Source organism: Streptomyces sp. NPDC000594 (assembly GCF_040299965.1).
Lineage (GTDB): Bacteria > Actinomycetota > Actinomycetes > Streptomycetales > Streptomycetaceae > Streptomyces.
Window position 1 is genome coordinate 1 of record NZ_JBEPCY010000041.1, and the last position, 57,671, is coordinate 57,671.

Below are 57,671 nucleotides of genomic sequence, written 5' to 3' on the forward strand. Positions count from 1 at the left end.
GATAAGTCAGACACACTCGCAGCCACCTGAACCACCCCCGGGACCCACTACCAAACACAGTACGCCCACCACAAAGACAACGGCATTGGACCTAGGCCCTCTCCCACGGATCCTGCCGGGCTCGCGTGCCTCCGCCGGCTACTGCCGGGGGTACCCCCACGCCGGGTTGTCGCCGGTCACCGACGCCCCTGGGCCCGGCGGCCCGGGTGGGGGCCGTCCTCCCCACCCGGCGCGCCGGAGCCGTCCCTCTCGCGGCCTCCTCGCGTCAGACGCCCACGACGGGCCGCCCACCGGCCAGTTCGAGGCGGCTCCCGGTGAACCGCTCCCGCATGAGCCGGTCGTGGGTGACAACCACCAGCGCGCCCTCGTACGACGTGAGGGCCTGCTCCATTTCCTCGACCAGGGCCGGGGAGAGGTGGTTCGTCGGCTCGTCCAGGAGCAGCAGATCGACCGGCCGCGTGACCAGCCGGGCCAGCTCGATCCTGCGCCGCTGGCCGTACGACAGCTCGCCGATCCGCAGCCGCAGGTCGGCGGGCCGGAACAGGCCGAGGGAGAGCAGCAGGTCGCGCTGCTCCTCCCGGTCGCCGGGCCGGTCGTGGGCGAAGGCGCCCAGCACGCTCAGGTCCGGCGGCCACGGCACCTGCTGCTGTCGCAGTATCCCCACCTTCCCGGACACCCGCACCGTGCCGCGCTGCGGCCGGACCTCGCCCGCGAGGATCCCGAGCAGAGTGGACTTGCCCGCACCGTTCGGCCCGGTGACGAGCAGCCGCTCTCCTGGAGCGAGCGACAACCACGGCAGGTCGAGCCGGTTGTCCAGATGGACGTCGATCAGCTCGGCGGTGGGCTCGACCGTGCTGTCGGCGGCATCGCCGCCGGTCGTTCCGGTGGGCACCGATGCGGCGAACACCATCGGATCGGGAGGCAGTCGGACCGGTGCCGCGGTCAACCGGGCGACCCGCTCCTTCGCGTTCCGGATCCGGACCATCGCCCCGTGGCTGCGGTCCCGGGCACGGAACGCGCCGTGCCCGAACTTCGCCATCGGCACCTTGCGCGGGATCGCTCCAAGTCGCGCCCCATGCAGCTCGGCCAGATGACGGCTGCGCGTGAGCTCGTCGCGCCAGTGCTGGTACTCCTGGAGACGGCGGCTGCGCTCGGCGGCCTTCGCCGTGCGGTAGCCGGCGTAGCCGTCGCCGTACCGAGTGATCCTTCCTTCTGCGACCTCCAGGATCGTGCTGGTCAGGTTGGCCAGGAAGGCGCGGTCGTGGGTGACCGCGACCACCGTGCCGCGGTGCTCGCGCAGGTGCGCTTCGAGCCAGCCGACGGCCTGGTCGTCCAGGTCGTTGGTCGGTTCGTCGAGCAGCAGCAGCTCCGGCCGGGCCGCGAGTGTCGCGGCGAGCGCGAGCCGGGACCGCTCACCGCCGGAGAGCGAGCCGAGCGAGCGGTCGCGCGCCAGTCCGGGCAGGCCGAGCCCGTACAGGGCGATGTCGACGCGCCCCTCGGCCCGGTAGCCGTCGCGTGCCTCGTACAGGGCGAGATGCCGCTCGTAGGCCGTGAGAGCGGATTCGAGAGCGGGACCCTCGCCGGCCGTCTCCAGCTGTTCTTCGTCGCAGCGCAGCTGGGCTTCCAGGGCGCGCAGTTCGGCCAGCGCCAGGTCGATCGCGTCCTGGACGGTGGCGTCGGCGGGCAGGTCGAGCGCCTGCGCGAGATAGCCGACGCCACTGGGCGCGCTGACGGTGACCTCGCCGCTGTCGGGCCGTTCATGGCCGGTCAGCAGCTTCAGCAGCGTGGACTTGCCCGAGCCGTTGTCCCCGATCACGCCGACCTTCTCGCCGGGCCGGATGGAGAGGTGGACACGGTCGAGGACGAGCTTCTCGTCGTAGCGCTTGGTGAGGTCGTGCACGGCCAGCTGGACAGTATGGGTACGCAAGACAGGGCCCCCTTCGGTGATGACGGACAGGTGGCGGTGCGCACACGGCGGAGCGAGGCTCTACGCGGTGGCGCGTGCTGTCATCACAGAGTTCCCATGAGTAAGAAGGTAGGGAACGATGACGCCAATGTCAAGACGATGCGTATCGTCTCGTAGAAGGGGAACAGACACGGGACCGCCCGACGGCTCCTTGCGACGCTGTCCCGCTTCCCCGGTGATCCGTTACGCGGCGTGATCCGACCCCAGGCGGTTTCCTCCCCCGAGTGCCGTGGGCCGCCCGCAGCCTGCCGTGGGCGGCCCTCCCGAGGTGTCCGGCCCGGCGCGGCAACGGCCCTATGCCGGCCGGTGGTCGACCCAGTCCTGTGCGGCCTTCTCCATGGCCCGGAGCCAGACCTGCCCGGGAAACCCCTCCGCGCGGCGGCGGAACATCCGGAGGATCCCCATGGACGAGGCCGTCACCCCGGAACAGCCGGGCCTCCGCCTCATCGGCCGCGAAGGTGTCCCACCGCGTTTCGTGCCACTCCGCGACCGGCGCGGGCAACGGGACCTCCCCGATCCGGCCCAGCAGCTCCAGCACGGCCGGAAGATCCGGGGAGTCCGGCTCAAAGCGGGCCGGCTCGCCCTCCACCCGTTCGAAGCCGAGGGCCATCCACCGGTCGTCCTCCACGTGCCGCGCGCGGTGGGGCGCATCTCCTTCACGGGGCCGGTGAAGGGCTCCACCAGGTCCAGGAAGTGGGGGTCGGGGAGACGGTCGCCCATACGTCTTTTCCTCGCGGGTCGTTCACCTTGCGCGGGTGCCCGCGCTCCACGTCACGGAGCGCGGGGCGTGGTCCTCAAGCTCTACAGCTCGGCGGCCCGCGCGAGGGCGACGAGACCGGAGAAGGCGTCGGCCGACACCATCAGCACGGGGCCGGTCGGTTGTTTACTGTCCCGGACCGGGACGACACCGGTGGCGGAGGCGTGCGCGGGCGCCCACTCGATGCAGGAGCCGCCACCGCCGCTGTAGCTGGACTTGATCCACTTGCAGGGTTCGGTCATGACAACGTTCCCTTTCTGCGGACTCGGCTTGTGCGGGTGCCCCGCGCTCCACAGGACGGAACGCGGGGCGTAGTCGTCGGCCTTACAGGTCGGCGGACCGGGCGAGGCCGACGAGGCCGGCGAAGGCGGCGGCGGAGACCATCAGGACGGGACCGGTGGGGCGCTTGCTGTCACGCACCGGGACGACACCTGAAGCCGCGAGATCGGCTGCGACCTCCACGCAGTTGCCGCCGTTGGAGCTGTACGAGGACGTGAACCAGCGGAGGACTGGGGATTTGGTCGTCACGGGGTGCCCTTTCGTGCCTGAGTAATCATGCCCACGGAAGCTGCCTGGGACAGGGATTCGGCTTGCAACTGATGGTAGGCCGCCAACGCAGTCTGGGAGAAGGCGGGTTCACGCTCCAAGTGCCCCTGCGCCTGGGACTCGGCGTACGCGATCATCGACCTGTCAGGAAGGGTCAGCAGGTTGATCGGGAGATTGAACGGCCGCCGCTCGCCTATGTCGTACGGGGCGACTTGCAGCATGGTATTCGGCAGCGCGGCGAAGTCAGCCAGGTACTGGAGCTGTTCCCTCATGACTGCATCGCCCCCGACCGGACGGCGGATGCAACTCTCATCCATCACCACCAGCATGGTGGGAGGCCGGGGCCGAACGAGCGTCGCTTGCCGCTCTGCCAGAACCGAAACCCGCTCGGTTGCCTGTTCCAGGGTGATCGTGGCCCTGTGAACATCTCCCTGCGCCAGCGCATGTGCGTACGCGGGCGTCTGGAGCAGTCCAGGGATGATCCCGATCTCGAACAAACGGATCTCTACCGCGCGGGCCTCCAGTCCCAGGTACTCCGGGAAGCCCTCCAGCAGCGCGCCATGCTTGATCTCACGCCATGCGCGTTCGAACGTGTCGGACGTTCCATCGAGTCCAAATGCGGCATCCGCACTGATCGAGAACCGGCGGGTCGGAGGCTTGCTCGTGGTTTCCACCCCGGATACATGCCTGCCCGTGTAGCCCATCCGCTCGGCCAGTTCGTCCTGGGTCCAGCCCCGCGCCTCTCGTGCCCTGCGTAAACGCGCCCCGAACGCCGCCCCAGGGCCGCTCTCGGGGTTCAGCTCCTTCCGGTTTACCAACGTTCCCTCCGGCTTTCATACGTTGAAGAGCGCCTCATCGTAGGGCCATCCTGAAGCCACTTGGTAGTCACTCCGCTACGGAGGGGAGCGCCATGGGTTGGCATTCCGTTCCGGAACCGGACGTACCGCAAGAGGACAGCCCTCTGCTGCAAGCGCTTCGCCTGCGGATACGGGAGGAGCACGAACTGCGGCTGCGGTTCGGTCCGTTCCATCAGATCGTCAGAAGGGCACATTCGTGCGAGAGCGACGGGGCAGGTCGATAGCCCGCACGGTGGCGATGCTCGCGGCGTGGTCGTTCTCGGTCGGTCTGCACACGATGAGCCTGGCCGACCGGCTCTAAAGCCCCGTCCTCCGTGGCACCGGCAGGTTCAGCGGTGTTCCTCTCACCGGTGCCACGGAGGGCGGCTTCAAGCGGGTCCGCCCTCACCCCTGCCCTGGGCGGGTCCCCCGGGCCCCGGCCGCCACCCCCGCACACGCGGCCGGGGCCCACCCGTAGAACCCCTACCCCCACCCCTTCAGGGAGACAGCCATGTCCCTCAACGCGACACCCGCCCCCGACGGACCCTACGGTCTCCGGATGATCCGGCTGCGGGATTGCGACAGCCCTCAGCCCGCGCTGATCGTGTCCAGGGTCGCCCTCACCGTGTTTGTCGCGGAGGCCCGGGCCGGGCGGCTGGACCACCTCCTGGCGACGGAGGCGGAGATGGCCGAGGCACGGAAGGTCGCCCGCTGGTCCCACGAGCACGAGACGCCCGAGCCGGACCTTCTCTGACCCCTCCCCGTCGCGGACCGCCCGCACCCCCGGGGCCCGTTCCTCGTGACACGAGGTCGGGGGGTGCAGGGTCGCCCCCGCAGGGGACCGGCGGACGGCCCCCGAGCTGGACACGTCACCTCAGTCTGCCGGCCCCGAGGAGGTGAGCCCGGAGGCCCCCGCCCCCGCACTTGCGAGTCACCTCGCGTCCAATCCCCTGGGTACGGGCCGCCCGCACAAACTCAGCCGGTCCGGCGATTGAGGACGGACCTCGGCCCCGAGTCGGCTCGGGCACACGTCGGGGGCCAGCCCCCGAAGCCCCCGCTCCTCAAACGCCGGAGAGGCTGGATTTCCTGAGGCCACCGTCGGGGGCCAGCCCCCGAAGCCCCCGCTCCTCAAACGCCGGAGGGGCTTGATTTGAGGCCCCCGCGCCTCAAACTCCCCCAGACTCCGTCCGGGGGGACCCCCACGAGGCTAGGTTTGGGGGGACCCCCACGAGGCTGAATTCGTGAGGCCCCCGCGCCTCAAAGGGCGGCGAGGCTGAACTTGAGGCCCCGGTCGCGCTCAAGCGACCCTCGCCTCCTCCAGGCGCGCCAGGATCGCATCCACCGTCTCCGACGGCGTCTGCTCCGACGTGTCCAGCCAGAGACCCAGCCGCGCGGTGTCCTCCCGCAACCCCTGGTCCAGGTCCGCCACCGTAAGGGCCGGCGAGTAACCGGTCTTGGGGCGGGCCGACTCGCGCGCGGCCACCGTCGACGGGGAGGGCGCCAGGACCACCACGTACAGCGGACGGGTCCGGACGAGGTCGACGTACGAGGCGAGTTCGGGGCCGATGACGACGTCCTGGACCACCGCCGTCCACCCCGCCGCCGCGTACCCGTCCGCGCTCGACGCGGAGAGCCGGTAGCGGAGTCTGAGCTGGGCCAGCGCCTCCGCCCCGTCCGGGGAGCCCATGTCGACGCGGCCGGTGACGGTCATCCGGCGGAAGGCGTCACCCCGGACATGCGCCGCCTTCGGCAGTCGCTCGGCGAGGGCCTGGGCGACGGTGGACTTCCCCGCCGCCATCACCCCGGTGATCAGCAGGACGGCGGAGTCGAGTTCAGGAACGTACGTGGTCATGGGGGGACGGTAACGGGGCACGCCACCACGGCGCGCCCCGTTTTCCCGTACCGGCAAAGGACAGGTCCGAGGGTCAGACCATCGGCGGCGAGACCGCCGCCTGCGGCCGGATCGGGAGCCGGTTGACCGGGCGGCCCGTCGCCGCCCGTACCGCCGCCGCGACCGCCGCCGGGGAGGTGACCACGGGCACCGCGCTCGCCGCCTTCGCGCCGAAGGGGGCGACGACGTCGCGCTCCTCGACCAGCTTCACGATCCGGATGTCGGGGGTGTCCAGCGCCGTCGGCAGGGCGTACCCGGTGAGATCCGGATGCCGTACGATCCCCCGCGCGGTCCGCAGATTCTCGGTGAGCGCGGTGCCGACCCCGAGGGTGACCCCCGCCTCGATCCGCGCCGCGAGCTGCGCCGGGTTGAGGATCCGGCCGACGTCCTGGGCGACCGCCATCTCGACCACGCGGATCGCGCCCAGCTCGATGTCGACATCGACCACCGCGCGGACCGCGCAGAACGCCATGCCCACGAAGGCGTCGCCCTGACCGTTCTCGTCGAGCGGCTCGGTGGGGTGGGGGCGGCACTGCGCGGTGGCCCACAGCTCCTTGCCGTCCATCGCCTCCATGACCGTGGTGGAGAGCACCCCGTCATAGGACGTGATCTTGCCGTCGGTGATCTGGAGCAGCTCGGTCGACATGCCGAACTTGTGCGCCAGCGGCTGGAGCAGCTGGGTGCGGACCATCTTGGCGGCGCGCTCGACCGCGCCGGCGGAGACCCAGGTGTGGCGGCCGTGGGCGGCCGGGCCCGCCGGGGGCTGGTCGGTGTCGACGGCGGCGACATGCACCTCCTCGATCCCCAGCGTCTCCTGGACGACCTGCCGGGCGAGGGTGGCGAAGCCCTGGCCGGTCTCGACGGCGGCGCAGATCACCGTGGCCATGCCGTCGTGGACCTTGACGGTGGCGGTGGAGACCTCGTCGGCGCCTTCCGCGCCGAGCATATGGACCATCCCGAGGGCGTAGCCGACGCCCCGGCGGACCGCGCCCGGTTCCCCCGCGCCCTCGGGGCCGCCGGGGAGCAGCCAGTCGTCCTCGGGCGAGTCCTTGGGGAGTGCGGGCAGCGGATGGTCCCGTACCGCCTCCAGCAGTTCGGCGACGGGGGCGGGGCAGGTGACGGTCTGGCCGGTGGGGAGGATGTCCCCGGTGGCCAGCACATTGCGGAGCCGCAGCTCGGCCGGGTCGAGGCCCAGCTTCGCGGCGATCTTGTCCATCTGGGCCTCGTACGCGGCGCAGACCTGCATCGCGCCCTCGCCGCGCATATGGCCGGAGGGCGGGTTGTTGGTCCGGACCGCCCAGCCCTCGATGAAGGCGTGCGGGACGACGTACGGGCCGCAGGCGAAGGCGACGGCGGCGGCGAGCGACTCGGACGAGGAGTCGGCGTACGCGCCCCCGTCGAGGAGCAGCTGTGCCTCCACCTTGACCAGCCGTCCGTCGCCGTCCGCGTGGTGGCGGTAGCGCAGCAGCGCGGGGTGGCGGTGGGCATGGCCGAGGAAGGATTCCTCGCGGGTGGCGGTGAGCTTCACCGGGCAGCCGGTGCGCAGCGCCAGCAGTCCCAGCGGCAGCTGGAAGCCGGGCTCCTCGCGGTCGCCGGTGGCGCCGGGGACGCCGGTCACCACGATCTTCACCCGTTCGGGTTCGAGTCCGAAGCAGGCGGCGGCCAGATCGCGGTCGGTGTGCGGGTCGGTGGAGGCGACATAGAGATCGACGCCGCCGTCGGGGCGGGGCACCGCGAGTCCGGCCTCGGCGCCGATGGGCGCGGGGTCCTGGCGGCCGATCCGGTACAGCCCCTCGACCACGATGTCCCCGGCGGCCTCGGGGTCGCCGTAACGGAGGGGGATATGGCGGATCAGATTGCCGTCCGGGTGGAGCGGTTCGGCGGCGAAGGACTGCTCGGGGTCGGTGACCGGGACCAGTACCTCGTACTCGACGACGATCGCGGCGGCGGCGAGCCGGGCGGTGTCCGGGTGGTCGGCGGCGACGGCGGCGACGGCCTCGCCGTGGTGGCGGACGAGGTCGGAGGCGAAGACGGGCCGGTCCGCGATCCGCCGGCCGTAGGAGGTGTCCCCGGGGATGTCGGCATGGGTGATCACCGCGTGCACCCCCGGCATCTCCAGCGCGCCGGAGGTGTCGACGGAGGTGATCCGGGCGTGCGGGTGCGGGGAGCGCAGTATGGCGGCCCAGAGCAGGCCTTCGGCCCAGAGGTCGGAGGCGTACGGGAAGGTGCCCTCGGTCTTGGCCCGCGCGTCGGCCGGGGGCAGCGAGGCCCCGAGGCCGTGGAGGGGCTCCTCCGGACCGGGGAAGGGGTGGGCCGTCCGGGTCGTCGCGGTGGTGGCCGCGTCGTTGGTCACGCCATGCCTCCGTCGTGCGGGTGGGGCTGCACACTACCGGCACCGGGGGGCGCCTGGTGCGGAATGCGGGCCTCCGGAAGGGGGTTTCGCGCGGAGCCGTCGCCGTCGGGGCCGTCCCCGGCCAGTGCGGCGGCGCTCGCCTCGCGCTCGGCGACGACCTCGCGCACGGCGTCGAGCACACCCCGGTAGCCGGAGCAGCGGCAGAGATTGCCGCAGAGGGCCTGCCGGGTCTCCAGCTCGGTGGGGCTGTGGTTGCCCTCCAGAAGGTCATGGACGGTCATGGCCATACCGGGGACGCAGAAGCCGCACTGGACGGCTCCACAGGCGGCCAGGGCCCGCTGGACATCGGAGGGCTCGCCGTCGGCGGCGAGTCCCTCGACGGTACGGACCTCACATCCCGCGGTGGTGGCCGCGGGGACCAGGCAGGAGGCGACCAGCCGGCCGTCGACCTGGACGTTGCAGGCGCCGCACTCGCCCTGGGAGCAGCCGTCCTTGGCACCGGCGAGGCCGAGGCGCTCGCGCAGCACATAGAGGAGGGACTCGCCGATCCAGGCGTCGGTCACGGCGCAGTCGGCGCCGTTGACCCGCAGCCGGTAGGAGATCAGCGGCTGTTCCTGGACCGGGGGGAGTACGGGCTCGGGGGCGGCGGTCTCCGTGTACTCGGTGCTTTCCGGGTACGCGGGGGACTGGGCGTGCTCCTGGTCCTCGGGGGACTCCTGGGGCTCGCCGTGCTCGGCCTGCCCGGCCTGCTCGGCGTGCCCGGCCTCGGCGGCAGCCGGAGCGACCTCGGCCTCCGGACCCTCCGGAACCGTCTCGTCCGGAAGCGCGGGGCCGGCGCCGTCGGGGGCGTACTCCTCCTCGGTGTACCCCTCCTCGACGTACCGCTCCTCAGCCGGTGCCTCCTCGGGGGCTTCGGCCGGGGCAGGTGCCTGATCGTGGGGTACGGGGGTGCCGGGCGCGGCGATCGAGACGGCCTCACCGATCTCGCCGACCTCGCCGACCTCTCCAGGCTCACCGATCTCGCCGGGCTCATCCGGCTCATGGGTCGCCACGGCCTCAGAGGCTTCGTCGGCCTCGGCCACCTCGGGAGCCACAGCGGGCTCGGCGGGCTCAACGGCCTCCGGAGCTTCCGGGCCCCCCGCGGCCTCGGACGAACCGGGCGCCCCGGGTGATCCGCCGGGTACACCGATCACCCCGACCGCACCGGGCAGAGCCTGCCCGCCGTACGTCGTGTGCTCGGCGGGACCCGCCGTACCGCCGTCGGCCTCCAGTGCCTCGGGCGCGGCTCCCCCGGTCTCCTCCGGGGCGGTGTGCTCGACCGGCGGCTCGGGGTGGACGGCCGGGGCCGGAAGCGGCGACACCTCGGGCGCGGGTGCCTCGGCCGGAGGGGCCGCCGTGGCGCCGGGTGCGTCGGGCGCCCCGGACTCCTCCGGCGCGGGCTCGACCGCCCAGGGCGCCGTCGCCCCGCCGGGCAGCGTCGCGGGTGCCCCGCTCCACTGGGAGGAGAGCATCGCCGTGGTGAACTCGCCGGTCTCGTCCGGCAGGTCGCCCCGGGCGACGGGGATGGTCCACTGACCGGTCCGGTCCTGGCCCTGCTGGACCGCCTCCGGGAAGACCCACTGCTCGGTGGCGTGCGGATCGTGGGGGTCGTGCCCCTCCCCGGCGGGCGGGGCGGCCGGAGCCGCGTACTCGATCCCGCGCCCGTCCGTACCGTGCGGGTCCGTGCCGTGCTGGTCCGTGCCGTGCCCCAGCGGACCGTGCGCGTCCGCGCCCTGGGCATCGTGGGCGCCATGGACATGGACATCGTGCGCGTCATGGGCGTCATGCGTTCCCGCGCCCCGCGGACCCGCCCCGTACGCCTCCGGCTCGTACTCCTCGGGCCGGTACCCCTCCGCCCCGTACACCTCGGTGCCGTACGGCGGGGTCCCGTGCGGACCCGCGCGGTGGTGGTCGGCGGGCTCCGGCCAGCCATGGCCCGGGTGGCCCTGGGCCGCCGCGTCGCCGGTGTCGTGCGGCACCCGCCAGGCGGCGGGCACCTGCGGCTCGGCCGCGGGAGTGAGCGGCAGGATCATCGGCGGGACGTAGTCGTGCCCCGGCGCCTCCAACGGCGCGGCGCCCACCGGCTCCTCCGGCGGCAGCTGCACGAAGGCCGTGGCGTCGTAGTCGTACTCACCCTGGGGCGTCGGCTGCCAGACCCCGTGCGCGGGCCCGTTCCGGTGCCCGTCCTGCCGATGCCCGTCCTGGGCGGTCCGCCCCTGCGGGTTGTTCTCCTCGCTCATGACAGCGCCCTCCCCAGTGCTCGCCGGGCCAGCGCGGCGACGGTCCGCCGCAGATGCAGAACGGCCGGGGGGTGAACGGGCTGTTCCACCCCGGGCGGGGCCGGTGGCGGGTCCGGGATGCACGCGGCGGCGACATACTCGCCGAAGGCCGCCAGCGCCTCCCCCGCGAGCCCGCGCTCGCCGTCCCAGTCGATGTACGAGGCGATCCACTGCTCGGCCTCCAGGGGCCGCAGCGGCATCGGCGCGATGGCGCCCACCGCGCAGCGCACCCCGCGCCGCGCCGGGTCGAGCACCACCGCGACGGAGGCGGTGGCCCGCCCCGGGCCGGTGCGCCCGGTGGCCTTGAGGAAGACCTGCGGCGCGTGGAGCAGCGGCACCCGGACATAGCCGATCAGTTCACCCGGGGCGAGCACATCCCGCCCGGCCAGCAGATGCGCCACCGGGACCTCCCGGCGGACCCCGCCGGGACCCGCGATGACGAGGTCGGCCTCCAGCGCGGCCAGCACCGGCAGGGTGTCGCCGGTCGGCGCGGAGGAGGCGATATTGCCGCCCAGGGTGCCCGCGTTGCGGATCTGCGGTGGGCCGGCGGCGCGGGCCGAGGCGGCGAGCGCGGGGATGAGGGCGGCGAAGTCGGGCCGTCCCATCCGGGCGTGGGTGAGACCGGCGCCGAGGAGGGCGTGGCCGTCCTGGTAACGCCACCCCCGGATCTCACTGATACGGCCGAGTCCGACCAGCCCGGCGGGGCGCAACTGGCCCCGGTTGACGGCCGCCATCAGGTCCGTTCCGCCGGCGATGGGCACGGCGGCGGGCATGGCGGTCAGGGCCGCCACGGCCTCGTCCAGCGAGGTCGGCAGCGTCACCGACCGCGTCGTCTGCGGTGCGTGCGTGGTCACCCAGCTGCCCCTTCCCGGTGTCCGGCCATCCCGCCTGTGTTGCCGTACCGTACGTGCTCACAGGCCGGACGTGGCAACTCTGGCACATCTTCCGGACGCACCGGCGCGAGGGTCCGGCAAGGACGCATCCGCGTCGGATGCGTCCTTACGGAGACAGCGCCCCTCTTTACTCCCTCTTCTGAGTGATGCCTGACTTCTGGGGTGTTGACGGTGTTGTGCTGCTTGTTCCTCATGACCGGTCCACCGTCCCAGAGTCCGGGGCGGTGGACACGGCCTTGGCCTCCGACTCACACGTTCGGGGGCGTGCCCTCCTTCGGGAATCCGGCGACCCCGGGGCGCTTCTGCCACGGCAGCGGCCCGTCCGGGCGCCGGTGGTCGACGCCGAGGGCGTCCAGCCGGCGCCGGTGTGTCCCCATCCGCCGTTCGAAGTCCCCGTAGTCGCGCTCCTCGGAGGGCGGCAGCGCCGACCAGGCGACCTCGGCGAAGGCGACCAGCCGGGGGAAGACCTGGTAGTCGACGCGGGAACGGTCCTGCATCACCTCGGTCCAGATATTGGCCTGGGTGCCGAGGACATGGGCGGCGGCCTCCGGCGACAGCGCCGGGGGAACCGGCTCGAAGCGGTAGACATCCTCCAGGGTGCGGATGAAGCCGATCGGCATGGGCTCGTCGGGGCCCTGCCGGTGGTCCAGATAGACCTGCTGCTCGGGGCACATCACCACATCGTGGCCCGCCTCGGCGGCGGCGATACCGCCCCCGTAGCCGCGCCAGGAGGAGACGGCGGCACCCGGGGCGAGCCCGCCCTCCAGGATCTCGTCCCAGCCGATGATCCGGCGGCCCCGCTCCGCGAGCCAGGTGTCGAAGTGACGGATGATCCAGGACTGGAGCTCGTCCTCGTCCTTCAGACCGAGTTCGGCGATGCGCGCCTGGGCGGTGGCCGACGCCTTCCACTCGTCCTTGGGGCACTCGTCGCCACCGATATGGATGAACGGCGATATGTCGGCCGGAAACAGCTCCAGGACCTCTTCCAGGACGCCCTCGTAGAAACGGAGGGTGTTCTCGGTCGGGGCCAGCACATGGGGGCTGACGCCCCAGTTGTCCCAGGGGGTGAGCGACGCGGTGTCGACGACATCCGTGTTGCCGAGTTCCGGGTAGGCGGCGATGGCGGCCTGGGAGTGGCCGGGGACATCGATCTCCGGGACGACGGTGATATGCCGCTCGGCGGCGTAGGCGACGATTTCCCGGATGTCGTCCTGGGTGTAGTAACCGCCGTGCGGCTTCTCGTCCCAGAGGTCGGAGAAACGGTGGCCCCATTTGCTGCGGGCCCGCCAGGAGCCGACCTCGGTCAGCTTCGGGTAGCGCTTGATCTCGATGCGCCAGCCCTGGTCGTCGGTGAGATGGAAGTGGAAGACATTCAGTTTGTGCGCGGCCAGCAGATCGAGGAAGCGCAGGACATCGGACTTGTGCGTGAAGTGGCGGCACACATCGAGCATCACGCCGCGCCAGGGGAAGCGGGGCGCGTCCTCGATGGTGGTGGCGGCGACGGTACGGGCGGCGCCGGCGCCGATCGGGGCCCGCCGGAACGCCTCGGGACCCAGCAGCTGGCGCAGGGTCTGCACGCCCCAGAAGACGCCCGCCGGGCCACCGCCGCGGATCTCGACGGCACGGTCCGCGACCACCAGGCGGTAGGCCTCGGCGGCGAGGGAGGTGTCCACCAGGAGGGTGACGGAGTTGTCCCCACCGGGGAGCGCCCCGGGCGCCAGCGGCACCCCGAGGGCGGCCCCGACGGTCGCCCGCAGCCAGCGCTCGGAGGTCTCCGTCCCCTCCCCCGCGTACAGGGTGGTACGGGCGTCGGCGGTGAAACCGGCGGCCTCGCGGGCGGTGGTGGAGACCGGGGCCGGAATGAGATCCGGAGGGTTTCCGTCAGCGGTCATGGCAGACATCCTTGTCCTTGTTCCGTTCGCCGGGTTCCTGATGGTTCCCGACTCCCTTGTCCGGAATTCTCCGGTGTTTTCCTTGGGTCCGTGCGCCCGGGGTGGGCAAGGGGCACGGACCCGGGTCCAGTCCTTGACCGCGCCGCGGTCAGTCCTTGACCGCGCCGCCCAGTCCGGAGACGAGCCTGCGCTGGACGAGGACGAAGAAGATGAGCACCGGGATCGTCATGACGGTCGAACCCGCCATGATGCCGCCCCAGTCGTTCTCATCGGGTTTGAAGAAGACCAGCAGCGCCATCGGAAGGGTCTGCTGGGAGGTGTCGCTGATGATGAAGGACCGGGCGAAGAGAAAGTCGTTCCAGGTCGAGATGAAGGAGAAGACACTGGTCGCCACGAGACCCGGGAAGACCAGCGGAAAGAGGATCTGCCAGAGGAATCGGGTACGGCTCGCGCCATCGATGTAGGCGGCCTCCTCCAGCGCCTCGGGCACCGCTTTCACAAATCCCCGCAGCATCCAGATGGCGAAGGGGAGGGAGAAGGCGATATGCGGGATGATCAGTGACCAGAGGGTGTTGAGCTGGCCGGTGTCCCGCATGAGGAAGAAGAGCGGAATGGCGAGCGCCTCGATCGGCACCATCTGCGCCACCAGGAACATGATGAGCAGGGTGGTACGGAATTTAAAGCGGAAGCGGGTGACCGCGGTGGCGGCGAGAAAGGCGATCAGCGCCGATGCCAGCACGACCACCGAGGCGACGAACAGACTGTTGAGGAAATAGCGCCCGAAATCCTGCTGTTCGAAGACGCGGCGGAACGAGTCCAGGGAAGGATTCAGTGTCCATGGACGTGCCTCGGTCGACTGGATCTCGCCCGCCGGCTTGAAGGCGGACAGCACCATCCAGTAGAGCGGAAAGGCCACCAGGGCCGCGATGACAAGGGCGGACGCCTCGGCGGCGAGCCGCCAGGGGCGGCTGGGCCGGAGCAGGCCGGGACGGCTCACAGTTCTTCTCCCTGGCGTCGCAGCAGACGGAGATAGACAAGGGTGACGGCGAGCAGAATCAACAGCATGACCACACCGATGGCGGCACCCAGGCTGTACTGCGACGACGCGAACGCCTTCTGATAGGCGTACACATTGAGAACGAGATTCTGCCCGGCGATGCCTCCGCCGTTGGTCATGACATAGATCTGGGTGAAGACCTTGAAGTCCCAGATGATCGACTGGATCGTGACGACGACCAGAATGGGCCGGAGCATCGGCGCGGTGATCGAGCGCCAGATGCGCCACTGGGACGCGCCGTCGAGCGAGGCGGCCTCCAGTACCTCGGTGGGAATGGCCCGGATGCCCGCGTACACCGTCACCATGACGAACGGGAACGAGCACCAGACGACCTCGAAGAGGACCAGGGCGAAGGCGCTGTACCGGTCATAGGTCCAGGAGTGGTCGCCGAGCCCGAGCACCCGGTTGACCGGGCCGTAGTCCGGGTCGAAGAGGAAGACCCAGACGGTGGAGCCGGTGATGGCGGGGGTGGCCCAGGCGCCGAGCGCGGCCAGCATCAGGGCCAGCCGGGGCACCGCCCGGATCCGGGTGAGCAGCACCGCGAGCGCGCACCCGACGGCGAGGGTCGCGATCACACAGGCGGCGGCGAAGAGCACCGTCGCCAGGAGCACCTGCCAGAACTGCTCGTCGGCGAAGAGGGTGCGGTAGTTGTCGAAGCCCTGGAAGGTCGTCGGCTCCCCGCCGCTGACCTGGGCCTGGGTGTATTCGAGGAAGGAGATCAGACCGAGCTGGTAGATCGGGTAGACCAGCAGTCCGGCGAGGACGACCAGGGCGGGCAGCAGATAGAGCCAGGGGGTCCAGCGCCCGCCGCGCCGCGCGGAGCGGCGGGCGGCGGGCCGGGCGGCCGGGGCCGGCGCGGACCCGGAGGTCTTCGCGGCGGGCCCGGCGTCGGTGGTGTGCTGTGCCATACCGGTCAGCCCGCGTCGCGGAAGGCGGTGTCCATCTTGGCGGCCGCGTCCTCGGTGGCCCCGGCCACGTCCTTCTTGCCGCTGATGATCTCCTGGAACATGGTGGGCAGCACCAGCGAGGCGTCGATCTGGCCCCAGGCGGGCGAGGCGGGGACGAACTTGGCCCCGGCGCCGAGGGTCTCCACGAAGGGCTCGACGAACGGCTTCTCGGCGGCGACCTGCTCACGGACGTCGCTGTAGGTGGGGAGGAAGCCCATGGCGTCGAAGAACGCGCGCTGGGACTCCTTACCCGCGAGCCGCTTCATCAGATCGACCGCGAGGGTGCGGTGGGAGCTGCTCTTGAGGACACCGAGGTTGTTCCCGCCCGCGAAGGCGGGGGCTATCTCGCCCTGCTTGACGCCGGGCAGCGGGATCACCGCGTACTTGCCCTTGGCCTCGCCCGCCTCGACCGCCTGGTGGCTGAAGTCGCCGCCGACGGCCATGCCGGCCTTGCCGGAGGCGAAGGCGGTGACGACGGCGTTGCCGGTCATGGCGGCGCACTTGGCGGCCGGGCAGTTGTCGTCACCGAAGAGGGAGGTGTACGCGGAGATGCCCTTACGGGCGGCGGGGCTGTCGATGGCCGCCTCGTAGGAGCCCCCCTTCTCCTCGGCCAGCTCGCCGCCGTTGGCCCAGATGAACGGCATGGCGCCATAGGTGTAGGCACCGCCGACGGCGATCCCGTACAGCTCCGGCTTGGCCTTGCGGATCTTCTTGGCGGTGGAGATCAGCTCGCTCTGGGTGCGCGGCGGCTTCAGCCCCAGTTCCTTGAAGACATCGGTGCGGTAGTAGAGCGCCCGGACGCCGACGAAGAGGGGGGCACCGTAGATCTTGCCGCCGACGGTGACCGACTGGGTGGCGGTCGGGTCGCTGCTGCCCGCCTCGTCCCAGCCCTTGAACTCCTCGCTGATGTCGGCGAGTCCACCGTCCTTGACATAGCCGGCGGTGTCGGTGTTGCCGTACTCGATGAGGTCGGGGGCGCTCTTGGGGTCGTTGAAGGCCGCCTTGATGCGCTGGGCCCGGGTGTCGACCGGGATGTACTCGACCTTGACCTCGGTGTCCTTGTGCTGCTTGGTGAAGGCGTCGACGGCGGCGTCCACGACCTTCTTCTTGGGGTCGTTGTTCACCTCCTGGAACAACCAGACCCGCAGCGTTCCGGACTTCTCGTCCTTGTCCGCGCTGTTGTCCGAGGTCTGAGGGGCGCACGCGGTGGCGGTGAGGCCCGCCAGCACGAGCGCGGTGAGAGGTGCGGCCATACGGGAGCTGAGCTTCATGGGAGGTCCCCTACGCGTAGCCGTTGCATTCCCTGCAACGAACGTTTCGCACTGCACAACAGGCAGGAGGCTAGAACGGTGTCACAGCCTCGACAAGGGATCTCAACCACTCTGTGACCGGGGGACGCATCCTGTGCAACGCGGGGCAGCCGATGGAAACCGCATGTGAGCGGCCGGGCACACAGACGATGCACAGACTCCGGACCGGCGGAACGGCCCCGGACATGCGGAACGGCCCCGGGACACGCGGGCCCGGACATGCGGAACGGCCCCGGGGCTCGCGTGGTCGCGTGCCCCGGGGCCGTCACCGGGCTCGGCCGGGTCCTGAGGGAAAGGGGATGCCAGGGGGTGCTACGGAAAGAGGTTCAGCGGAGGGATGTACCGCGGAAAGGGGGGTACGGGACTACTTGTCCTTGCCCTTGTCCTTGCCGCCCCCGGGGCCCATGGAGTCGTAGATCTCCTTGCACAGGGGACAGACCGGGTACTTCTTGGGGTCGCGCCCCGGGACCCAGACCTTGCCGCAGAGGGCCACCACGGGAGTGCCGTCGAGGGCGCTCGCCATGATCTTGTCCTTCTGGACGTAGTGGGCGAAGCGCTCGTGGTCGCCGTCGCCGTGCGACACCTGCGGCGTCGGCTCTACGAGGGTCCCCGTCCCTGTCCCGCGATCGGGCTCAAGAGTGCTCATGACCTCCAAGGGTACCCGGGAGCGATCCTCCCGTACCGCACCGGTCGGCGGTTTCACCGGGCTCAGTTGAGGGAGGGGTCGTCGGGGTAGGTCGCGAACATCGCCAGCTCGCTGCGCTGGCGCCGGAGCACCGCCCGCCACAGGTTCTCCGGGCGGGGCGAGGAGACGTCCCCGGGCTCGGACTCGACCACGTACCAGGCGCCGTCGTCCAGTTCGGACTCCAGCTGGCCGGGGCCCCACCCCGCGTACCCGGCGAAGATCCGCAGCGAGCCGAGGGCGGCGCCGAGCAGCTCGGGCGGGGTCTCCAGATCGACCAGGCCGATCGCCCCGTACACCCGACGCCAGCCGATCGGGCCCTCGTCGCCGGGGATGACGGCGACGCCGAGCGCGGAGTCGAGCGACACCGGCCCGCCCTGGAAGACGACACCGGGCTCCCCGGCGAGCGCGGCCCAGGACTCCAGGATGTCGGCGACCCCCACCGGGGTCGGGCGGTTGAGGACCACACCGAGGGAGCCCTCGTCGTCGTGGTCGAGCAGCAGCACGACCGCCCGGTCGAAATTCGGGTCCGCGAGGGCGGGTGTGGCGACGAGCAGCCGCCCTGTGAGCGAGGACACCTCGGTCATGCGCAACATGATCCCGCATCTTCGGCCCGCGCGGGGGCGGGCGCATCCCCCGGGCGGGTGCCGCCTCCGGGTACGGCCGTCACGCGGCCGCGACCTGCGAAGGCCCGGACCGCCAGGAAGTGGAGCGAAAGCCCCCGGATACATACGGAAGGTCACCCTCCGCAACTCATCCGTCGACCGAGCGTGCTGTAGCCGTTTCATGACATCGCACAGGCTCCTCGCCCTGTCGGCACACGGCGTGCCGCCCTTTACCCTTTTCACTGATCCCCTGCCCGATATCCCCCCGGCTCCACTGGGGGGACCCCCTCCGGAACGCGAGATTCATGACCGGCACAGACGATGTACTGCTTGTCCACGGCGGAACCCCGCTGGAGGGTGAGATCCGCGTCCGCGGCGCCAAGAACCTGGTGCCGAAGGCCATGGTTGCCGCCCTGCTCGGCAGTGGGCCCAGCAGACTGCGCAATGTGCCCGACATCCGCGATGTGCGGGTGGTGCGGGGGCTGCTCCAGCTGCACGGGGTGACGGTCCGCCCGGGTGAGGAACCCGGCGAGCTGGTGCTGGACCCGACGCATGTCGAGAGCGCCAACATCGCCGACATCGACGCCCACGCCGGCTCCTCGCGCATCCCGATCCTCTTCTGCGGCCCGCTGCTGCACCGGCTCGGCCATGCCTTCATCCCCGGCCTGGGCGGCTGCGACATCGGCGGCCGTCCCATCGACTTCCACTTCGACGTCCTGCGGCAGTTCGGCGCGCGGATCGAGAAGCGGGACGACGGCCAGTACCTGGAGGCCCCGCAGCGGCTGCGCGGCTGCAAGATCCGGCTGCCCTACCCCTCGGTCGGCTCCACCGAGCAGGTGCTGCTGACCGCGGTGCTCGCCGAGGGTGTCACGGAGCTGTCCAACGCCGCCGTGGAGCCGGAGATCGAGGATCTGATCTGCGTGCTCCAGAAGATGGGCGCGATCATCTCGATGGACACCGACCGGACCATCCGGATCACCGGTGTGGACCGGCTCGACGGCTACACCCACCGGGCGCTGCCGGACCGTCTGGAGGCCGCCTCCTGGGCGTCCGCCGCGCTGGCCACCGAGGGCAACATCTATGTGCGCGGCGCCCAGCAGCGCTCGATGATGACCTTCCTCAACACCTACCGCAAGGTCGGCGGCGCCTTCGAGATAGATGACGAGGGCATCCGCTTCTGGCACCCGGGCGGCTCGCTCAACGCCATCGCGCTGGAGACGGACGTCCACCCCGGCTTCCAGACCGACTGGCAGCAGCCGCTGGTCGTGGCGCTGACGCAGGCGTCGGGGCTCTCCATCGTCCATGAGACGGTCTACGAGTCCCGGCTCGGCTTCACCTCCGCGCTCAACCAGATGGGCGCGCACATCCAGCTCTACCGCGAGTGCCTGGGCGGCTCGGACTGCCGCTTCGGCCAGCGCAACTTCCTCCACTCGGCGGTGGTCTCCGGGCCGACCCGGCTCCAGGGCGCCGATCTGGTCATCCCCGATCTGCGGGGCGGCTTCTCGTATCTGATCGCGGCGCTGGCGGCGCAGGGCACCTCCCGGGTGCACGGCATCGACCTGATCAACCGTGGTTACGAGAACTTCATGGAGAAGCTGGTCGAGCTGGGCGCGAAGGTCGAACTCCCCGGCCGGGGAGTGGCCTGACCCTCTGTCCTCCCGTACGCAGCCCGCCGCCCCGGTCCCTCCAGGACCGGGGCGGCGGCATGTCCGGAGCTGTTCCGGCCGCGTCTCCGGGGGCCCGCCCGCCCGTCCGGCCCGCCCCGGTGTCCGGCCCCGGCACCCCAGAGGGGCTGTACGGCCCTCAGCGGGCCCTCAGCGGCCCCTCAGTGGCCCGTACACACGCACGGCCCGCCACAGGCACCACCAAGGCGCCACAGGCATCACACGGCACAGAGCGCGCGGACCCAGGGCCGAACAGCCACCGGACACGCGGACACCAGGCGGACCCAGGGCGCGCGGACACGACGAAGGCGGCCGTCCCCTGCCGGGGCGGCCGCCTTCGCGATGTTCAGCGGTGTTCGGCGATGTGCCCGAAGGGATCTCTCCCCCACGGGCGCGGCCGAGGGCCTTACTTGCCCTTCGCCGCTTCCTTCAGCTTCGAACCGGCCGAAACCTTCACGCTGTAACCGGCGGGGATCTGGATCGGGTCGCCGGTCTGCGGGTTGCGCGCGGTGCGAGCGGCACGGTGGGTGCGCTCGAAGGTCAGGAAGCCGGGGATGGTGACCTTCTCGTCGCCCTTGGCGACAACCTCTCCGACGGTCTCGGCGAGGGCTGCCAGCACGGCGTCGGCGTCCTTGCGGGTCACCTCGGCGCGGTCGGCCAGCGCGGCCACCAGCTCACTGCGGTTCATGTTCTTACTCCCGTATTTCTACTTGCCTGTGAGGCGTGAGATCGAAGCCGATGCTGCCAGGGCCCTCTGACAGTCCCCGGACCAGGGTCTGCATCAGATCCTCCTGGCCCGGTGGGGATTCCCCCAGGACAGGTCCTCGGGGAAGCATCCTGCCCCCACCAACGGCGGGAAAGCCAATCCGGCACCCTCCTGGGTCACACGAAAAGCACCACTACCACATCGTGGTGACGCTCCGTTCACCAGGCGGGGTTCCAGGAAGCCGCAGGGCCATGGTCCGCCACCCTAGATCGGCGGCGGTGGCCCGGCGACCCACGACGCGCCGGAGCCCGGAGCAGGGCACGGCACCGCGGCCCCGCACGGGACGGGGGTCCGCGCCCCCGTGATCGTTCCGGGGCCAAGGGCTACGGTACGTGACGGCCGGGTGGGCTGCGACCGGAGGGCCCGCCCCGGCGACCGCGGCGGGCCGCCGGGCCGGGCCCCCTCGGGCGTCAGAGCTCGGTGGGCTCGGGGACCGCCGTGACCGCCTTCGCGGCGGTCCGCACGGCCCCGGCGACCGCTCCCGCGACCTTGTCGTTGAAGACCGACGGGATGATGTAGTTGGGGTTCAGCTCGTCCTCGGTGACGACATCCGCCAGCGCGCTCGCCGCCGCCAGCATCATCTCCGTGTTGACCGTGCGCGACTGGGCGTCCAGCAGGCCCCGGAAGACTCCCGGGAAGACCAGGACGTTGTTGATCTGGTTGGGGAAGTCGGAGCGGCCGGTGGCGACCACGGCGGCGGTCCGGCGGGCGACGCCCGGGTCCACCTCGGGGTCGGGGTTCGCGAGCGCGAAGACGATCGCCTCCTCGGCCATCGCGGCGACATCCTCGGCACCCAGCAGATTCGGCGCCGAGACCCCGATGAACACATCCGCCCCGACCACGGCCTCCTTGAGGGTGCCGGTGACACCCTCCGGGTTGGTGTTGTCGGCGATCCAGCGCAGCGGCGACTCGGCGTCGGCGTCGACCAGGTCGGCACGGCCGGCGTGCACCACACCGTGGATGTCGGCGACGACGGCGTGCTTGACCCCGGCGGCGATCAGCAGCTTCAGGATGGCGGTACCGGCGGCGCCGGCGCCCGACATCACGACCCGGACATCGCCGATCGCCTTGCCGACCACCCGCAGCGCGTTGGTGAGCGCCGCGAGCACCACGATCGCGGTGCCGTGCTGGTCGTCGTGGAAGACGGGGATGTCCAGGGCCTCCCGCAGCCGGGCCTCGATCTCGAAGCAGCGGGGCGCGGAGATGTCCTCCAGGTTGATCCCGGCGAAGCCCGGCGCGATGGCCTTGACGATGGCGACGATCTCGTCGGTGTCCTGGGTGTCCAGGCAGATCGGCCAGGCGTCGATGCCCGCGAAGCGCTTGAAGAGGGCCGCCTTGCCCTCCATGACCGGCAGCGAGGCCATCGGGCCGATATTGCCGAGACCGAGCACGGCGGAGCCGTCGGTGACCACGGCGACGGAGTTCCGCTTGATGGTGAGACGGCGGGCGTCCTCGGGGTTCTCCGCGATGGCCATACAGACCCGGGCGACACCCGGGGTGTAGATCATCGAGAGGTCGTCACGGTTCCGGATGGGGTGCTTCGACGCCATCTCGATCTTGCCGCCGAGGTGCATGAGGAAGGTCCGGTCGGAGACCTTGCCGAGGACGACGCCCTCGATGGAGCGCAGCTCCTCGACGATCTCCTCCGCATGGGCGGTCGAGGTCGCGGCGATGGTCACATCGATCCGCAGCTTCTCGTGGCCGGACGCGGTGACATCCAGACCGGTCACCGAGCCGCCGGAGGATTCCACGGCCGTGGTCAGCTGGGAGACCGCGGTTCCGCTCGCGGGCACCTCCAGCCGGACCGTCATCGAGTACGAGACGCTGGGCGCCGTTGCCATGACCGGTTTCCTCTGCTTTCCCTAGCTTCATTGCTATGCGTCCGCACGGGGGAACCCGGCGGACGCACTCACGATGGTCGCACCTACCTGCCAGTAGCAGGTAATAGTGGTCGTATTGTTTCTGGAATAGCCATTCCACGATACGAGATCCACGGGTGCATCCGGAAGGGTCGCGTCCGCCACGGCCGGGGGCGGGGACGGGCCGGGGTCCGGAAACCACGACAGGTCCATGCCGCAGAGACTGCGACATGGACCTGAAGAAACGCTTGTAGTGACACCGACCCGCCATGCTCGCCTCGCGGCGGAAGGTCGCTCGAAGCGACGAAGGTTGGGCCCGGGGGCTTGGATCGGGCCGGTGCCACACCCAGGCTAACAAACCACCCCGGTATGCGATTCCCCCACGCCGGGTTGACATCGCGTCAGCGCCGTGATGACCCGGACGGCCCCACCGGGGCCGCGCGGGAGCGCGGGGCCGGGGAGGCCCGGGGGATCCGATCCCCCGGGGGTCCGGCGGATCAGTCCCGCAACAGCTCGGGGACCCCGGCGGCGTCCGGTCTGTCCCGGCCGCCCGCGATCACCGTCAGCTCCTGGGTGGCCCGGGTCAGCGCCACATAGAGCACCCGCAGCCCCACCGCCGTGTTGTCGGCGATCTCCGCCGGGCAGACCACCACCGTCGCGTCGTACTCCAGCCCCTTCGCCTCCAGCGAACCGAGCGCCACCACCCGCTCGCCCAGCCCCTCCAGCCAGCGGGCCGCCTCGGCCCGGCGGCCCATGGCGACCACCACGCCCACCGTGCCGTCCACCCGCTCCAGCAGCCGCGCCGCCTCGGCGCGTACCACCGCGCCCAGCTCCCGGCCGCCCACGGCGGCGAAGCGGGGCACCACCCCGGTGGAGCGGACCGCCGACGGGGACTCGGCCCCGGGCATCGCCCGGGCCAGCACCTTCGCCGCCAGCTCGGCGATCTCGGCCGGGTTGCGGTAGTTCACGGTGAGCCGGAAGCGGCGCCGGGGCCGGGTGCCCAGGGCCTCGTCCCGCAGCCGGGCCGCGTCCTCGGGCTCCGGCCAGGACGACTGCGCCGGATCCCCGACCACCGTCCAGGTCGCGTGCCGGCCCCGGCGGCCCATCATCCGCCACTGCATGGGGGTCAGGTCCTGGGCCTCGTCCACGATCACATGGGCGTACTCGGTCCGCTCGGCCGCCAGCCGCTCCGCGCGCTCCCGCTGGGTCTCCTCGCGCTGCGGCATCAGCTCCTCCAACCCGGTGAGCTGGTCCAGCGGATCCATCTCCCGCTTGCGCCGGGGCCGCGCGGGCACCCCGAGGAGCGACTGGAGCTCGTCCAGCAGGGCCACATCGTGGACCGAGAGGGGACCCGTGCCGTCCGTGCCCACCCGCCGCAGCGAACGGGCGAGCCGGCGGACCTCCCCCGGGTTGAGCACCCGGCGGGCCCACCGTCCGAGCCGCCGCTCGTCGGCCATCGCGGCGAGCACCCCGCGCGGGGTCAGCTCGGGCCACCACTCGTCCAGGAAGATCCGGAAGCTGTCCTCGCCGGTCACATCCTCGTCGAAGGAGGAGCGCAGCTCGGCGGCGAGTTCCGGATCGGTGTGCCGTCCGGACGCGCCGGAACGCGACCACAGGGCGTCCAGCAGCAGCCTGCGGGCGCGCGGGCGGAGCAGGTTCACCGGGGCGGTGCCGCTCAGCGCGGTGTTCCGGATGCGCCGCAGATCGTCGGCGTCCAGCTCCACCCGCCGCCCGAAGACGACCACCCGGAGCCGCTCGGGGGTCCCGGGGGTGTCGTCGCCCAGGGTGAGCTGGCCGTCCTCGACGGTGACGGTGGGCCTGGGGCGTTCCAGCGCGCCCCGGGAGGCCTTGCGCAGCACCGCCAGCATCCGGGACGAGCCCTTGACCCGGGCCACGGCCTGCTCGTCGTAGACGGTGGCCTCGGCCCCGTCGACCAGGCTGCCGACCGCGCGGATCGCCACCTGGCCCTCCTCGCCCAGCGAGGGCAGCACGCCCTCGGTGTAGGCGACGAGCAGCGGGGTGGGCGAGACGATGAGGATGCCGCCCGCGTACCGCCGCCGGTCCTGGTAGAGGAGGTAGGCGGCGCGGTGCAGGGCCACCGCGGTCTTGCCGGTGCCGGGGCCGCCCTCCACCTGGGTGACGGAGGCGGCGGGGGCCCGGATCACCAGGTCCTGCTCGGCCTGGATGGAGGCGACGATGTCCCGCATGGTGTGGCTGCGGGCCCGGCCGAGGGCGGCCATCAGGGCGCCGTCGCCGATCACCGGCAGCTCCGCGCCGCCGAGCCGGGCGGTCAGCTCGGGACGCATCAGATCGTCCTCGACCCCGAGGACCCGGCGGCCCTTGGAGCGGATCACCCGGCGGCGTACCACCCGGCCGGGTGCCACCGGCGTCGAGCGGTAGAAGGGCGCGGCGGCGGGTGCCCGCCAGTCGATCACCAGGGGCGCGTACTCGGCGTCGAGCACCCCGATCCGGCCGATGTGCAGGGTCTCGGCGATATCGGCGGTGTTGTCGGGGCGCACCGCGTCGTCGGCGGGCTCCACCGAGGTGTAGGCGCCGTCGGGGCCCTTGGCCCCGTCCTTGCCGGGCAGCAGATCGATCCGGCCGAAGAGGAAGTCCTCGAATTCGTTGTTGAGCCGGCTGAGGTGGGCGCCGGCCCGGAAGACCTGGGCGTCCCGCTCGGCCAGCGCGCCGGGCGTGCCGACCTGGCCGAGCCGGGCGGCGTCCCGCATCAGGAACTCCGCGTCGCCGATCTTCTCTTCGAGTCGGCGGTAGACCCGGTCGAGATGCGTCTGCTCGACGGCGATCTCCTGGTCCCGGACCGTGTCCCGGTCGGTGCCGGGGGCCGTGCCCCCGGTTTCCGTCCGGGGGCTGTCCTCCCCGGACACCCCGGATGCACCGGATACCCCGGGTGCCCCGGACTTCCTGGACTCCCCGGACGGATCGACGGAGTCGACAGCGTCGACAGCGGCTTCCTGCGCGGCCACCGAGGCCCCCTTCTGACGTGCACTGGGCAGCCGCCAACCGTACGCGAAGGGGGCGAATCTGTCAGGCGTCGACCTCCACGAGCTTCTGTCCGTCGAAGGTCCGCACCTCGAACCGGTCGATGTCGGAGCGGTTCATGGCGGCCCCGCCGTGGACATAGAGGGGGTCCTGGGACGGCTTGTGGGTGCTGTCCTTGATGCCGTACCCCCATTTCGGTACCGCCCAGGAGGTCACGACCTCCTCCTCACCGCTGGTGGAGACGGCGACCAGGCTGCACTTCAGCGGGCCCTTCACATTCTTCAGCTCCAGGACGGCGTGGGTGCCCCAGCCCTTCTTCTCGGTGCCGACGGTCGCCTCGACCCGGGTGGCCGGGTCGGTGGCGGTGACCTTCTCCTCCATGTCCTCGAAGAAGGCGTCCCGGGCGGGCGAACCGGAGTGCCCCGCGTGGTCGTCGCGCTCGCCGCCGCCGGAGGTGGCGGCGAGGACGGTGAGCGGCCCGCCGATGACCAGGGCCGCCGCGGCGGCGACCAGATACATGCCGCGTCTGCGGCGGGCGGCGCGCTTGGCGGCGACCTCGTCCAGCAGGGAGTCCAGCACCCGGGGGGCGGGCGGTCCGGGCACCAGGGGGACGGAGCGCGGCGCGGCGTCCTCCCGGGGCACCGCCCGCTCCCGTCCGGCGACCGACGGTGCCGGCCCGGGGAACTGCCCGGGAAGCTGCCCGGGTGGGCCGGAGGGTCCGGAGAGGCCGGGGAGCGCTCCGGGGAGTCCCACCACATTCGAGGGCGGTACGGGGGTGCTCTCCGCGAGCGGTGCCTCGGCCAGCATCGCCAGCATCGGCTCCATCCCGGAGAACTCCTCCAGATGAAGGGCGCAGACATCGCACCCCGCCAGGTGTTCCTCGAACGCGGAGGCGTCCGCTTCGTCGAGGATCCCGAGCACATACGCGCCCACGGCATCGTGCACGGACTCCTGCTCGGGCATGGTCATGCGGTGACCCCCCTCTCCTCCAGTGCGAGCTTCATGGAACGGAGCGCGTAGAACACCCGGGAGCGCACCGTCCCACTGGGTATGCCGAGTGTCTCGGCCGCTTCATTGACCGTACGCCCCTTGAAATACGTCTCGACAAGTACTTCCCGGTGGGCGGGGGTCAAATCGTCGAGCGCATCCGAGAGCGTCATCAGCCACAACGCCTTGTCGATCTCATCCTCCGCGGGAATGACCTCCAGCGGCGACGGGTCGACCTCCTGCGGCCGGGCCTGCCGGCTGCGATGACCGTCGATGACGATACGGCGCGCGACCGTCACCAGCCAGGGTCTGACAGAGCCGGTAGCACGGTTGAGCTGACCGGCGTTCTTCCAGGCACGGATGAGCGTCTCCTGCACCACGTCCTCCGCCCGCTGTCGGTCACCGGCGACGAGACGCAGCACATAGGCGAGCAAAGGTCCCGCATGTTCGCGATAGAGCGCGCGCATCAATTCCTCGTCTGGTTCCGAGGTCTGACTGCGTGACTTCTCGCTGCGATGCCGGGTCCTCTGCGGACGGTCATCGGCCACGGCGGCATCCTTGCGCACCTGCAACCTCCCGGTCGAGACCCTGATTCGGCGTTCTGGGCCGCCTTGCTGTCCCCCATCACTACGGGGCGGACGGGCGGCCGACTCAACAGGAGGCCAAAAATCTCCGAAGACTTTTCCGGTACCCGCGCTGACGTGCGATTCAGTAGCGCGCGGGGTCGGGACGCCGGCGGGGACGGGCTCCGGGAGCGGGCACGAAGGACCGGAAATGGATGTACGAGGAACAGGTCGGAAACGCCGGGGCGCGGCCGGGAAACGCCGCAGGAGGGCCGGAAACCGGGTGGTCGGGGGTATCAGGCGCGGGCGAGCCCGGCGGCCCGGCGGCGGTGCCGGGCCACCCGCTCGCGGTTGCCGCAGACCTCGCTGGAGCACCATCGGCGGCGGCGACCCCGGGAGGTGTCGAGATAGATCCGCGGGCAGCCCTCCCCCTGGCACTGGCGCAGCCGCCCGCGGGCGCCCGGGTCGGTCAGCAGCTCGACCGTGTCCCGGGCGACCGCCGCGAGCAGCGGTCCGCAGACCGGCGCCGCGAGCGGGGCCCGGACCAGGGTGCCGCTCTCGTCCCGTACCGCCCGGATCGCCGGGGGCGCCCCGGAGGCCGCCGCGTTCACCCGGTCGAGGGCGGACTCGGCGCCGCGGCCCTCCAGTTGGGCGCGGACCACCTGGTCGATCGAGCCCCGCAGGGCGACGAAGCGGTCGACCCAGGGGCCGTCGACACCGCCCACCGGGGTGCCGTCCGGGAGCAGTCCGGCGCCGAGCAGCCAATGTCCGAGGCGGCCGGGGCCGGCCAGCGGCTCGGGGCCGGGCGGCCCCGAGGTCGCCATCAGATCCAGGCAGAGGCGGCCCGCGTCGAACCGCCAGTCGTGGACCGCCGTCGTACCGGTCGCATCCGTCGCCATGCGCCTGTCACCGCCTCAAGGTCGCTGCACGGGAGTCACTGCCGGGGTGCCCTGGCCGGGTGGTGCTGGGTTCCACCCACCAGAGTGCCCAAGGCGGCGGTGGGCCGGAACCCCCTCCCCGGCGGGACTCCGGCGCGGCACCCGGCCCCGGCCCCCGCGGTGGTGGTGGCCCCGGCTCACGCTCCGGCTCCGGCTCCGGCTCCGGCTCCGGCTCCGGCACACGCTCCGGCTCCGGTCAGCGGCGGGTCACATCCGGCGCGATGTCCTCGCGCTCCGCGGGCTGCGCCGTCCGGGCCGTCCGCGCGGACGTGGCCGTACCGCAGAACGTGGCCTCCAGGGTGCGCGGCAGGGTGTTGAGCACGGTGCCGTTGTTGGAGGTGTTGGCGACGGCGGTGACCGAGCGGCGCCCGTCGCCGGAGGTGAACGCGAAGGTGTAGTAGCCCTGGACGGTGCCGGTGTGTCCGTACACCGAGACCCCGCAGCTCAGATCGCGGCGGCGGAGGCCGAGCCCGTACCCCTGGGTGCTGTTCACCGGCGTCCAGCGGCGCATCTCGTCCAGGCTCGCGGCGGAGGTGAGGCGGCCCTGGAGCAGCGCCGAGAGGAAGGTGTTGAGATCACGCGTGCTGGAGATCATCGCGCCCGCGCCCTGGGCCCAGGAGGCGGTCTGCCGGGTGGAGTCCACCAGGGGGGCACCGGCCTCGTCGGGACGGAGATAGCCCTTGGTGTGCGAGCCGGGCATGGCGTTGGAGGGGTGGACATAGAGGGTGTCGACCAGCCTGAGCGGCTTCAGGATCCGGCTGCGGTACTCGTCCCCGATGGGGTTGCCGGTGATCTTCTCGATGAGCATCCCGCCGACCACGAAGTTGGTGTTGGAGTACGCGTACGCGCCGCCGGGCTGCACGGTCAGCGGCTTGGCCAGGGAGAGGTCCAGCAGCTCCTGGTTGGTGAAGACGCGGTTGCGCACCGCCTCGAAGCCGGGAACGGTGAGGGCGAACATGTCGTTGGTGTAGTCGTACAGCCCGCTGCGGTGGCTGAGCACATGGCGGACGGTGATCCGGGGGTCCACGGCGCCGGGCAGATAGTCGTTCACGGGGGCGTCCAGGCTGAGTTCGCCCTCGTCCACCAGCTGGAGCAGGACCACCGAGGTGAAGGTCTTGGTGACACTGCCGGCCCGGAAGCGGTCCGACACGGTGATCGAGCGGCCGGTGGCCCGGTCGGCGATCCCCTCGGCGAGGGTGTGGACGGCCTCCCCGTCCTGGACCCGGGCGATGGCGCCGGGCGCGCCGGCGGCGAGCGCGGCCTTCAGCGCCGCCCGCAGCGCGGTGGGGTCGGGTGCCGCCAGGGCGCCCGCCTGGCTGCCCGCCGCCGCCCGGTCCCGGGGCGCGGGGGCGTCCGCCGCGTGGGCGGGGAGCGTGAGGAGGGACAGCAGGGCCGCGCCGAGCGCCGTACCCCTGATCACCGTGGCTGAGACCATGTGTGTTTCTCCCAGTGCTGTACGAGGTGGTGCCCGGGTCCGCGATCAGGACCGGGCACCACCTATACGCCCGGGAGGGGGTGCCGGGTTGCATCCCGGAGAGTGATTTCCCGGCGGACCGGAGTGAATTCCCGGCGGGGCGGGCGCCCTCGCTCCTCGGGGGTCCCGGGGTCATCCCGGCCTCCCGGGTGCTCCCCGGGGTACCGGTGTACCGGACGGGGTCCCTCACTCCAGGGGCTCCCCGGCCTCCCGCTCCGGCCAGCCCTCCTCCCGGGCGAGTTCGGCCGCGGCCCGGGTGAGCGCGGTGAGGCCCGGATGGCGCAGCCCCCGCCGCCAGACCAGGGAGAGCGGGGCGAGCGGGACCGGGTCGGTCAGCGGGCGCAGGACGCACCCCGGGGGCGCGGGGAAGTCCACCACCGCGAGGACCGGGCGGCGGGTCCGTGCCATCACCCGGCGGAACTCCTCCACACCGACCGTCATCGGGGCGGGCGGCGCGAGAGCGATGCCGTACCGGTCGAGCAGCCTGCGGGCGGCGGTGGTCCACTCGGCGGTACGGGGGTTGCCCGCGCCCGCGTAGACGGTCTCGCCCGCCAGCGCCGCCATGGGCACGCTGTCCCCGGCGGCGAGCGGATGGCCGTCCGGGAGGATCACCGCCAGGGGCTCGTACCGCACGATCCGGTGGGAGAGGGGGGCGCGCAGGGCGGGTTCGAGGCCGCCGAAGAGCCCGAAGGAGACATCGATCCGGCCGGCCGCGATCTCGGCGGCGGCACCGGTGAGGCCCGACTCGAAACGGGCCATCAGCTCCTCGTCCGGGGCGAGTTCCCGGGCCCGGGCCAGCACCCGGCCGGAGACCATGCCCTCGGTGTTGAGGTCGACCAGCAGCGGCCGGGCCGGCCCGGCGAAGGCGGCGGCCAGCTCCTCCTGGGCGGCGAGCACCCGGCGGGCGTGCGGGACCAGTCGCTCCCCGTCGGGGGTGAGCGCCACCTGGCGGGTGGTACGGAGGAACAGCTCGGCGCCCAGCTCCCGTTCCAGCCGCCGCACATCGCGGCTCAGCGCCTGCTGGGCGAGGTGGAGCCGGACGGCGGCCCGGGTGAAGTGCAGCTCCTCGGCGACGGCCAGAAAGCCGCGCAGCAGCCGGGGGTCGAGGTCGCGGTGCATGGGCCGTAATTTACAACCGGGGTGCGTCAATGGGCACGGAAGAGGTGTTGGACCCCGTCGAGGGCTCACGGGGAGGGTGGAGCCATGCCGACACCGATGCCCATGCCGATGAACAGCTCACGGCCGCCCCTGCTGGGACTGACCGCCGCGGGCCCGGTGCCCGTGCCCCGCTTCGAGGAGGCCCCCGACCGCCGGGCCCGGACCCGGACCCAGAACCGGCCCCCTGGCCCGTACCGCCGCCGGATTCTTCAGGTGTGCGCCCGGCTCATGACCAGGGGGCGGGCATGACAAAGGCCCGGCTGTCCGTGACAGCCGGGCCTGTGCCCACATGGGATGAGTGGAGATGGCGGGAATCGAACCCGCGTCCAACGGTGCGGAACCAGGACTTCTCCGAGCGCAGTTCGCTACGATTTTCTCAGCCCCGGAGATCACGCGAACAAGTCTCCGACGGGCTCAGTCACTGTTTGTTTTCCCTACCAGCCCCCGTGACCGGGACTAGAGGTAAAGATCCCTAGCTGACGCCAGGGGCCGGGTCGGGATCGATCCCCGGGCTGACGCTCCATAGATGAAGGTTCGCTCTACTGCTTATTAGGCAGCGAGGGCGAAGGCTTCGGAGTTATCGCGCTTAGAATTGGCGATTATTGTTTGCGACATATGGTTTACGAGATCATTGCCGCTTCCTCGGCTCGCTTCCCCTGCCTCGACATCCGCTGTCGAAACCGATCATCCCCATGTTGATTTTTCAAGCCCCGGCGATGCGGGACGTTGCCATCGTACGTGACCGGCCGGGTCCGGTGCCAGCCATTTCCCCCTGACGGGGCCGGGCGCGCCGCCGGCCGTCGTGGCCGGGAGCCGGTGGGGGCCTCTAGGAGCCGGCGGCCCGCTGCCGCCGCCGTACCGCCGACATCGCCTTGTCCGCCTCGCGCCGGTCCTGGCGCTCCCGCAGGGTCTGCCGCTTGTCGTACTCCTTCTTGCCCTTGGCCAGCGCGATCTCCACCTTGGCCCGGCCGCTCTTGAAGTAGAGCACCAGGGGCACGATGGTGTGACCGGCGTCCTGGAGCTTGGCCTCCAGCTTGTCGATCTCCGCCCGGTGGAGCAGCAGCTTCCGCTTGCGGCGGGCGGCATGGTTGGTCCAGGTGCCCTGGGTGTACTCCGGGATGTGCACATGGTGCAGCCACGCCTCGTGGCCGTCGATCTGGACGAAGCCGTCCACGAGCGACGCCCGGCCCTGGCGCAGCGACTTCACCTCGGTGCCGGTCAGCACCAGGCCGCACTCATAGGTGTCGATGATGTGGTAGTCGTGTCGCGCCTTCTTGTTCTGCGCGATCAGCTTGCGACCCTCGTCCTTGGCCTTGCTCTTGGCCTTTGTCTTGTCCGTAGCCATAGTGCGTTTATTTTCGCACCCCGGCGCAAGAGGTTTACCGGCTTGTCCCGAGCCCGTCGAGCACCGCGCGGGCCCGCTCCTCCGCGTCCTCGGCGGCCGGGAGGTCGGGGGTGATCCCGGTGCCGTCGACCCCCCGCCCCGCCGGGGTGCGGTAGTGCCCCACGGTCAGCTCGGCCACCGAGCCGTCGGGGAGCCTGCTCGGCATCTGGACCGATCCCTTGCCGAAGGTCCGGGTACCGACGGTGACCGCCCGGCCACGGTCCTGGAGCCCTCCGGTGAGCAGCTCAGCCGCGCTCATGGTGCCGCCGTCGACCAGGACGGCCAGGGGGCGCTCGGTGTCGCCGCCGGGCTCCGCGTACAGGGAGCGCTCCGCACCGCGTACGTCATAGGTGGCCACCAGACCGCCGTCGAGGAAGACGGAGGCGGCGGCGACGGCCTCATGGACCAGTCCGCCGCTGTTGCCCCGCAGGTCGAGGACGATCCCCGCACCGGCGGGGGCCCGGCGCACCGCCTCCCGTACCCGCTCCCCCGATCCGGTGGTGAAGGCGGCGACCCGGATCAGGACCGCCCCCCGGTCGAGCCGGCGGACGGTGACGGACTCGGTGGAGAGCGTGGCCCGGGTCAGCGAACGGGTCCAGCCCCGGCCCGCCCGCTCCAGCGCGAGATCGACCCGGGTGCTCCGGTCGCCGCGCAGCAGCGCCACCACCTCGGTCACCGGGCGGCGGTCCACCGCCCGGCCGTCGATCTCCCGCAGCCGGTCGCCGGGGCGGATGCCCGCCCGGTCGGCGGGGCCGCCCGGCTGCACCCGGGCGACCTCGACGGCGCCGTCCCCGGAGCGGCGGGGCGAGAGCCCGACCCCGGTGTACCGGCCGTCGAGAGCCTGGCGGAACTCCTCGTACTCGTCCTCGTCGTAGACCGCGCCCCAGTGGTCACCGCCGCGGCGGACCACGTCCTGGGCCGCCTCCGTACCCGACTTGCCGTCGGCCACCGCCTCGGCGGCGGCACGTGCCACCTCCCGCTGATCGACCGGGGCCGGATCCCCGGCGGGGCGGGCGGCGGGGACGAGCCTGTCCGTGGCGCCCTCCCGGGGCAGGGCGTCGGTGGCGGCTCCGGCGGCCAGCGCGGTGGCGAACACCAGCGTCAGCACGGCCCCGCGGCCCAGGCTGCGGGGCCGGTGGCTGAGGGGATCCGGGCCCGGCATGGCGACGAGTCTAGGGCCTGAGTGAGGCGCCGTACCGTGGTCGACGGTACGGCGCCCCGGGCGCTTGTCACATCGTCGGACCCTTGCGCGGGGGCCCGGTGGACCCCTTCAGGGGCCCGCGGATCAGACCTTCAGATACTTGCGGAGGGCGATCGAGGCGGCGAGCGCGGGCATCAGCAGACCGATCGCGAGCACCAGCGGCAGCTTGGTGAGGACCGCGTCCCAGCCGATGAAGTTGACCAACTGCATCTTGTCCGCGAGCGCGAGACCGTTGTCGATCAGGAAGTACCGGCCCAGCAGCAGGAATCCACAGGCGACCGCGCCGCCCAGCAGTCCGGCGAAGGCCGCCTCCATGATGAACGGCATCTGGATGTAGAAGCTGGACGCGCCGACCAGCCGCATGATCCCCGTCTCACGCCTGCGGCTGAACGCCGAGACGCGCACGGTGTTGACGATCAGCATCATCGCGATCACCAGCATCAGCCCCATGACACAGAGCGCGGCGATCCGCATGCCGTTCATCAGCGAGAACAGATGCTCCAGGATGTCCCGCTGGTCCCGGACCTGGTGCACCCCGTCCCGCTGGGCGAAGGCGGAGGCGACCACCTGGTACTTCTCCGGGTCCTTGAGCTTCACCCGGAACGACTCCTGCATCTGGTCGGGGGTGATGCTGGCGGCGATCCCGGTGTCGCCGTACTGCTTCTTGTAGAGCTTGTACGCCTGCTCGGCGGTCTCGTGGTGGACGGTCTCCACCACCTCCAGCTTCTCCAGATCGGCCTTGATCTGGTGCTTCTGCTGATCGGTGACGGCCCCCTTGGCGCAGGAGCGGGAGGTCGTCGCGTCGTTCTTGTTGCAGAGGAAGATGGAGACGTTGACCTTGTCGTACCAGTAGTCCTTCATCGTGTTGACCTGCTGACTCATCAGCAGGGCACCACCGAAGAGCGCCAGCGAGAGGGCCACCGAGACAATGACCGCGAAGGTCATGGTGAGGTTGCGGCGGAGACCGACGCCGATCTCCGACAGTACGAACTGGGCGCGCATCGCGTGCGTTCAGCCTTTCCTTGCGCTTGCTGCTCGTGCCCCGTCGGCACGGGGTGCCCCGGGGGCCCGGTGCGGGGGACCGCTCAGTGCTGGTAGCCGTAGACGCCGCGGGCCTGGTCACGTACGAGACGGCCCTGCTCCAGCTCGATCACGCGCTTGCGCATCTGGTCGACGATGTTCTGGTCGTGGGTGGCCATGACCACGGTGGTCCCGGTCCGGTTGATCCGGTCCAGCAGCTTCATGATGCCGACCGAGGTCTGCGGGTCGAGGTTGCCGGTGGGCTCATCGGCGATCAACAGCATGGGCCGGTTGACGAACGCGCGGGCGATGGCCACCCGCTGCTGCTCACCACCGGACAGCTCGCCGGGCATCCGGTCCTCCTTGCCGCCGAGCCCGACGAGGTCGAGCACCTGGGGCACGGCCTTGCGGATCTCACCCCGGGGTTTGCCGATGACCTCCTGGGCGAAGGCGACATTCTCGGCGACGGTCTTGTTCGGCAGCAGCCGGAAGTCCTGGAAGACCGTGCCGAGCTGGCGCCGCATGTGCGGCACCTTCCAGTTGGAGAGGCGGGCGAGATCCTTGCCGAGGACGTGCACCAGACCGGTGGAGGCGCGCTCCTCTCGCAGGATCAGCCGGAGGAGGGTGGACTTGCCGGAACCGGAGGACCCCACGAGGAAGACGAACTCCCCCTTCTCGATCTCTATCGAGACATCGCGCAGGGCGGGGCGGTTCTGCTTCGGGTAACTCTTGGAGACGTTGTCGAATCGGATCACGGGTGCACCACGGGAGGCCGGGAGTAGGTGTGCGTGACACTACGCGAAGGTGACTCCCGACCGCAGGCACCGGTCTGGGTTGCGCGGATTGTCCACCGGGACGGAAGTGGATCACCTGGGCGGGTGGTGGCCGCCGGGGGCCGCGCCGAAAAGCGCGGGAGCTGGCACAGTGGTAGGGGAACAGTCGGGTTTCCCTGAGCGTTGTCAGAGGAGAACTGTGCTCACGGTCCGCGTCTGCGGCTCCGGCGCGCGGGAGGAGGAGAGCGCATGACCTACGACCGATTGGTGTGCGCCAACTGCGCGGCCCCGGTCTCCGAGGGCCGCTGCCCGGTCTGCCGGGCCAACCGCGAGCGGATGCAGCAGCAGGGCCCGTTCGGGGGGCTGAACCCCGCGATGCTGTTGACCTTGCTCATCGTCCTGCTGGCGGCACTGAGCGTGCTCGCCGCGCGTACCGCGTAGCGAATCGGCTCGCACCACACGTCACCGAGGCGCCGTACCCACGCTGGGTACGGCGCCTCGGTGCTGTGCGTGTGCGCTCCGGACGCCCGGGGCTCCAGGGTGCCCGTGTGGCCCGGGGCGTCCCAGGGTCTTCCGGGGCGTCCCGGGGTGCCCGTGTGTTCCCGGGGTGTTCCGGGGGACTACTTCGGCTGCTGCTGACGCTTGCGCCAGCGGATCGCGGCCTCCAGGAAGCCATCGATGTCGCCGTCGAGCGCCGCCTGCGGGTTGCCCATCTCGTACTCGGTGCGCAGGTCCTTGACCATCTGGTACGGGTGCAGGACATACGAACGCATCTGGTTGCCCCAGGAGTTGCCGCCGTCGCCCTTGAGCGCGTCCATCCTGGCCTGCTCCTCCTGGCGGCGGCGCTCAAGGAGCTTCGCCTGGAGGACGTTCATGGCGCTGGCCTTGTTCTGGATCTGCGAGCGCTCGTTCTGACAGGAGACCACGATCCCGGTGGGGATGTGGGTGATCCGGACGGCGGAGTCGGTGGTGTTGACGCCCTGGCCACCGGGGCCGGAGGCGCGGTACACATCCACCCGCAGCTCGGACTCGTCGATCTCCACATGGTCGCTCTGCTCCACGACCGGGAGCACCTCGACGCCCGCGAAGGAGGTCTGGCGGCGGCCCTGGTTGTCGAAGGGCGAGATCCGCACCAGGCGGTGGGTGCCCTGCTCGACGGAGAGGGTGCCATAGGCGTACGGGGCCTTGATCACGAAGGTGGTCGACTTGATGCCGGCCTCTTCGGCGTACGAGGTGTCGTAGATCTCCGTGGCATAGCCGTGGCGCTCGGCCCAGCGCAGATACATGCGCTGGAGGCGCTCGGCGAAGTCGGAGGCGTCCACACCGCCCGCCTCGGCGCGGATGTTGACCAGGGCCTCGCGCTCGTCGTACTCGCCGGAGAGGAGGGTACGGACCTCCATCTCGTCGAGCGCGGCGCGCACGGAGACCAGCTCCGCGTCGGCCTCGGCGCGGGTGTCCGCGTCGTTCTCGGCCTCGGCCAGCTCGAAGAGCACGGCCAGGTCGTCGATGCGGCTCCGGAGCGCCTCGGTCTTGCGCAGCTCGGCCTGGAGATGGGAGAGCCTGCTCGTGATCTTCTGCGCCGCCTCGGGGTCGTCCCAGAGGGACGGGGCAGCGGCCTGCTCTTCGAGCACGGCGATGTCGGCCCTCATCCTGTCCAGGTCCAGGACGGACTCGATCGACCCCATGGTCGAGGAGAGGGACTTCAGCTCTTCGGATACATCGACGACTGCCACGGGTCCAGCGTAACGGCTTCCGCGCCGGTTCCTGGCTGGTCCCTGTCATACCGGGGCCATACCAGGGCCGTACCGGGGTCACAGCGGGGCCGTACCAGGGTCATACCGGGGTCATCGCGGCCTTCGGGCGCCTCCGCCGGGGCCCGGCCGGCCACCCCGGCGACCGCGCGCGCCGGGGCCCCGCGAGGGGGGTCGGGCCGGTGGGGGTCAGGGGCCGGTCGAGGTGGAGCGGGAGTCCTTCACCGGAGGGGTCGCGTCGCTGTCGCCCGTGGCCAGCCAGCCGCCGACCCCGACGGCCGCGGCGAGGGCGAGACCCGCGACCCCGAGGGTGAGCCGGCGCCTGCGGATCATGGGCGAGACCCCGCCGGTCCGGGCACCGCTCCTGTTCCGGGCGGAGCCGGGGCGGCGCTGGCCGGGGCTGCGGGGCGCACGGGCGGTGCCATGGGCGCCGCCCGCCAGCTCGTCCGGGGCGGGCACCCGCATCGAGGTGTGGGTGTCCCGGTGGGAGTCGGCGGGGGCGGCGCCCGGGACGAGGGGGACCGCGCCCCGGCGCACCTCGGCGCTGGGCAGGGTGGCGCTCTCGTCGTACGGCTCGGCCGCCGGCTCGGCGTCGGGCTCGTCCACCTCCAGCGGCGGGATGCCCGCCAGCAGCGGCAGCAGCTCCCGCAGCCGGGTGCCCAGCTCGGAGGCGCGCAGCCGGGAGGCGGGGGCCTTGGCCAGGCACTGGACGATCAGCTGCCACAGCTCGTCGGGGATGCCGGGGAGCGGCACCACGGTCTCGGTGACATGGCGGCGCAGCACGGCGCCGGGGTGACCGCCGCCGAACGGGGTGAAGCCGGCCAGCAGCTCGTACAGGACGGTCGCGAGGGCGTAGATGTCGACGGCCGCGCGCGGCGGCAGCCCCTCCACGATCTCGGGGGCGAGGTAGTCGGGGGTGCCTATGATCCGGCTGGACCGGGTGCGGCCGGGCGTGTCGATCAGCTTGGCGACGCCGAAGTCGGTCAGCAGGGCCGGATGGGAGCCCGCGGGGCCGAGCGGGCCCGCCATGTCGAGCAGGATGTTCTCGGGCTTCACATCGCGGTGGACGACACCGGCCGCATGGGCGGCGGCGAGGGCGTCGGCGACATCCGCGATGATCGCGACGGCCGCCTCGGGGGCGAGCCGGCGTTCGCGGTCGAGCCGGGTGCGCAGATCGGTGCCCCGGACCAGGTCCATCACCAGGGCGAGATCGTCGCCGTCCACGACGAGGTCCCGGACGGTGACGATCCGGGCGTGGTCCAGGCCGAGCAGGGCGGTGCGCTCCTGGACGAAGCGTCCGACCAGGTCCTGGTCGGAGGCGAGGTCCTCGCGCAGGATCTTGACGGCGACGGGTCCGTCGGGACCCTCACCTGCCCAGACCGTGCCCGCGCTGCCCCGCCCGAGGATCTGGTGGGCCGTGTACCGGCTGCCGATTTTCCGTGCCAAGACTGCTCCCTCAGCGGCTGGCGTTGCCCTAAACGTACGCGGGGTTCCGGGGCGTGTGTGCGCCGGATGTCACCAACCTTCACTTCTCCGGGCGAAATCAACCCACGGAAGTCGACATGTCGATTCAGTCGCCCCGGTCGAGGGAGGGGGGCGCCGCACGGCCCCCCGTGCGGGGGGCCGTGCCAGGGGTCCGAACGGGGGCCGTGCCGGGGTCCCGCCACGGGTGATGCCTCCCGTACGGGTGATGCGGTACGGGGAGCTGTACGGAGGGGTGCCGTACGGGTTACGGGTTACTGTCCGCCGCCGACCGCGTTGGCGAAGTCGGAGATCCAGCCGGTCACGGTGGAGACCGCGTCACCGAGGGCCTGCCAGTACCCCTTGCCCTGGGCGACCCAGTCCTGGAGCGGAGTCAGCTCCCAGACCAGCCAGCCCGCCACGAAGAGCATCACCAGGGAGACCAGACAGCCCTTGAGGCAGCCGAGGCCCGGGATGCGCATCGGGTTGGAGCTGCGCTGACGCGGCTGCCGGGGCTCACGCGGAGCGGGCGGCTCCGGTGCCGGGGGCCGGGGCGCGGGCGGCTGAGGGGCCTGCGGCCGGGGCGCCGGGGGCTGCGGAGGGTTGTACGGCTGGGGCGCGTACTGGGGCTGGGGCTGCTGCGGCGGCGGGCCCTGGCGGCCGGACCGGGGGCGCGGCTGCTGATGCTGCGGCGGGTACGGCTGCTGGTGCTGGGGCGCGTACGGCTGCTGCGGCGGATAGGGCTGCTGATGCTGCTGCTGGTGCTGCGGAGGCCGGGGCGGCTGCTGCGGAGGCTGCTGCTGCCGCTGGGGCCGCCGTCGCAGCGGGTCCTGGCTGGGGTCCAGATACTGGATCTGGGTCTGCTCATTGCGGTCGCGGGCCGCCTGGAGCTGGGACTGCCAGGGGTGCGGGTCGTCCGGACCGGCCGGGGGGCCCGGCGGCACGGGCGGCAGCACGGCGGTGGGATCCGGGACGCCCGGCGCACCCGTCTGCGGCAGCACACTCGTGGCGTCGGCCGCTCCCACCGGACCGCCGGTGTGCGGCAGCACGCTGGTGGCATCGGCGGCCCCCACGGGCCCGCCGGTATGCGGCAGCACGCTCGTGGGGTCGGCGGCTCCCACCGGACCGCCGGTGTGCGGCAGCACGCTGGTGGCGCCGTGCGGGTCGAACGCCCCCGCCGGACCGGACGCCGGGGTCGGGGGCACCGGAGCGGGCGACGGGTCCGGCGCCAGCAGGGCGGCGACCCCGAGGGCCGCGTCGATCTGGGCCGGGGTGGAGTGCATCCCGATCCCGGCGGCGACCGTGCGCAGCGCCCGGGCCAGGTTCTCGGCGCTGGGCCGTACGTCCGGCTCCTTGCTGAGACAGCGCTCTATGACCGTCCACAGCGGCTCGGGAACGGTGGAGGGACGGCGGGGCTCCTCCATCAGATGGCGCTGGAGCACCTCAAGGGCGGTCCCCCCGGCGAACGGCGGACGGCCGGTGACCAGCTCGTAGAGCAGGATGCCGGCGCCGTAGATGTCCACGGCGGAGGTCTGCGGGCGGCCCTCGGCGGACTCGGGGGCCACATAGGCGGGGGTGCCGACGAACTCATGGGCGCGGGTGAGCCCCGGGGAGTCGGCCAGGCGCGCGATGCCGAAGTCGGTGAGCATCGGGTGCATCTGGCCGTCGGGGTCGGTGCGCAGCAGCACATTGGCCGGCTTGAGGTCACGGTGGACGACCCCGTCGGCATGGCTGGCGGCGAGCGCGTCCGCGACCTGCGCGGTGAGCAGCGCGGCGGCGACGGGGGTGAAGGGCCCGCTCTCGCGGAGATAGCGGTGCAGGTCGGGGCCGTCGATCAGATCCATCACCAGGGCGAGGAGGTCGCCCTCCACCACCAGGTCGCGGGTCCGGACGATATTGGGGTGGGTGAGGCGGAGCAGGACGGAGCGCTCCCGCAGGAAGCGCATCACCACATCCGCGTCGTTGGCCAGCTCCTCCTTGAGGACCTTGATCGCGACGGTCTCGCCGGGCTGGCCGGGCACGGCTGCTTCGGCGCCCGCGGTCTCCCGCTGCCGGGCGCGCCAGACGGTGCCGGTGGCGCCGCGTCCGAGCGGCTGCTCCAGGAGGTACTTGCTGCCTACAGGCCGCACGTCATGCGCTCCCTGCTGATCGTGGTCCTTGCGTGGTGCGGGCCGTGCGGGTCCGCCCAGATGTCCGACCCACTGTAGTGCCGCCGGAGCGGGGTGAGCGGGTTGTCCACAGGTGGGACCCGCTCCGGCCGTGGTGCGGGTGGTGCGCCGGGGCCATGGCCGGGGAGCCCCGGACCGTGCCGGTGCGCCGGACGCCCGGTCGCTTCCCCAGGAAGACGCGGCAGCCCGCTCCGGGGTTGCACAGCGGCGGGCGGAACAGCGGGGGCACCCCGTCCGCTTCCGTCCTGAGCGGGCACTTTTCCGGCCGGACCGGACCAATCAAGATCACTCGACGGCTATGGGCGGGCGCATTGTCCGCCGCAGGTGCGAGGATGCCCTCAGCGCGGAACCACGGGACGGGACCCGGTGGCCCGCGCCGACCTGTCGGGTGGGGGCGATCCGATGCGGCACCCCCTGCCGGGCACCCCGCGCAGAAGGGAATTGCTGACGGCGATGCAGATCCGGCTGACCGTTCTCGCGCCGCGCGGCGGGCAGTCCGCGGCGGCGGGCCCCGCGCCCGGGTCGGGCCCGACCTCCGCCACGGCGGGCCCGCAGGGCCGCGCGGGCCATCTCCCCCGGGTGTGCGATGTGCTGGTCACCGCGCCCGCCGGGACCGCGCTCGCCGCCGTCGCCGCCCAGCTGGCGAGCGCCGTCGCGGGACCGGACACCTCCGGCACCCCGGTGCTGTACGCGGGCGACGAGCGGCTGGACGCCCAGCGGGCCACCCTGGGCGAGCCGCCGCTGGTGGACGGCGCGGTGCTCTCCCTGCACCACCCCGGCGGGGCCGGTCCCCGGGACACGGACGCCCCGGCGCGGCTCCAGGTGACCGGCGGGCCGGACGCGGGCGGGGTCCATCTGCTGCACGGCGGGCGGGTCACCGTCGGCCGCTCCGCCGACGCCGACGTACCCCTGGACGACCCGGATGTCTCCCGGCTCCACTGCGAGATCACCCTGGGTGACGACGGCGGGGCGACGGTGGCGGACCTCGGCTCCACCAATGGCACCTCGCTGGAGGGCGCGCCGGTGGGCGGGCGTCCGGTGCGGCTGGCGCCGGGGGCGCTGCTGCGGCTCGGGGAGTCGCTGCTGCGGCTCGTCCCCGGGGACCGTACGCCACCACCGCTGGCGACGGTCGCGGACGGTGAGGGTCATCTGCGGATCCCGGCCCGCGCGATCACGGTCGCCGCCGACGGGACGGGGGTGTCGTTCCTCTCCCCGGCCGCGCCGCCGGCCGAAGCCCGGATCCCGGCGCAGACCACGGGCGCGGGGCCCGGTACCCCGGGTGCCCCGGGTGCCTCCGGTACATCGGGTGCTTCCCGCCCGTACGCCCAGGACGGCCGCGCCCCGGAGAGCGGCGACGCCCCGGGCGGGCACCCCGACACCACCCCCACCGCCCGTTTCGCCACCGCGCCCCCGGGTGCCGAGGCCCCGACCGCCCGGGTCCCCGGCACGCCCGCACCCGGCGGGGGCGACCCCGGCCATCCGTCCGTGCCCGCGCCCAGGACCGCGTACGGCACCGGCGACGCCACCGTCACCCCGGGCGCGACCCATGGCGCCGGGCTCCCCACCGCCCCGGACGGCCCGCACACCCCGGATGATCCGGACGGCCCCGACGACCAGCGCGGGCGCAGGGGACGCGGCCGGGACGGGCGGCGGCTCGGCATAGGCGCCTGGGCCCGGCGGCTGGCCGGCGCCCGCGAAGACGCCCCGGAGGAGAGCGACACCGGGCTCCCGCCCGCCCCCGACACCCCGCCGGTCGCCGAGCGCTGGCCCGACCCCGCCACCGTGCTGCTCACCGCCCTCGGCCCCGGCCCCCGGCTCTGGGAGCGGGACCGCGCCCACCCCGACTCCCTGGTGCTGCGGCTGGGCACCGGGGACCGGGACGGGCTCCCCTGTGTGCCCGTCACCGTCGCCCTGCGCGAGGCGGGCGCCCTCGGGCTCGCCGGACCCCGGTCCCGGCTGGCCGGTCTGGCCCGCTCCGCCGTCGCCCAGCTCGCCGCCCTGCACTCACCGGCCGATCTGGAAATCGTGCTGATCAGCGCGGACCGTACGCGAAGCCTCCCGGAGCGCCGGGCCGAGTGGGCCTGGCTGGGCTGGCTGCCCCATCTGCGGCCCGCGCGGGGCCAGGGCTGCCGGCTGCTGCTCGCCTATGACCGGGAGCAGGCCGAGGCACGGCTCGGGGAGCTGACCCGGCGGCTGGACGACGGCCCGCTGGGCCCCGGCTGGCCCAGCGCCGACCGGGCCGCCGTCGACACCGAGGCCGCCCGGTACACCGGCCCGGCCACCGTGCTCGTCCTCGACGGCGACCCCGGGAGCGCCGAACTGCGCGAGCGGGCCGCCCGGCTGGCGGCGGTGGGCCGGGGAGCCGGGATCCACGCGGTGGTGCTCACCGAGACCCCGGCGGCCTCCCCGCTCTCCCCGGTCGCCGCGATCTACGAGACGGCCTGCGCCGCCTCCATCGCCTTCCGTGAGTGCGGGGCGGTCGCCCTGCTCAGCGGTGATGTGGCGACCGCGCTGCGGGTGCTGCGGACCAGCGGCGGGCTGCCCGCAGGGCAGGGGACCGCCGCGACCGTGGACGCGGTGTCGGCGGCCTGGGCCGAGCGGTTCGGCCGGGCGCTGGCCCCGCTGCGCGCGGAGGGCGTGGCCCCGGGCCGGCCCACGGCCCTCCCCCGCACCGCCCGCCTCCTGGACGAGCTGGGGCTGGCCCGGGCGACCCCCGCCTCGCTGATGGCCCGCTGGGCCCAGGCCGACGACACCTCCGGGACGCTGGTCCTGGGCGCGGGCCCGGACGGGCCGCTCACCGTGGATCTCACCCGGGAGGGCGCCCACTTGCTGATCGAGGGGCCGCCGGGCAGCGGGCGCACCGAGCTGCTGCGGTCGGCCGCCGCCGCGCTCTCCGCCGGGGCCCGCCCGGACCGGGTGGGGCTGCTGCTGGTGGACGGCGCGGGCGGCAAGAGCGGCGAGGGGCTCGCCGTCTGCACCGAGCTGCCGCATGTCACCGGCCATCTGGCGGCGAACGACCCGGTGCGGATGCGGGAGTTCGCCCAGGCGCTCGGCGCGGAGCTGAAGCGGCGGGACGGCCTGCTGGGCGGTGCCGCCTTCGCCGACGCCGCCGCCCGCCGGCGCGGTGGCGGCGGCCGGGTGGTGGCACCGCGCCCGCCGGGCCCGGCGGAGCAGCCCTCTCCGGCGGCGGACCGGGGCGATCTGGAGTCCCCGCCGAGCGGGACGCTGCGGCTGCGGCCGGGGGCGCGCCCCCGCTCCGCCACGGCGGCGACGGACCGGCCGCTGCCCCGGCTGGTGGTGCTGGTCGACGATCTGGACGCGCTGGTCTCCCCCGCGCTGGGCAGTACGGGCCGGCCGGGCGCGGGCTCCATGGTGCGGGCGCTGGAGGCGGTGGCGCGGGACGGGGAGCGGCTGGGGGTGCATCTGGTGGCGGCCTCCGCACGGCCGGAGCACACCGCCGGTACGGAGCTGGCGCGCGGTGCCCGGCTGCGGGTGGTGCTGGACGCGCCCCCCGGGGCGGCGGTGCCGGACGGCGCGGTGCCGGGCCGGGGCCGGCTGGGGCATCCGGACGGGCGGGTGACCCCGTTCCAGGGGGGCCGGGTGACCGGCCGTATCCCCCGGACGGCGACCCAGCGGCCGACCGTCGTCCCGCTGGAGTGGGAGCGGATGGGCGATCCGCCCACCCGGCGCCCCCTGCGCGAGCTGGGCAACGGGCCGACGGATCTGGCGCTGCTCGCCAGCGCGCTGGAGCGGGCCGCACATCTGGTGGACGCGGCCCCGGTGCCACCGCTGGCGCCCGCGCACCCGTAGCTCCCGGAAGCCCCGGGAGCTACGGAAACCCCGGGAGCTACGGCGGGGCGGCGCGGCGACCCGGCCCGCACCGCCCGGCCGCAGCGCGCCCTCCCGTACCGGCGACGCGTACCCCTGCCCCCGTACCAGCGACCCGTACCGCCGCCGCGTACCAGCGACCCGTACCGCCGCCGCGTACCGGCGACCCGTATCGACCGTCCCCTGAACCCCACCGGCATCACACCACCCACAGGCATCCGCATACACATATGCAACGCCGCACCATCGTGAACCGGCCATGTCCCGACCGCTGTCGACGGTCCACCGGATTTCGGCCGGAAGATCACCTCACAGAGCCATCACGAAGGCTCCGGGGAGCTGTGGGCGGTATTGCGGGCCCCCGCGCACGGGCGTCAACCTGTCGGCACGCAGGAGACAGTGCACGGAAGAGACGGGGCACAGATGCGCACAACTCTTCGCACGGGCAAGGCCGCGGTGGCGTTCGCCGCTCTCACCGCGCTCACACTGAGCGCTTGCAGCGGGGACGGGGACGACACGGCCGACCCCCCTCCCGGGAAGGAAACGAAACCGGCCGCGTCCGGGGTGGAACTGCCCCGGCTCGAAGGCGAGAAGATCCAGGTCACAGCGGTCTGGAGCGGCCCCGAGCAGGAGAACTTCGACAAGGTGCTGACGGAGTTCGAGAAGCGGACCGGGGCCGAGGTCACCTTTGTCCCCGCCCAGGACCCGATCGTCAACTTCATCGGTACGAAGATCGCGGGCGGCAGCCCGCCCGATGTCGCGCTGCTCCCGCAGCCGGGCGCCATCCGCCAGGCCGTGGAGCGCAAGTGGGCCAAACCGGTCGGCCCGGCCGCCAAGGCCCAGCTGGCCAAGAACTACTCCCCGGGCTGGCAGCGGACCGGCCAGGTCGACGGCGAGCAGTACGGCGTCTACTACAAGGCCGCCAACAAGTCCCTCATCTGGTACAACACGACCGCCTTCGAGAACGCGGGCGCCCAGGTGCCCAAGACCTGGAAGGAGTTCCTCACCACCGCCGAGACCATCTCCGCCTCCGGGGTGACACCGGTCTCGGTCGCGGGCGCGGACGGCTGGACCCTCACCGACTGGTTCGAGAACATCTATCTCTCCCAGGCCGGGCCGGAGCGGTACGACCGGCTCGCCCGGCACGAACTCAAGTGGACCGACCCCTCGGTGAAGCAGGCGCTGACCACCCTGGCGGAGCTGTTCGGCAAGGAGGCGCTGATCGCGGGCGGCGCGGACGGCGCGCTCCAGACCGAGTTCCCCGCCTCCGTCACCCAGACCTTCACCGGTGGCGACCAGCCCAAGGGCGCCATGGTGTTCGAAGGTGACTTCGTCTCGGTCAACATCGCCCAGACCGACGCCGAACTCGGCAAGGACGCGAAGGTCTTCCCCTTCCCGTCGGTCGGCGCCGAACCGCCCGTGGTCACCGGTGGCGACGCGGCCGTGGCGCTCAAGGACAGCAAGGGCGCCCAGGCGCTGCTGACCTTCCTCGCCTCCCCGGACGCCGCGGCGATCCAGGCGGCCGAGGGTGGCTTCCTCTCCCCGAACAAGTCGCTGGACCTCGCCGCGTACCCCAACGACGTCCTCCGTTCCATCGCCAAGGCGCTGATCGACGCGGGCGACGACTTCCGCTTCGACATGTCCGACCAGATGCCGCAGTCGTTCGGCGGCACCCCGGGTGCCGGCTTCTGGAAGATCCTCCAGGACTTCCTGAAGAACCCCCGGGACATCGCGGGCGCCCAGCGCGAGCTGGAGTCCGACGCCGCCAAGGCGTACAAGAGCTGACGGATGGATACCGCCGCACAACCGGGGGGTCCGGCGCGCCCGGACCCCGCCGCCACCACCGCACACCCCCGGGTGACCGGTACCCGGAGGCTGGTCGCCGCCGGGTTCCTGCTGCCCGCGCTGGTGCTGCTGGGCGCGCTCGTCGTCTACCCGATCGGGTACTCGGTCCAGCGCTCGTTCTTCGACCGGTCCGGCGAGGGCTTCGCCGGGCTGGACAACTACACCGAGATCTTCACCGACGACCGCATCCTCACCGCGGTGCAGAACAACGCGATCTGGGTGCTGCTCGCCCCCACCGTCGCGACCGCGCTGGGGCTGATCTTCGCCGTGCTGACCGAACGGGTCCGCTGGGGCACGGCGTTCAAACTGATCGTCTTCATGCCGATGGCGATCTCGATGCTCGCCGCCGGGATCATCTTCCGACTGGTGTACGAGCAGGATCCCGATCGGGGGGTCGCCAACGCGGTCTGGGTGGGGGTCCACGACACCTTCGCCGAGGCGTCGGTCTTCCCCCGGGCGCATCCGCTGCCCGTACACCCGCTGGAGAAGGCGGACGGTGGCGCCTTCCTCACCAAGGAGCCGGTACGGGCCGGCAGTCCGGCGTCGCTGCCGCTGGTGGGGGTCGCACCGGGGCAGATGCCCGAGGACGCGGAACCGGCCCGCGCGGCCCGGCCCGAGGAGGGACGGATCACCGGCACCGCCTGGCTGGACTTCACCCGGGGCGGCGGCGGCACCGTCAACACCGTCGACAGCCGCGAACTGGGGCTCAAGGGCATCACCGTGGAGGCCGTCCGGGACGGCAGCGTCGTCGCCACCGCCCGCGCCGGGGCCGACGGCACCTTCTCGCTGCCCGCGTCGGCGGACGGCGCCCTGCTGCGGCTGCCCGCCGAGAACTTCCGCGCCCAGTACAACGGCGTCGACTGGCTCGGCCCCAGCCTGGTCACCCCGGCGATCATCGGCAGCTATGTCTGGATGTGGGCCGGGTTCGCGATGGTGCTGATCGCGGCGGGGCTGGCGAGCGTGCCCCGGGAACTGCTGGAGGCGGCCCGGATCGACGGCGCCAACGAGTGGCAGGTCTTCCGGCGGGTGACGGTGCCGCTGCTGGCACCCGTCCTGGCGGTGGTGCTGGTCACCCTGATGATCAATGTTCTGAAGATCTTCGACCTCGTCTACATCATCGCGCCCGGCTCGGCACAGGACGACGCCAATGTGCTGGCGCTCCAGCTTTACCGCTCGTCGTTCGGCACCGACGCCGACCTCGGGGTGGGCAGCGCCATCGCGGTACTGCTGCTGGTGCTGGTGCTGCCGGTGATGTTCTTCAACATCCGGCGTATGCGAAGGGAGGCCCGCCGATGACCACGACGGACGGCACGGTGAAGGCGAAGCGGCCCCTCCCGGCACGGCCGGACGGCGCGGTGAGGGCGAAGCGGTCGCTCCCGGCACGGATCGCGGCGGGCGCGAGCGGCGGCGTGATGCGGGTCTTCCTCGTCCTGGTGGCGCTCTTCTGGCTGATGCCCACCTTCGGCCTGCTGCTCTCCTCCCTGCGGGACGCCTCCGACATCGCGGAGAGCGGCTGGTGGAAGGTGTTCTCCGCCCCCGCACAGCTGACGACCGACAACTACTCCCGGCTGCTGGAGAACGAGGCGGTCCGGGACTCCCTCTGGGCGAGTGTGGCGATCACCGTGCCCGCGACGGTGCTGGTGGTGGTGATCGGGGCGCTGGCCGGGTACGCCTTCGCCTGGATGGACTTCCCCGGCCGTGACTGGTGGTTCATGCTGGTCGTCGCGTTGCTGGTGGTGCCGGTGCAGGTGGCACTGGTCCCGGTCTCCCGGCTCTTCGGCGAGATCGGGCTCTTCGAGACCACCCTGGGAGTGATCCTCTTCCATGTGGCCTTCGGTCTGCCGTTCGCGATCTTCCTGCTGCGGAACTTCTTCGCGGAGATCCCCCGGGAGCTGCTGGAGGCCGCCCGGCTGGACGGCGCGGGCGAGCTGCGGCTCTTCACCCGGGTGGTGATGCCGCTGGGCGCCCCGGCCATCGCCTCGCTGGGGATCTTCCAGTTCCTCTGGGTCTGGAACGACATGCTGGTCGCCCTGATCTTCGCGGACTCGGAGAGCGCGCCGATCACGGTGGCGCTCCAGCGGCAGGTACGGCAGTTCGGGAACAACATCGACGTACTGGCGCCGGGGGCGTTCGTCTCGATGGTGATCCCGCTCGCGGTGTTCTTCGCCTTCCAGAAGCAGTTCGTCTCGGGGGTGATGGCGGGAGCGGTGAAGTAGCGGGATGGAGGCGGGCCCGGGGTTCCGGGCCCGCCAATACCCGATAAATGCCGCTTCCAGGGCTAAAGTACCCGCCGATGACGACGCCCCGGACCGCTCCGCAGCCCCCCGCCCCCCATCTCCCCCCGGCCCTCTCCGCCACCGCGACAGCACTCCGCGAGGCCGCCCCCGTAGCCGCCGTCTGGGCCGCGACCCGGCTCGGCATGCTCGCCCTGCTCCTCGTCGACCACCTCGGCGACTCGGGCGTCGCCGGCGAGGTCCACCACCTCTACCAGGGCTGGTACGGACAGCTCGTCCACGGCTCCTTCCCCCTCGGCGACGCCACCTGGCAGTACCCGCCGGGCGCCGCGGTCGTCTTCCTCTCCCCCGCCGCACTCCCCTGGCTCACCTACTTCCAGGCGTTCGTCGCCCTCGTCCTGGTCGCCGACGCCCTGGTCACCCTGGTCCTGGTACGCGCCGGACGCGCCGGCGCCTGGCTCTGGGTCTGCGGACTCCCCCTGCTGCTCAACCTCCCCCTCGCCCGCTACGACGTCCCCGTCACCGCCGTCGCCGTCATCGCCCTGCTCGCCCAGCGCGGCCGGCCGCACCTCGCCGGAGCCCTCGCCGGAATCGGCGCCATGATCAAGGTCTGGCCGCTGCTGACCGTGGTCGGCGCACCCCGCGGCCGGACCACCCTCACCGTCTGGGGCTCCGCCGCCGCCTCCGCCGGAATCCTCCTCGGCGTCCTGCTCACCGGCTTCGCCCACCCCCTCGACTTCCTGCGGCAGCAGAGCGAACGCGGCGTCCAGATCGAATCCCTCGGCGGCACCGCACTGCTGCTGGCCCGCTCCTGGGGCTGGCCCGGCGAGACCGTCTTCCAGTACGGCGCCTTCGAACTCACCGGCCCCTATGTCACCGGCGTCACCCGGCTCTCCCTCGCCCTCAGCCTCGGCGCCCTGTGCTGGCTGGTGCTCTGGCGGATCGGCGCCCGCCGCTGGACCCCCGCCGTCCCCTACGACGCCGCCCTCACCGCCGTCCTCCTCTTCACCGTCACCAGCAGGGTCATCAGCCCCCAGTACCTCATCTGGCTGCTGGGACTCGCCGCCGTCTGCCTCACCTCCCGGCATACGGTGCTGCGCCCGGTGGCCCTGCTGATGGTGCCCGCGGCGGCGCTCAGCGCCCTGGTCTTCCCGCTGATGTACGACGAGGTGGTGGCGGGGACACCGCTCGGCTGCACGCTGATGGTGCTGCGCAACGGGCTGCTGCTGGTCGCGACGGTGCTCGCCTGCCGCCGGCTGTGGGCGGCCACCGCCTGACCCGCCCGTACCGCCGCGGGGCCCCGTACCGCCGCAGGACGCGTACACACCCTGGCACCCCCTGACGCCCCGTACCCCAACAGCGGAGCGCCCGCCACCCCCCGGGAGGGTGACGGGCGCCCGGGTGCGGCCTCGGGGGCCGGACGTCAGCTGTGCGTGCGCAGCAGCTGTCGCATCGTCCGCATCGCGACCGACAGATTCGCCAGGTCGAAGGTGTCCGAGCCCTGGATCTCCTCCAGGGTGGCCCGCGCCCGTCCCAGGATCGAGACGTTGCGCTCCTCCCAGGCGGTGAACCGCTCCTCGGGCGAGGAGGAGCCGTTGCCGACGGAGAGCACATCGGCGGTCAGCATCGCGTGCGCCGCGTACAGGTCCTCACGGATGGCGGCACGGGCCATGGACTGCCAGCGGTCCGCCCTCGGCAGCTCGATGATCCGGTCCATCAGCTCGGTGATCCGCAGCCGGTCGGCGAGGTCGTAGTAGACCTCGGCGACCGCCATGGGCTGCTTCTTCGTGCGGTCCGCGATGGCGACGACGTCCAGCGCCGGGAAGGCGGACGAGAAGCCCGCCACCCGCACGGCCAGCTCGTCCGGGACGCCCGCCTCGGTCAGCTCCCGGTGGATCGACCCGTACCACTCCAGGTCGGCGCCGCGCAGCATCTTCGGCAGCTGGCTGCATACCTCCGCCACCCGGGCGGCGAAGAAGTCGACGGTCTCGGCGAGCCGCAGCGGCTGCGGACGGTTGCCGAGCAGCCAGCGCGTACCGCGCTCGACCAGCCGCCGGGAGTGCAGCCGCATCCGGGTCTGGACCTCGGCGGTGACCTGGTTGTCCAGCGCCTCGACCGCGTCCCACACCGCGCTCAGGCCGAAGATCTCCCGGGCGGCGGTCTGGGCCCGTACGACCTCCTCGATGGAGGCCCCGGTCTCCTCCCGCAGCCGGTGCAGGAAGGTCGAGCCACCGGTGTTGACGGTGTCGTTGACCAGGACGGTCGTGATGATCTCGCGGCGCAGCGCATGCTCGTCGACGGCGTCGCGGTACCGCTCCACCAGCGGCTTGGGGAAGTAGGCGTGGAGCAGCCGGAGCAGATACGGGTCGTCCGGCAGGGAGGTGCCGATCAGCTCGTCCGCCACCGTGATCTTGGTGTAGGCCAGGAGTACGGCCAGCTCGGGCTGGCTGAGCCCCTTGCCGCTGTTGAGCAGCTCCCGGATCTGGCGGTCGCTGGGCAGGAACTCCAGACCCCGGTCGAGCGCTCCGTCGCGGCCCAGGCGCCGCATGAAGCGCTGGTGGGCGTGGAGGAGCGAGGAGGACTGGGTGACCGCGTTGGTCAGGGCGACGTTCTGCGCGTAGTTGTTGCGCAGTACCAGCGAGCCGACCTCGTCGGTCATCTCCGCCAGCAGGGCGTTCCGCTGCTTGACGGTCATGTCACCCTCGGTGACCAGGGCGTTGAGCAGGATCTTGATGTTGACCTCGTGGTCGGAGGTGTCCACACCGGCGCTGTTGTCGATGGCGTCGGTGTTGACCCTGCCGCCCTTGCGGTCGAACTCGATCCGGCCGAGCTGGGTGAGGCCCAGATTGCCGCCCTCGCCGACGACCTTGACCCGCAGCTCGTCGCCGTTGACCCGGATGGGGTCGTTGGCCTTGTCGCCGACCTCGGCGTTGGTCTCGGTGGAGGCCTTCACATAGGTCCCGATGCCGCCGTTCCACAGCAGGTCCACGGGGGCCTGGAGGATCGCCCGCATCAGCTCGGCGGGGGTGAGCTTGGTGACGCCGGGCTCGATGCCGAGGGCGGTCCGCATGGCCGCGTTGACCGGGATCGCCTTGGCGGTACGGGGGTGGATGCCGCCACCCGCCGACAGCAGCTTCTTGTCGTACTCGGCCCAGCTGGAGCGGGGCAGCTCGAAGAGGCGGCGGCGCTCGGCGTAGGAGGTGGCCGCGTCGGGGGTGGGGTCGATGAAGATATGCCGGTGGTCGAAGGCGGCGACCAGCCGGATGTGCTCGCTGAGCAGCATGCCGTTGCCGAACACATCACCGGACATGTCGCCGACGCCGACGACGGTGAAGTCCTCGGTCTGGGTGTCGTGGCCAAGCTCGCGGAAGTGCCGCTTGACCGACTCCCAGGCGCCGCGGGCGGTGATGCCCATGCCCTTGTGGTCGTATCCGGCGGAGCCGCCGGAGGCGAAGGCGTCGCCGAGCCAGAAGCCGTAGGCGACGGCGACCTCGTTGGCGATGTCGGAGAAGGAGGCGGTGCCCTTGTCGGCGGCGACGACGAGATAGGTGTCGTCACCGTCGTGCCGGACCACGTCCGACGGGGGCACCACCTCGCCGCCGACCATGTTGTCGGTGATGTCGAGGAGGGCGGAGATGAAGATGCGGTAGCAGGAGATGCCCTCGGCGAGCCAGGCGTCCCGGTCCACGGAGGGGTCCGGGAGCTGCTTGGCGACAAAGCCGCCCTTGGCGCCCACCGGCACGATCACCGTGTTCTTCACCATCTGGGCCTTCACCAGGCCGAGGATCTCCGTACGGAAGTCCTCGCGCCGGTCGGACCAGCGCAGTCCGCCGCGGGCGACCTTGCCGAAGCGCAGGTGCACACCCTCGACCCGGGGGGAGTAGACCCAGATCTCGAAGGCGGGGCGGGGGGCGGGCAGATCGGGGATGGCCTGCGGGTCGAACTTCATCGACACATAGCCGTGGTGCCCGCCGGGCGCCGCGCCGGTGGTGCCCTGGAAGAAGTTGGTCCGCAGGGTGGCCTTGATGACGGTGAGGAAGGAGCGCAGGATGCGGTCCTCGTCGAGGCTGGCGACCTGGTCGAGGGCGCCGTCCAGCTCCTCCAGCAGCCCGTCGGTCAGCTCGGTCCCGGCGCGCTGGCGCTCGGGGGACATCCGGGCCTCGAAGAGGGAGACCAGCAGCCGGGTGGTGTGGACATTCGTCCGGAGGGTGTCCTCCATGTACTCCTGGCTGAAGGTGGAGCCGGCCTGGCGCAGGTACTTGGCGTAGGCGCGCAGCACCATCGCCTGGCGCCAGGTGAGCCCGGCGCCGAGCACCAGCGAGTTGAAGCCGTCGTTCTCCGCCTCACCGGTCCAGACGGCGGCGAAGGCGTCCTGGAAGCGCTCCCGGGCGTCGTCGCCGAGGTAGTCGCCGTTGCCGGAGCCGACCGGCAGCCGCAGACCGAAGTCGTAGATCCAGGCGAGGGAACGGTCGGCGCAGCGCAGCTCGTACGGGCGCTCGTCCACGACCTCGCAGCCCAGCCGCTGGAGGACGGGGAGGACGGCGGAGAGGGAGACCTGCTCCCCGGTGCGGTAGATCTTGAACCGGCGTTCGCCGGGGCCGGCGCCGACGGGCTCGTAGAGGGAGAGCGCGAAGTTGCGGCCGGAGTGGGTGAGCGCCTCCAGATGGACCAGGTCGGCGACGGCGGCGCGCGGGCTGTGGTCGGCCTTGTACCCCTCGGGGAAGGCGGTTCCGTAGCGGCGCAGCAGTTCGGCGGCGCGCTCCTCGCCCAGCTCGGCGTTGAGGGCGTCGGCGAAGCCGTCGGCCCAGGAGCGGGCGGCCTCGACCAGCCGGGCCTCGATGCGCTCGGTGTCGGCGTCGGTGAGGTGGGGCAGCTCGGTGCCGGAGGGGACCCGGACCACGAAGTGGATCCTGGAGAGAATCGATTCGGTGTTCCACGCGGTGAAGTCGACGCTGGTGCCGCCCAGCTCCTCCTTGAGGATGTCGATCAGCCGCAGCCGTACCCCGGTGGTGTAGCGGTCGCGCGGCAGATAGACGAGGGCGGAGTAGTAGCGGCCGTACTCGTCCTGGCGGAGGTAGAGCCGCAGCCGACGGCGCTCCTGGAGGTAGAGCACGCTGGTGACGATGGAGCGGAGCTGGTCGACCGGGGTCTGGAACAGCTCGTCGCGGGGGTAGGTCTCCAGGATCTGGAGCAGGTCGCGGCCGTCGTGGCTGTTGGGCGAGAAGCCCGCGCCGTCGAGGACCTCGGCGACCTTGCGGCGGACGACCGGGACCCGGCGCACCGACTCGGTGTAGGCGGCCGAGGAGAACAGGCCGAGGAAGCGGCGCTCGCCGACGACATTGCCGTCGGCGTCGAACTTCTTCACGCCGACGTAGTCGAGATAGCTGGGCCGGTGGACGGTGGCCCGGCTGTTGGCCTTGGTGAGGACGAGCAGCTTGTGCTCGCGGGCCTTGGCGCGGGCGTCCGCGGGGAGCCTGCTGAAGGAGGGGCTGACCGGGTGGTCCTCGGCCTCGCTGTGCGGCGGGTCGGAGCGGAGGATGCCGAGGCCGGTGCCGGGGACGGCGGCCAGCGCGTCGGTGCCGGTCAGCTCGTACTCGCGGTAGCCGAGGAAGGTGAAGTGGTCGGCGGCGAGCCAGCGCAGCAGCTCACGGGCCTCGTCCACCTCCTGGTCGGCCAGATCGGTGGCGACCGGCTCCTTGGGCAGCTCGTCGGCGATGCGCAGCGCCGCCTCCCGCATCTTCTCCCAGTCCTCGACGGCCTCCCGGACGTCGGAGAGGACCCGCAGCAGATCGGCGGTGATCTGCTTGAGGTCGGCGCGGTCGGTCTCGCGGTCGATCTCGACATGGATCCAGGACTCGACCAGCGCGTCGTGGGGCAGGGCGGAGCTCTTGGCGGGGGCGCGGTGGCGGTCGGTGCGGAGCACCTCGATGAGCTTGCCGGTGACATCGCGGCGGACGGTGACCTGCGGGTGGATCACGACATGGATGCCGCGGCCCTGCCGGGACAGCTCATTGGTGACCGAGTCGACCAGGAAGGGCATGTCGTCGGTGACGACCTCGACCACGGAGTGGCTGCATGTCCAGCCGTTCTCCTCGACGGTCGGGGTGTGGACCCGCACATTGGCGGTGCCCTGGGGCCGGTTCTCGGCGAGCCGGTAGTGCGAGTACGCGGCGCCGTAGACATCGACGGGGTCGCGGTCGGTCAGATCCTCGGGCGCGGTGTGCAGGTAGTAGCGCTGGAGGTAATCGAGCAGGGTGTCCTGGTCCGGACGCCGCCCCTGTTCGGCCCCGGTGGGCAGGTGCCCACCGCCCGGACTGCTCTCAGCTACCCGGGTCGCCCGTGCGAGCAGCTCGGCCTTGGCTTCGTCCAGCTTGGTCTGCATGTCCTCTGGCTCCTGTCGCGCGCCGTTGCGTGACGTAGGGGAAAGATTGCGTGACGTAGGGGAAGGGTGCGGTGCGACGCCACGGCGCGGGGTGCCCGGTCGAGGTCGGCGTCATGCCGCGGTGAGGGAGGTCCGGACCGTGCTCGGGGAAATCCGGTGACGGGACCGGCGTGAGGGGTGCGGCGATGGCCCGGCCGCTGTCGCGCTCCGGGCGGATGCCGGGGGCTTCGGTGCCCCCTCGGCGTATCGCACTGATCACGGCTCCAGGCTATCGCCCCTTCACGGGGAACCGTCATGAGCCTTATGTGTACAAAACCGGGGGGCGAAGTTTGACAGTCTGCACAGCGACACAGGCCCTCTTGGCAAAGAGGGCGGCGCGCGGCAGGTTGAGCGGTGCCGGATCCGGCGTTGTTCCGCCCGCAGTCCCTTCTGTTCCGACCACAGTCCCCATCGGTTCCGCCCCTCTGTCGTTCCACCTGTACGGGAGCGCTCATGACAGCCAAGATCCTGATCGTCACCGGTGATGCCGCCGAGTCCCTGGAGGTCCTCTACCCGTACCAGCGGCTGCTGGAGGAGGGGTACGAGGTCCATATCGCGGCGCCCAGCGTCAAGACCCTGCGGTTCGTGGTGCATGACTTCGAGCCCGGCTTCGACACCTACACCGAGAAGCCCGGCTACACCTTCCCCGCCGACCTGGCCTTCTCGGAGGTGGATCCGGGGCAGTACACCGCCCTGGTGATCCCCGGCGGACGGGCGCCGGAGTATCTGCGCAACGATCCGGAGCTGCGCAAGATCGTGAAGGCGTTCTTCGACGCGGACAAGCCGGTGGCCCAGATCTGCCACGGCCCGCTGCTGACGGCGGCGATCGGCGGTCTGGAGGGGCGCAGGGTCACCGCCTATCCGGCCCTGGAGCCGGACATGCAGGCGGCGGGCGCCGGCTTCCAGGACAGCGAGGCGGTGGTGGACGGCGCCCTGGTCTCCTCGCGTGCCTGGCCGGACCACCCGGCGTGGATGCGGGCCTTTCTGAAGGTGCTCCGCGAGCGGGGTTAGGTCGTACGGTCCCGGGGGACCCTGAGGCTCCCCCGGGGCCGCCCCGCCGGTCCTCAGGCGACCAGGCGGGCGGCTTCCTCGACCGCTTCCCGAAGGGTGTCCACCACGGGCACACCGGCCTTCTCCAGGCTGGCCCGGCTGTGCGAGCCGCCGGTGAAGAGCACCGCCCGCGCGCCCACATGGGCGGCCGCCACCGCGTCGTCCACGGCGTCACCGATGACCACCGTGCGCTCCGGGGAGACCGTCCGCGCCAGCGCCTTCAGATGCTCCTCCATGTGGAGCGCCTTGGAGCCCCCGGAGGGCCCGGTGCGGCCCTGGACCCGGACGAACTCGCGCTCGATGCCATATCCCCGGACCACCGGTATCAGCTGGTCGTGCACGTACATGCTCAGCAGTGACTGGCTGTGGCCCGCGCCGCGCCACTCGCCCAGCACCCGCGCGGCCCCCTCGGTGAGCCCGCAGCCGACCCGGTGCCTGCTGTAGTGGTCATGGAAGATCACATCCATGACCTCCCACTCCTCGTCGGTGGGGAGCCGGCCGAGCAGCCGCTCGTAGAACTTGGGGATGGGGACGCAGTACAGCTCGCGGTAGAGCTCCAGAGTGATCGGCGCCAGACCCAGCTCGGCGAAGGCGGCATTGGTCGCCGAGATCACCGCCGCCACGTCGTCGAGCAGTGTCCCGTTCCAGTCCCAGACGAGGTGCGGACCGTCTCCGGCGGCACCCTCCGGGATCATCCCCTGGTAATTCCCCATGACCGGAACGGTACTCGCCGGGTCGGACAACGGGGCGGCCCATCCGGCCGCGCGCACCCGTGGGCACGGGTATCGGCGCAGGTCAGGACGGGTTGGATCGGCTCAGGTCGAGTCGGCTCAGGTCGGGTGGTGGGACGGGTCAGCCGGTGAGGTGGGGGATCTCCTGGATCCCGAACCACAGCAGCTCGTGGTCCTCGGCGCCGTCGACCGTGAAGCGGGCGTCGTCGTCGCCCTGGTCGGCCGCGCCGAGCGCGTCGGCGGCGGCGGTGATGTCACCGATGGCGTCGTCCGCGTCCACATGGACGGCGGCGGCCCGGCTCAGCGGGACGGCGTGGGCGATGCTCACCTCGCCGAGGGAGGTGGCGTCCAGCGCGCGGTCGGGGTCGGAGCTGGCGTCCTGGTCACGGATGTCGACCGCGACCACGACCCGGCGCCGGATCTCGCCGGGGACCCCGGCGAGCATACGGAGCGAGGCGGCGGCGGCCCGGCTGAGCGCCGCGTACTCCAGCTCCTCCAGGTCGTCGGAGACGTACCACTCGCGCAGCCCGGGGGTGACGCCGTACGCGGTCACCGGGCCGGGGCCCAGCTCGCCCCGGGTGTGCGCCTCCGCGAGACCGGAGAGGGTCAGGGGGACATACACACGCATGGCTCGCCGCTTTCGTCGGGGGAAACGTCCCCAGGATACGTCCCGGGATTCCCTCTTTCGGGGTGTCGTCGGCGCGGCCGGGGAGACCGTCACTCACCGCTACGGTGACCGCGGCACCCCCTCTGGGCTGCGGACTCACCCCAAAGGGTGAATTTTCCGATCAGCATTCCCGTCCCCCGGGCCGTTGCGGGGCCGGGCAGGGGACCGGGGAAGATGCCCCCACGGAAGTTACCGCCCGGTACTCAAGCGGCCGGGCCCGGCGGATCGGGGGATACGCATGGACAGGACACGACCGACAGCGGGCAGGACGACCACCGGCAGAACACCGGCCGACGGGACACCGGAAGCCGGCGACAGGGCGCCGGCCGGGGCCGGTATCGGGAACGGGGCCGGGACCGGGGCCGGAAGCGGAACCGCCGGGACGGCACGCGGCGGGGCCCCGGCCGACAGCGCGGGGACGGCGGACCGGAGGCGGGCGGCGGACCGCGCACGCCCCGCCGGCCGCACCCGGCCCGCCGGACGGCGGGACCGGCGCGGACCCGGCCGGATCGCCGCCTCCGCCGTCACCCGCGCCCGGCAGCGGCTCCCGCACTACTGGTTCGCCGACCGGCTGCTCGCCGTGCTCAGCGGACAGCGCCCGGTGCACTGGATGCTCGGCCACACCGTCGGCGACGCCTACGAACAGCTCGTCCGGCTGGCCCCCGGGGCACCGCT

General features: G+C 72.1%; 43 protein-coding genes and 1 other RNA gene (1 of these 44 running past the window's edge). 11 read left to right on the plus strand and 33 right to left on the minus strand.

What is annotated here, in order from left to right; translation table 11 throughout:
* Window positions 1-265: 265 nt before the first annotated feature.
* The 4 genes from ABT354_RS33400 to ABT354_RS33415 form a co-directional block, all read right to left on the minus strand.
* A complete protein-coding gene (locus ABT354_RS33400) occupies window positions 266-1,927 on the minus strand; it encodes a TlrC/CarA/OleB/SrmB family ABC-F type ribosomal protection protein (RefSeq protein ID WP_351500828.1) in 1,662 nt (553 codons plus the stop codon).
* 840 nt (window positions 1,928-2,767) lie between these two features.
* Window positions 2,768-2,965, minus strand: a complete 198-nt coding sequence (locus tag ABT354_RS33405) for a DUF397 domain-containing protein (protein WP_351500830.1) — start codon at window positions 2,963-2,965, stop codon at window positions 2,768-2,770.
* 82 nt (window positions 2,966-3,047) lie between these two features.
* A complete protein-coding gene (locus ABT354_RS33410) occupies window positions 3,048-3,251 on the minus strand; it encodes a DUF397 domain-containing protein (protein WP_351500832.1) in 204 nt (67 codons plus the stop codon).
* Entirely contained in the window at window positions 3,248-4,087 is an 840-nt protein-coding gene (locus tag ABT354_RS33415; protein WP_351500834.1) for a helix-turn-helix domain-containing protein, read from the minus strand. Before ABT354_RS33415 ends, ABT354_RS33410 begins: the two co-directional genes overlap by 4 nt.
* 529 nt (window positions 4,088-4,616) lie before the next feature.
* Between ABT354_RS33415 and ABT354_RS33420 the strand changes: the two genes are divergently transcribed.
* Window positions 4,617-4,859: a hypothetical protein gene (locus ABT354_RS33420; RefSeq protein ID WP_351500836.1), complete on the plus strand. Its 243-nt coding sequence runs from the start codon at window positions 4,617-4,619 to the stop codon at window positions 4,857-4,859.
* A gap of 543 nt (window positions 4,860-5,402) precedes the next feature.
* Here ABT354_RS33420 and ABT354_RS33425 read toward each other — a convergent pair.
* From ABT354_RS33425 to ABT354_RS33470, 10 genes are all read right to left on the minus strand, one after another.
* The gene (locus tag ABT354_RS33425; RefSeq protein WP_351500838.1) at window positions 5,403-5,957 is read right to left on the minus strand and encodes an AAA family ATPase; all 555 of its coding nucleotides are present in this window, start codon (window positions 5,955-5,957) and stop codon (window positions 5,403-5,405) included.
* 73 nt (window positions 5,958-6,030) lie between these two features.
* Window positions 6,031-8,349: a xanthine dehydrogenase family protein molybdopterin-binding subunit gene (locus ABT354_RS33430; RefSeq protein WP_351500840.1), complete on the minus strand. Its 2,319-nt coding sequence runs from the start codon at window positions 8,347-8,349 to the stop codon at window positions 6,031-6,033.
* Window positions 8,346-10,628: a 2Fe-2S iron-sulfur cluster-binding protein gene (locus ABT354_RS33435; RefSeq protein ID WP_351500842.1), complete on the minus strand. Its 2,283-nt coding sequence runs from the start codon at window positions 10,626-10,628 to the stop codon at window positions 8,346-8,348. Before ABT354_RS33435 ends, ABT354_RS33430 begins: the two co-directional genes overlap by 4 nt.
* A complete protein-coding gene (locus ABT354_RS33440) occupies window positions 10,625-11,521 on the minus strand; it encodes an FAD binding domain-containing protein (RefSeq protein ID WP_351500844.1) in 897 nt (298 codons plus the stop codon). The genes ABT354_RS33435 and ABT354_RS33440 overlap by 4 nt, the downstream gene beginning before the upstream one ends.
* Before the next feature lie 287 nt (window positions 11,522-11,808).
* Window positions 11,809-13,452, minus strand: coding sequence for a beta-N-acetylhexosaminidase (locus ABT354_RS33445; RefSeq protein WP_351500846.1), 1,644 nt, complete (start codon window positions 13,450-13,452; stop codon window positions 11,809-11,811).
* 148 nt (window positions 13,453-13,600) lie between these two features.
* Entirely contained in the window at window positions 13,601-14,449 is an 849-nt protein-coding gene (locus tag ABT354_RS33450) for a carbohydrate ABC transporter permease (RefSeq protein ID WP_351500848.1), read from the minus strand.
* Complete coding sequence (locus tag ABT354_RS33455) at window positions 14,446-15,417, minus strand: carbohydrate ABC transporter permease (RefSeq protein ID WP_351500850.1); 972 nt, start codon at window positions 15,415-15,417, stop codon at window positions 14,446-14,448. Before ABT354_RS33455 ends, ABT354_RS33450 begins: the two co-directional genes overlap by 4 nt.
* A 5-nt stretch (window positions 15,418-15,422) precedes the next feature.
* Entirely contained in the window at window positions 15,423-16,727 is a 1,305-nt protein-coding gene (locus tag ABT354_RS33460) for an extracellular solute-binding protein (RefSeq protein ID WP_351500852.1), read from the minus strand.
* A 403-nt stretch (window positions 16,728-17,130) separates the two neighbouring features.
* Complete coding sequence (locus ABT354_RS33465; protein WP_351500854.1) at window positions 17,131-17,412, minus strand: DUF3039 domain-containing protein; 282 nt, start codon at window positions 17,410-17,412, stop codon at window positions 17,131-17,133.
* Between the two features lie 62 nt (window positions 17,413-17,474).
* Window positions 17,475-18,035: a YqgE/AlgH family protein gene (locus tag ABT354_RS33470; protein WP_351500856.1), complete on the minus strand. Its 561-nt coding sequence runs from the start codon at window positions 18,033-18,035 to the stop codon at window positions 17,475-17,477.
* Window positions 18,036-18,358: 323 nt separating this feature from the next.
* Here ABT354_RS33470 and murA point away from each other — a divergent pair, with 323 nt between their 5' ends.
* On the plus strand, window positions 18,359-19,699 hold the full coding sequence (gene murA, locus ABT354_RS33475; RefSeq protein WP_351500858.1) for a UDP-N-acetylglucosamine 1-carboxyvinyltransferase: 1,341 nt from the start codon (window positions 18,359-18,361) through the stop codon (window positions 19,697-19,699).
* Between the two features lie 424 nt (window positions 19,700-20,123).
* Here the strand turns inward: murA and ABT354_RS33480 are convergent, their stop codons facing one another.
* The 8 genes from ABT354_RS33480 to ABT354_RS33515 all read right to left on the minus strand — a co-directional run bounded on the left by ABT354_RS33480 (window position 20,124) and on the right by ABT354_RS33515 (window position 30,423).
* Window positions 20,124-20,405 carry an HU family DNA-binding protein gene (locus ABT354_RS33480; protein WP_004571953.1) on the minus strand — a complete coding sequence of 94 codons (282 nt, stop codon included), beginning with the start codon at window positions 20,403-20,405 and terminating at the stop codon, window positions 20,124-20,126.
* A 488-nt stretch (window positions 20,406-20,893) separates the two neighbouring features.
* Window positions 20,894-22,324, minus strand: a complete 1,431-nt coding sequence (locus ABT354_RS33485) for an NAD-dependent malic enzyme (protein ID WP_351500861.1) — start codon at window positions 22,322-22,324, stop codon at window positions 20,894-20,896.
* A gap of 515 nt (window positions 22,325-22,839) precedes the next feature.
* A complete protein-coding gene (locus tag ABT354_RS33490; RefSeq protein WP_502983548.1) occupies window positions 22,840-25,227 on the minus strand; it encodes a HelD family protein in 2,388 nt (795 codons plus the stop codon).
* Between the two features lie 160 nt (window positions 25,228-25,387).
* Window positions 25,388-26,311: an anti-sigma factor family protein gene (locus ABT354_RS33495; protein ID WP_351500863.1), complete on the minus strand. Its 924-nt coding sequence runs from the start codon at window positions 26,309-26,311 to the stop codon at window positions 25,388-25,390.
* Complete coding sequence (locus ABT354_RS33500; protein ID WP_351500865.1) at window positions 26,308-26,901, minus strand: sigma-70 family RNA polymerase sigma factor; 594 nt, start codon at window positions 26,899-26,901, stop codon at window positions 26,308-26,310. Before ABT354_RS33500 ends, ABT354_RS33495 begins: the two co-directional genes overlap by 4 nt.
* A gap of 287 nt (window positions 26,902-27,188) precedes the next feature.
* Window positions 27,189-27,791 carry a CGNR zinc finger domain-containing protein gene (locus tag ABT354_RS33505; protein WP_351500867.1) on the minus strand — a complete coding sequence of 201 codons (603 nt, stop codon included), beginning with the start codon at window positions 27,789-27,791 and terminating at the stop codon, window positions 27,189-27,191.
* Between the two features lie 235 nt (window positions 27,792-28,026).
* Window positions 28,027-29,265: a serine hydrolase domain-containing protein gene (locus ABT354_RS33510; protein WP_351500869.1), complete on the minus strand. Its 1,239-nt coding sequence runs from the start codon at window positions 29,263-29,265 to the stop codon at window positions 28,027-28,029.
* 225 nt (window positions 29,266-29,490) lie between these two features.
* Window positions 29,491-30,423, minus strand: coding sequence for a LysR family transcriptional regulator (locus ABT354_RS33515; RefSeq protein ID WP_351500871.1), 933 nt, complete (start codon window positions 30,421-30,423; stop codon window positions 29,491-29,493).
* A gap of 84 nt (window positions 30,424-30,507) precedes the next feature.
* On the opposite strand from ABT354_RS33515, the gene ABT354_RS33520 reads away from it, so the two are divergent.
* Window positions 30,508-30,711, plus strand: coding sequence for a hypothetical protein (locus ABT354_RS33520; RefSeq protein ID WP_351500873.1), 204 nt, complete (start codon window positions 30,508-30,510; stop codon window positions 30,709-30,711).
* A gap of 47 nt (window positions 30,712-30,758) precedes the next feature.
* Here the strand turns inward: ABT354_RS33520 and ssrA are convergent.
* The 5 genes from ssrA to ftsE all read right to left on the minus strand — a co-directional run bounded on the left by ssrA (window position 30,759) and on the right by ftsE (window position 34,822).
* Window positions 30,759-31,154: a transfer-messenger RNA gene (gene ssrA / locus ABT354_RS33525) on the minus strand.
* 134 nt (window positions 31,155-31,288) lie between these two features.
* On the minus strand, window positions 31,289-31,807 hold the full coding sequence (smpB, locus tag ABT354_RS33530; protein ID WP_351500875.1) for an SsrA-binding protein SmpB: 519 nt from the start codon (window positions 31,805-31,807) through the stop codon (window positions 31,289-31,291).
* A 34-nt stretch (window positions 31,808-31,841) separates the two neighbouring features.
* Complete coding sequence (locus ABT354_RS33535; protein WP_351500877.1) at window positions 31,842-33,008, minus strand: S41 family peptidase; 1,167 nt, start codon at window positions 33,006-33,008, stop codon at window positions 31,842-31,844.
* A gap of 123 nt (window positions 33,009-33,131) precedes the next feature.
* The gene (ftsX, locus tag ABT354_RS33540) at window positions 33,132-34,049 is read right to left on the minus strand and encodes a permease-like cell division protein FtsX (protein ID WP_351500879.1); all 918 of its coding nucleotides are present in this window, start codon (window positions 34,047-34,049) and stop codon (window positions 33,132-33,134) included.
* An 83-nt stretch (window positions 34,050-34,132) separates the two neighbouring features.
* On the minus strand, window positions 34,133-34,822 hold the full coding sequence (gene ftsE, locus ABT354_RS33545) for a cell division ATP-binding protein FtsE (protein WP_351500881.1): 690 nt from the start codon (window positions 34,820-34,822) through the stop codon (window positions 34,133-34,135).
* Window positions 34,823-35,089: 267 nt separating this feature from the next.
* Here ftsE and ABT354_RS33550 point away from each other — a divergent pair, with 267 nt between their 5' ends.
* Complete coding sequence (locus ABT354_RS33550) at window positions 35,090-35,281, plus strand: hypothetical protein (protein WP_351500883.1); 192 nt, start codon at window positions 35,090-35,092, stop codon at window positions 35,279-35,281.
* A 179-nt stretch (window positions 35,282-35,460) separates the two neighbouring features.
* Here ABT354_RS33550 and prfB read toward each other — a convergent pair whose 3' ends face one another.
* The 3 genes from prfB to ABT354_RS33565 all read right to left on the minus strand — a co-directional run bounded on the left by prfB (window position 35,461) and on the right by ABT354_RS33565 (window position 40,181).
* On the minus strand, window positions 35,461-36,573 hold the full coding sequence (prfB, locus tag ABT354_RS33555) for a peptide chain release factor 2 (RefSeq protein WP_351500885.1): 1,113 nt from the start codon (window positions 36,571-36,573) through the stop codon (window positions 35,461-35,463).
* A gap of 207 nt (window positions 36,574-36,780) precedes the next feature.
* A complete protein-coding gene (locus ABT354_RS33560; protein WP_351500887.1) occupies window positions 36,781-38,037 on the minus strand; it encodes a serine/threonine-protein kinase in 1,257 nt (418 codons plus the stop codon).
* 290 nt (window positions 38,038-38,327) lie between these two features.
* Window positions 38,328-40,181: a serine/threonine-protein kinase gene (locus ABT354_RS33565; protein ID WP_351500889.1), complete on the minus strand. Its 1,854-nt coding sequence runs from the start codon at window positions 40,179-40,181 to the stop codon at window positions 38,328-38,330.
* Window positions 40,182-40,673: 492 nt separating this feature from the next.
* On the opposite strand from ABT354_RS33565, the gene ABT354_RS33570 reads away from it, so the two are divergent.
* The 5 genes from ABT354_RS33570 to ABT354_RS33590 all read left to right on the plus strand — a co-directional run bounded on the left by ABT354_RS33570 (window position 40,674) and on the right by ABT354_RS33590 (window position 49,404).
* A complete protein-coding gene (locus tag ABT354_RS33570) occupies window positions 40,674-44,030 on the plus strand; it encodes an FHA domain-containing protein (RefSeq protein ID WP_351500926.1) in 3,357 nt (1,118 codons plus the stop codon).
* Between the two features lie 441 nt (window positions 44,031-44,471).
* A complete protein-coding gene (locus ABT354_RS33575; RefSeq protein WP_351500891.1) occupies window positions 44,472-45,833 on the plus strand; it encodes an ABC transporter substrate-binding protein in 1,362 nt (453 codons plus the stop codon).
* Window positions 45,834-45,836: 3 nt separating this feature from the next.
* The gene (locus ABT354_RS33580) at window positions 45,837-47,189 is read left to right on the plus strand and encodes a carbohydrate ABC transporter permease (protein ID WP_351500893.1); all 1,353 of its coding nucleotides are present in this window, start codon (window positions 45,837-45,839) and stop codon (window positions 47,187-47,189) included.
* On the plus strand, window positions 47,186-48,109 hold the full coding sequence (locus ABT354_RS33585) for a carbohydrate ABC transporter permease (RefSeq protein WP_351500895.1): 924 nt from the start codon (window positions 47,186-47,188) through the stop codon (window positions 48,107-48,109). Before ABT354_RS33580 ends, ABT354_RS33585 begins: the two co-directional genes overlap by 4 nt.
* A 77-nt stretch (window positions 48,110-48,186) precedes the next feature.
* Window positions 48,187-49,404, plus strand: coding sequence for a glycosyltransferase 87 family protein (locus tag ABT354_RS33590; RefSeq protein WP_351500897.1), 1,218 nt, complete (start codon window positions 48,187-48,189; stop codon window positions 49,402-49,404).
* A gap of 146 nt (window positions 49,405-49,550) precedes the next feature.
* On the opposite strand, the gene ABT354_RS33595 is transcribed toward ABT354_RS33590, so the two are convergent.
* Window positions 49,551-54,509 carry an NAD-glutamate dehydrogenase gene (locus tag ABT354_RS33595; RefSeq protein WP_351500899.1) on the minus strand — a complete coding sequence of 1,653 codons (4,959 nt, stop codon included), beginning with the start codon at window positions 54,507-54,509 and terminating at the stop codon, window positions 49,551-49,553.
* A 492-nt stretch (window positions 54,510-55,001) separates the two neighbouring features.
* On the opposite strand from ABT354_RS33595, the gene ABT354_RS33600 reads away from it, so the two are divergent.
* Entirely contained in the window at window positions 55,002-55,559 is a 558-nt protein-coding gene (locus tag ABT354_RS33600) for a DJ-1/PfpI family protein (RefSeq protein ID WP_351500901.1), read from the plus strand.
* A gap of 53 nt (window positions 55,560-55,612) precedes the next feature.
* Here the strand turns inward: ABT354_RS33600 and ABT354_RS33605 are convergent, their stop codons facing one another.
* The gene (locus ABT354_RS33605) at window positions 55,613-56,311 is read right to left on the minus strand and encodes an HAD family hydrolase (RefSeq protein WP_351500903.1); all 699 of its coding nucleotides are present in this window, start codon (window positions 56,309-56,311) and stop codon (window positions 55,613-55,615) included.
* A gap of 139 nt (window positions 56,312-56,450) precedes the next feature.
* On the minus strand, window positions 56,451-56,957 hold the full coding sequence (locus ABT354_RS33610; protein ID WP_351500905.1) for a DUF6912 family protein: 507 nt from the start codon (window positions 56,955-56,957) through the stop codon (window positions 56,451-56,453).
* 547 nt (window positions 56,958-57,504) lie between these two features.
* Between ABT354_RS33610 and ABT354_RS33615 the strand changes: the two genes are divergently transcribed.
* On the plus strand, window positions 57,505-57,671 hold the 5' portion of the coding sequence (locus ABT354_RS33615; protein ID WP_351500928.1) for an Rv3235 family protein. 211 nt of this gene lie beyond the right edge of the window; only the first 167 of its 378 coding nucleotides appear in the window; it begins with the start codon at window positions 57,505-57,507; the stop codon falls past the right edge of the window.

Excerpts from the sequence above, each read along its gene's own strand:
- ABT354_RS33405 (WP_351500830.1), bottom strand. The coding sequence starts at position 2,965 with ATGACCGAACCCTGCAAGTGGATCAAGTCCAGCTACAGCGGCGGTGGC.
- ABT354_RS33420 (WP_351500836.1), top strand. The coding sequence starts at position 4,617 with ATGTCCCTCAACGCGACACCCGCCCCCGACGGACCCTACGGTCTCCGG.
- ABT354_RS33425 (WP_351500838.1), bottom strand. The coding sequence starts at position 5,957 with ATGACCACGTACGTTCCTGAACTCGACTCCGCCGTCCTGCTGATCACC.
- ABT354_RS33435 (WP_351500842.1), bottom strand. The coding sequence starts at position 10,628 with ATGAGCGAGGAGAACAACCCGCAGGGGCGGACCGCCCAGGACGGGCAT.
- ABT354_RS33445 (WP_351500846.1), bottom strand. The coding sequence starts at position 13,452 with ATGACCGCTGACGGAAACCCTCCGGATCTCATTCCGGCCCCGGTCTCC.
- ABT354_RS33455 (WP_351500850.1), bottom strand. The coding sequence starts at position 15,417 with ATGGCACAGCACACCACCGACGCCGGGCCCGCCGCGAAGACCTCCGGG.
- ABT354_RS33460 (WP_351500852.1), bottom strand. The coding sequence starts at position 16,727 with ATGAAGCTCAGCTCCCGTATGGCCGCACCTCTCACCGCGCTCGTGCTG.
- ABT354_RS33465 (WP_351500854.1), bottom strand. The coding sequence starts at position 17,412 with ATGAGCACTCTTGAGCCCGATCGCGGGACAGGGACGGGGACCCTCGTA.
- ABT354_RS33470 (WP_351500856.1), bottom strand. The coding sequence starts at position 18,035 with ATGACCGAGGTGTCCTCGCTCACAGGGCGGCTGCTCGTCGCCACACCC.
- murA (WP_351500858.1), top strand. The coding sequence starts at position 18,359 with ATGACCGGCACAGACGATGTACTGCTTGTCCACGGCGGAACCCCGCTG.
- ABT354_RS33480 (WP_004571953.1), bottom strand. The coding sequence starts at position 20,405 with ATGAACCGCAGTGAGCTGGTGGCCGCGCTGGCCGACCGCGCCGAGGTG.
- ABT354_RS33485 (WP_351500861.1), bottom strand. The coding sequence starts at position 22,324 with ATGGCAACGGCGCCCAGCGTCTCGTACTCGATGACGGTCCGGCTGGAG.
- ABT354_RS33495 (WP_351500863.1), bottom strand. The coding sequence starts at position 26,311 with ATGACCATGCCCGAGCAGGAGTCCGTGCACGATGCCGTGGGCGCGTAT.
- ABT354_RS33505 (WP_351500867.1), bottom strand. The coding sequence starts at position 27,791 with ATGGCGACGGATGCGACCGGTACGACGGCGGTCCACGACTGGCGGTTC.
- ABT354_RS33510 (WP_351500869.1), bottom strand. The coding sequence starts at position 29,265 with ATGGTCTCAGCCACGGTGATCAGGGGTACGGCGCTCGGCGCGGCCCTG.
- ABT354_RS33515 (WP_351500871.1), bottom strand. The coding sequence starts at position 30,423 with ATGCACCGCGACCTCGACCCCCGGCTGCTGCGCGGCTTTCTGGCCGTC.
- ABT354_RS33520 (WP_351500873.1), top strand. The coding sequence starts at position 30,508 with ATGCCGACACCGATGCCCATGCCGATGAACAGCTCACGGCCGCCCCTG.
- smpB (WP_351500875.1), bottom strand. The coding sequence starts at position 31,807 with ATGGCTACGGACAAGACAAAGGCCAAGAGCAAGGCCAAGGACGAGGGT.
- ABT354_RS33535 (WP_351500877.1), bottom strand. The coding sequence starts at position 33,008 with ATGCCGGGCCCGGATCCCCTCAGCCACCGGCCCCGCAGCCTGGGCCGC.
- ftsX (WP_351500879.1), bottom strand. The coding sequence starts at position 34,049 with ATGCGCGCCCAGTTCGTACTGTCGGAGATCGGCGTCGGTCTCCGCCGC.
- ABT354_RS33550 (WP_351500883.1), top strand. The coding sequence starts at position 35,090 with ATGACCTACGACCGATTGGTGTGCGCCAACTGCGCGGCCCCGGTCTCC.
- ABT354_RS33570 (WP_351500926.1), top strand. The coding sequence starts at position 40,674 with ATGCAGATCCGGCTGACCGTTCTCGCGCCGCGCGGCGGGCAGTCCGCG.
- ABT354_RS33575 (WP_351500891.1), top strand. The coding sequence starts at position 44,472 with ATGCGCACAACTCTTCGCACGGGCAAGGCCGCGGTGGCGTTCGCCGCT.
- ABT354_RS33580 (WP_351500893.1), top strand. The coding sequence starts at position 45,837 with ATGGATACCGCCGCACAACCGGGGGGTCCGGCGCGCCCGGACCCCGCC.
- ABT354_RS33585 (WP_351500895.1), top strand. The coding sequence starts at position 47,186 with ATGACCACGACGGACGGCACGGTGAAGGCGAAGCGGCCCCTCCCGGCA.
- ABT354_RS33590 (WP_351500897.1), top strand. The coding sequence starts at position 48,187 with ATGACGACGCCCCGGACCGCTCCGCAGCCCCCCGCCCCCCATCTCCCC.
- ABT354_RS33595 (WP_351500899.1), bottom strand. The coding sequence starts at position 54,509 with ATGCAGACCAAGCTGGACGAAGCCAAGGCCGAGCTGCTCGCACGGGCG.
- ABT354_RS33600 (WP_351500901.1), top strand. The coding sequence starts at position 55,002 with ATGACAGCCAAGATCCTGATCGTCACCGGTGATGCCGCCGAGTCCCTG.
- ABT354_RS33605 (WP_351500903.1), bottom strand. The coding sequence starts at position 56,311 with ATGGGGAATTACCAGGGGATGATCCCGGAGGGTGCCGCCGGAGACGGT.
- ABT354_RS33610 (WP_351500905.1), bottom strand. The coding sequence starts at position 56,957 with ATGCGTGTGTATGTCCCCCTGACCCTCTCCGGTCTCGCGGAGGCGCAC.